Below are 56,402 nucleotides of genomic sequence, written 5' to 3' on the forward strand. Positions count from 1 at the left end.
GATGCCGTCCTCGATCTCGCACCATTGTTCCCAGCTCAGATTGCCTGCGCGTTTTTCGTCCCAATATTTCCACACATCGCTGCCGCTGCCCAGCGTCTCGCCGCGCCAGTTGCCCTTCATCATCGGGCCGCAGGGCATGTAAATGACCGGGATGTCCATACTGAACGCGCCCATGAGCAGCCCCGGCGTGGATTTGTCGCAACCACCGAGCAGCACCGCGCCGTCGATGGGATTCGCGCGCAGCATTTCCTCCGTCTCCATCGCCAAAAAATTGCGATGAAACATCGCCGTCGGCTTCGTGAGCATCTCGCCAGCCGACATGACGGGGATTTCCATCGGATGCCCGCCTGCCTGCAAAATGCCGCGCTTCACCGCATCCGCCGTGAGCCGCAAATGCATGTGGCAGGAGTTCAGATCGCTCCAGGTGTTCAGGATGCCGATCACCGGTTTGCCCACGATGTCCTCGCTGCCCCAGCCGTTCTGTTTCGCCCGTGAGCGATGACCAAAGGAGCGCAGTTCATCCCGGCCATACCAGCGCCAGGATCGGAGTTGTTCGGGAGTTTTTGGGGTTGGTGTGTTTGCGGAGGCCATTGTGACAGGAATAACAGGATTCAGCCGGGATTAACAGGAGAAGTGTCAAGGCTTCGCCTGTCAAGTTGGGTCAAGGTGTCGTCAAGCATCGTGCAGAGGATTTCTTGACCGCCTTGACCATCTTGACGAGTCTTGACCGTTTCACTCAGATCATGCGCCCTCTCGTTTTCCTCTCCTGCTGCCTCCTCACCGCCGATCTGCTTGCCGCTGGCAAAGAAATCGAGGGCGAGCGCAAAGCCGCCCAGACCGCCTGCCCCACGCCCGAGGAAGCCCGCGCCAAAATGAGCGTGCCGGAGGGCTATGAGGTCCGCTGCTTCGCGCATGAGCCGATGGTGCAGAATCCCGTCGCGATGACCTGGGATCATCGCGGTCGTTTATGGGTCGTGGAGGCTTACGAATATCCCGAGGGTTCGAAACACCCCGCCCCCTTTGGCGGCGAAGCCAAGGACGATCAATACCAACCGATGCCGAAAACCGGCGACAAGATCCCCCGCGACCGCGTCATCATCCTCGAAGACACAGACAACAACGGCGAGGCCGACAAGCGCACCGTCTTCGTCGAGGGTCTCAATCTCGCCAGCGCGATCATCTGCGGCGACAACGGCATCTACGTCGGCCAGCAGCCACACCTCATCCACTTCCGCGATGACGATGGCGACGACAAACCCGACGCGTGGCGCGTCGTGCTCACCGGTTTCGGCCGCGAGGACACGCACGAACTCGTGAACAGCTTCACCTGGGGCCCCGACGGCTGGCTTTACATGACCCACGGCGTCTTCACCAACAGCAAAGTCCGCCGCCCCGGCCAACCGGAGAGCGAAGGCTTCAAGTTTGATGCGGGGATTGGACGCGCGAGGCCGATTGTGAAACAGGCTGCCAGCCTGTCCGATCCCACAGGCAAGCTGCCTGTTACACCTTGGGAATTCGAAGTCTTCGCCGACGGCACCAGCAATCCTTGGGGCTGCGATTTCGACGCCGCGGGCAATTTCTTCGTCAGCGCTTGCGTCATCGACCACTTCTTCCACATGGCCCCCGGCGGCATCTACGTCCGCCAGGGCGGTGCGCCGGAGAATCCGTATGCCTACGAGCTGCTGCCCAGCATCGTGAAGCACAAGCACTTCCGCGCCGCGTATGCCGGCGTGCAGATTTATCAGGGCGGTCGCTATCCCGCCGACACCCACGGCCACGCCTTTATCGGCAACATTCACGACAACGCCATCCACGAGGAAGTGCCCACCCCCGTCGGTGCCACCTTCAAATGCGAGCCGCGTCGCGACTTTCTTCGCGCCAACGACGGCTGGTTCCGCCCCGTCAGCACCCAGACCGGCCCCGACGGCTTCCTCTGGATCATGGACTGGTGCGACAAATATCCCTGCTACCAAAACGCCAAGGCCAATCCCGAAGGCGTGGATCGTGAGCGCGGACGAATCTGGCGTGTCGTCGTTAAAGGCGATAAATCAACCAACACCCGCGACCGCAACGACCTCGACCTCAAGAAATTCTCCACTGACGAACTGGTGGACACGCTCGAGCATCCCAACAACTGGATGCGCCGCATGGCGCGCAGAGTCCTCGTCGAAAAAAGCGAGCATGACGACGACATCGCCGCCATCGCCACGCTGGCAAGTTCCGTCGCCAACACGCCCGCCATGCGCCTGGAGGCGCTGTGGGCGTTGCTGCAAATTGATCACGGCGCGCGCAGCTCGTCCGTGCTGGAGCGCACGGCGCAGGAGAGATTCGCCTCGCTGCGTGTGTGGGCCGCACGGCATGTCGGCGAAGCAGTCGCAGGCACCGCCTTCCGCGAGGGCATGAATGTCGGTATTCCGTCTTACCTGGCCAAACTGGCCGCTGATTCAGATCCCACGGTGCGTCTCGCCGTGGCCATCGCGCTGCGTCAATGCAGCGCACGCCGGTTGACGGTGGATGGCCGGAAAAGCGACAGCTTCAGGCTCGCATGGCCGGAAACATTCGAGGCACTCATGCGCAGCTCGGCGCAGAATGCCGATAGCACGCTCACGCTGGCCATCTGGCAAAGCTTTGAGCCCGTGCTGGCCTCCAACACTATGTTTTGGACCAATTGGTTCTCCGAAACCGCGCCCGAGACACAGCCGCTTTCGCAATCGCTGACTTACAAAGCCATTCGTCGTCTCTGCGATTCGCGGAAGGCCGGAAACCTTGATCTTGCGATCGACTTCTGCGAGAAGATCGAGCTCCACGACATCCTGCTTGCCCATGCTTTGGATGGACTCGTCAAAGGTCAGGAAGGCGGTGTCATCAAGCCGGTGAAGGATGTTTCGGCCAGCCTGGCGAAGTGGCGTGCGTCGGAGAATGCGGACGTGCGCAAGCACGCGCAGACGCTCGCGGTGCTGTGGGGCGATGAGGCAGCAGTGAAGGAAATGATCATGGTGCTACACGATGCGACGAAGCCGGAGAAAGATCGCATCACCGTGTTGCAGTCGCTGCGGAAGGTGCGGACGGATGCGGTGAAAGAAGGGCTGAAGCCGTTGCTGGCTCCCGACACATCTACCACGCTCGGCGTGGCGGCGATTCGCGCGGCGGCGGATCTCGGGGGCGATGACTTCATCGGGCCGCTGCTCACGCAGGCCGCTTCGAAGGATTTCAATCTGCGCATCGCCGCGCTGGAGGCGCTTTCAAGTCGTGCGACATGGACGCAGGCCATGCTCGAAGCCATTTCGGCAGAAAAAGTCAGCGCCAGCGGCTTTCCGGCTCCGGTGCGACGTGCGCTAGCGACGAGCAAGGACAAAGCCATCCGCGATCTCGCTTTCAAGGTGCTCGGCGCTTGGCAGGATTCGTCGGAGGACGTGAAATCCCTCATCGCGCAGAAGAAACAGGTTTGTTTGACCGGCGAGCCGGACCTCGCCAACGGCAAGCTCATCTTCACCGCCACCTGCATGGTCTGCCACGAATTCCACGGCGGCGGGCAGAAGGTGGGACCGGATTTGATCGGCAGCGGACGCAGCAATCTCGATGCGATCCTCGCCAACGTGATCGATCCGAACCAGATCATCGGCAACGGCTACGAGAACTTCACGGTGAGCACGAAGGATGGTCGCACGCTGGCCGGACGCGTCGTGGAGGACACGCCGGGGCATGTAAAACTGCTCGGTGCCGGTGGAGCGGCGCAGGTCGTGCCGCGCGATCAAATCGCCACGCTCACGAACACGAAACAGAGCCTCATGCCGATGGGATTCGGCAATCTGCCCGACACCGCCTTCCGCGACATGGTTTGGTACATTCTCGCCCCGCCGGAAGAAGGCCCGCTGACGCCGGAAAAGAAGAAACTGCTCATCCAGGGCGTCGAAGTGCCCGAAACAGCCGCAAAGCCGAAAACTCCAAGCTCGCGTGCCATCGACTGGGAAAGTGTGAGCCTGTGGAATCCCGAGTGGAAGGTTTCCGCGCCCGACTTTGAGCGCACGCCCGTGAAACTCGGCGAATACTACGGCAAAACGAACGTGCTGCTCATGCACCCGTTCCCGGACAAGAAAACGCCCGCGAGCTTTGAGCGCAAAATGAAGGTGGAGAAGACGAAGCTGAAGTTCAGCGTCGCGGCAGATGATCGTGGCGATTGGATCGTCAAAGCCGTGGTCAACGGTCAAGTCGTCAAGGAGGTGGCCGTGGACCATGAGAAGCCGCGCTGGAAGACCGTGGAGGTCGATCTGGCGAAGTATGAGGGCCAGGAAGTCACCGTGCGGCTTGAGGCGCATGCCAGTGGCTGGAACATGGAGTTCGCCTACTGGGGTGGGATCACGCTGGAGTGAGGGTAGATCGACTCAAAACACCGCGTTGATCGGATAGGCGTCCACATCCACCACCACCTGTCCTTCGGGTGAATCGATCAGGTAGAGGAGGCCCACGCTGCCTCTACCATAGTTGTTGTAGCGCCAGACCGCGTATGCCTGCCCCAACGCGATGCCCTGCGGAGCACGGGGACCAAACCAATGCTGCGGGATGATGCGCCCGTCATGCTGACGCATGTAGCGCTGGCCGAGGCCGTCATCTTTGATGAACCATTTATCACCTGCGTGCTGACTGTCCGGCGCTCCAACCTCCTGCGTCACCCGTGTGGCGGACCAGCCGATGAGATCCCGCAGGTTCTTCGGAAATCGAGCCGCGCCTGGGTGCTCAGGCGGCAAAGGTCGCTCTGGGGGTGGAATGGGCATGGGACCAGTATTGCCACACCACACGCATTTTCACGCTCAGGATTTTGCGTTGTCAGCGACGGTGCGGCGGCGTAGCCTCGCCACCAACTCAAACGTCGTTCCATGCCAAACGTGCCATGCATTCATTGCGGCCAGGCCATCGAGGCTGGTGACAGGTTCTGCGAGCATTGCGGAGCGGATCAGACAGCTACAGCGCCTGCCACAGTGATCACACCGCCTGTCGATCCACCGACGCCACCACCACCCGTCGCTGCACCTGTGCGTTCGTCCGCGTGGATCTTGGGTTCCATCGTACTGGTTCTTCTGGGACTCGCCGCACTGGGCGGCGGAGCGTGGCTGTTCAAGCAATGGAAGCAAAAGTCCGCGCCGGTGACCCTGCCATCAGTTGCGTCCGTCCCGCCCACGGCCATCCCCGTGCCTTACGGGCACAGCGGCACCACTACACCTCCAGCGTCAGCTCCCGCTGCCGCCATCGCCGACCTGACGGTATCGCCTTGGTTTCAGGCGCTCGATGGCACCTTGGGCATCTACATCACGGCCAGGCCCGTCGGCCTGCCCGATGACGCAGGCACGCGTTTCAACGGCTGGGTGAAAGACAGCAATGGACAGGCTGTTGCCACGCTTGACCGCAATCAGCGTTCGCCCGATGGCGGCCTTGGTTTTCAGACCACGGTCGCGGATGGTGTGCTGCACGGTTTCATCCCCATGCGCTCCATCGGCCTGCCGCCGGGCGAATACACGCTGCGCATGGAAGTCCAGGCCGTGAATGGCAGCACAGTGTCTCAGCCGAGCACCACTGACTTTGCGCTCCGCATGATGGCCTGCCATCCCGACCGTGTGCAGGTCACAGGCAGCACGGACAAGTCCGGCCGCCGCATGGTGGAGTTTGTGTTCGACATCACTGCCATACCACTCCGGAGCCAGATGGGTACTTTCCTGCTGCGTTTCAAACGGGCCGACAACAAGCAGTTCATTCCCTGCAACGACCCTCAGTATTCAGGGGACGGCCTGCTGTCCGTTGGTTATCGCTTTCAAATGCCCGCGCAAGACACGATTCTCGACGGCCTGCGCGTGGTGATCCCCCTCGATCTCTTTCCCGATACCGACTGCCTGATGGACATCGAGTTCTACGACTCGGCGAACCAGAAACTCAACTGGCTCAACGAGCTGCGCTTTCACCCGCGCGGATGAAACGATCCCCCTGCACCGCCTGATCCGGGTGTGAATTTCCCCTGTCGCAGGCGCATGAAATCATGCAGGGTGTACCCATGCGTTGCGCCCCCGCACTTCTTCTGATTTCGATTGTCAGCGTGAGTCTTCACGCGGCCCCGACAACTCCGGCTCCTGCTCCAGCAGCACCGGCTGCGATCCCCACGCCCAAACCCGCGGCGAAACCAGCCGAAGCCAAGCCCGCCACGAAACCAGTTCCAGCGCCCACAACTCCACCCGTGAAGCCGCCGCCGGAGGATGCGTATGTGCAAATGGAGATGCTGACTCGGGCGATGGAGATGGTGCGGCAGAACTATGTGGATGAATCCAAGATCACCTATGAGGAGCTGGTGGAAGGGGCGCTGGAAGGAATGTTGCGCCGTTTGGACCCGCACTGCGAGTACATGGGCAAGTCGCTGTTTGAAGACATGCAGCGCGAGCAGAGCGACACGTCGGAGGGCATAGGCATCACCATCGCACTGCGGCAAAACCAACTCACGATCATCACCGTGCGCGAAGACGGGCCGGCAAATGCGGCGGGAGTGCTGGCGGGCGATCAGCTTGTGCGCATCAACGACGTGCTGACGGACTCCGTGGGCGTGGCGGAAGCGATGCAACTGCTCAAGGGCAAGGCAGGTGAGGAAGTGCGGCTCACCGTGCGGCGGCCGGGCACCAAGCAGTTTTTGGAGTTCAAAGTGAAGCACGAGACGCTGGCGGAGACCTCCATCCATGACCCGATGCTGCTGGCGGAGAAAATGGCGGGCGAGTACAAGATCGGTTACGCACGCATCTCGCAGTTCAATGCTCCGACAGTACGCGAGCTGAGCAAAGCCCTCGATGAACTGGAAAAAGAAGGCATGCAGGCCTTCGTGCTCGATCTGCGCAACAATCCCGGCGGTCTGGTGGACAGTTCGGTGGCGATCTGCGGCGAGTTTTTGCCGGAAGGCACGGTGGTGGTGACCACGGAGGGCCGTGTGGCCTCCCAGAATCCGCCGCCATTCCGCACCCCATCACGCGGGGGCAAAGAACCGCGCAAGTATCCCATCGCGGTGCTGATCAATCACGGCAGCGCCAGTGCTTCGGAGCTGACGGCGGGTGCGTTGCAGGACTTGAAGCGCGCGATCATCGTCGGCACGACGAGTTTTGGCAAAGGCAGCGTGCAGACGATTCTGCCGATGAAGAACGGCGCGGCGATGCGGCTGACGACGGCGAAGTATTACACGCCCAGCCATCGCACGATCCACGAGAACGGTGTGGAGCCGAACATTGTCGCCGCGTTGACCACCGACGAAGAAAGCCGAATCGCCAAGTGGAGAGCCTCACACGGCACGGGTGAGGCGGCGGCACTGGAGCTGGCGAATCTCGGCGACAAGCAGCTCGAACGCGCGGTGGATGCCCTCAAAGGTGTGCTGGTGTTTGATGCGTTCGTGGCAAGGCCACTGGCGCCGGTTGCGAAGCCGTTGAAATAGGAGGGGGATCATCCTGATCCCTCAAGCCGGGGTCAGGATGGCCCCGCTCCTGTTACTCCAGCAAACCGCGTGCGATGATGGCATCGACGGGATTGTGGTCGTCGGTGAAGACGTAGGCGGAACGTGGCACGGTCCCGGCGGGGACATGGGTGCGAATGAGGCGCTCCTGCCAGGAACCCGGCGTGACATAGCGATCAGCGATGAGCGGCTTCAAATCCTCACGCGAGCACATGAGAATGACGTTTTGTGTTTCGTCACGACGGTAGCCGATGGAAAAGATCTCCACATGGGGAAACACCTGGCGCACGGTGGCAAGCATCCCGGAAGTCAGCTCCGACTTCGGCCCGGTGACTGAGGCGATGAGGTTCATGATGAAAACACCCTTCGGTTCGAGGTGATCGGCGATCTGCTGGTAAAACTCGCGTGTGGCAAGGTGAGGCGGGATCTGGCGGATGCCGTTGTAGGCGTCACCAAAGATGAGATCCCATTTTTTGCCGTTGTTTTGCAGCAGGTAGCGACGCGCATCACCGGCGTGGGCCTTCACGCGCGGATGTTCATCGAGCTTGAAGAATCTGCGGCCGACTTCGATGACATGGGGGTCGATTTCGACGACATCGACGACGGCTTCAGGAAAATCACGCGAGACGTTCTCCGGCATGCCAAAGGCTCCTGCACCAATGAAGAGCGCACTGCCCACCTTCGCCGGCTCACGCAGCAGGGCGAGCTTCCAGTATTCCTGATAGGGGAGGATGAGATCGCCGGTATTGGCGTCCATGCCGCCTTCCATGGTGGAATCGAGTTGGAGCACGCGGCGCGTGACTTTGCCTTCGGTCTGTTCGCTGACCTCGATGTGATGGTAAAACGACTCGTGCTCGTAAATAACACCAGGCTTCGGCTTCGGCACGGTCATCCAGCTCATCGCAAAGGCGAAGATGCCGCTCAGAATCACCGGGGCCTGCTGTTTGAGCGTGTTTTTGGCGAGGAAGAACGCCGCAACGGCCAGCACCAGCAGAAGTGACGCCGTTCCGAAGAAAATGCTGCGCACCCCAAAGGTGGAGAGCAGAAAGAAGCCGGAGAGGAAGGTGCCGACGAAACTGCCGAGCGAGCCAAGCATGCTGATGGTGCCTGCGGCAGCTCCAACGTGCGTGTCTTTGAGCGTGAGGCTGTAAAACCTGACCGCCGCCGGTGAAACCGCGCCGAGCAACACGCCAGGAATCGCGAAGAGCAGCAGCGAGATCGTGACCGGCCCGGCGATGAGGCCGCTGGCGCTCAGGCTGACCGCAAAGACAGTGTGCAAGGCTGGAATGAAGAACGTGAGCACGGCGGAGCCTGCCAGCAGCCAGCCGAGCAGATCGAGCGCCATCTTGCGGTCGGCAAGATGCCCACCGAGATAACCACCGGCGCTGAAGGCAATGAGGATGACGCCAATCAAGGCGGTCCAGGTATAGACGCTATTGCCGAAAAAAGGCGCCAGCAGACGATACGCGCAGATTTCGATGACCATCATGGCCGCTCCAGCGAGAAAGCATGAGAGGCCAAGAAAGATGCGGGTGCCGCGTGCGGAAGCGGCGGAGTCCGCAGCGGGAGATTTGGATGAGGTGCGTGACATGCGTGATTCTCGGTTGCCGGTCAGTCGTTGTAGAAGACGAGACTCATGATCTTCCAACCTGTGGAAGTCTTGATGAGCGTGAAACAATCGGTGCCCGTGGTGATTTCGGCGCCTTTGGTGAGTTTCCAGCGCACGCTAGCCTGGGCGGTGCGGTCGTCGCGGAGGATTTTCATGTCCGTGGGCACTTCGGTCATCGGCACGGACGTGGTGGCGTGACTGAGCTTCTGGCCGTGGAGGAAATCGGTGAGGCCCTGAGTCTGCGGCGCACCTTGATGCACGAAGGTGATGCGGGCCTGCTCATGGAAACAGGTGCCATAGCCGTCCATGTCCTTGGCCGACCAGGCGGAGAAGTAGCGGGTGAGGAAGGCGCGGACATCGGCGTCATCGGCTGATTTGACCTCAGAATGACATGCCATCAAAAGGCAGGACACGATGACGAGTAAAAAATCACGACGCGTGTTCATGATCGTCATCCAAGCGGGTTATTCTTCGGCGAATGCTTCTTCCTCGATTCCAAGCACCGTCAGAATGCGGTTCAAATCTTCGACACCGTAGTAGTCGATTTCAATGCGGCCTTTTTTCTCGGCGTGGTGGATGCCGACGTTCGTGGTGAGATGCTGGATGAGCTTCTGCTCCACGGCTTCGATAGCGCGGGCGAAATCGGTTTCCGTCGGCTTGGGTTTCGGCGGCGGCGGCGGATGCAGGATGACATCAATCACCTTCTCCGTGGCACGGACGGTGAGTCCCTTGGCGACCACCTGCTGCGCCACACGCTCCTGCTCGTCGTGCTTTTTGAGCATGAGCAGCACCTTGGCGTGACCGGTGGAAATTTTGCTCGATACGAGCATGTCGCGGATGCTGACGGGCAGTTCCAGCAGGCGCATGGTATTGGCCACGGTGGCGCGGTTCTTGCCGACACGCTGCGCAATGTCCTCCTGGCGCATGTGGAAATCCTTCGCGAGGCGTGAGTAGGCCTGCGCTTCCTCGATGGCGTTCAACCCCTCGCGCTGGAGGTTTTCGATGAGCGCCATCTCCAGCACGTCCTTGTCGCTGGCTTCGCGGACGATGACGGGCAACTCCTTGAGGCCGAGTTCACGTGACGCACGGTAGCGGCGCTCGCCGGCGATGAGCTCCAGCTTGCCGTTCACGCGGCGGACGATCAACGGCTGGATGATGCCATGCTCGCGGATGGACTCCATTAGCTCAGTGAGCTGCTCGGTCTGGAATTCTTTGCGCGGTTGAAGCGGGCTGGGAACAATTTGATCCGGCGAAACCCGCTGCACCACATCTCCAGGTGCCGGCTGGGCGAGGGCAGGCAGGCGCGAAACTCCCGTCACCGAAGTGGATGACGAAATGAGCGCGCCGAGACCTTTGCCAAGAGCCGTTTTTGCCATAGGGAGGGCGAGACTAGGGAGCAGGCGCGGCGTTGCAAACCAGAATCTCGGCGAATGTGCGACACCTCCATCCAAGACTTTACCGGAAGCAAATTTCGCTCCATCTGATGTCTATGAAAAGCATGACAGGATTTGGCCGGGGCGAAGCGCAGCGCGAAGGCGTGACGTGGAGCGTGGAATGCAGTTCCGTGAACCGCAAACAGCTCGAAGTGGCGGTGAATCTGCCGCGTGAGCTCGCGGAGCTCGAAAACGCGGTGCGCACCGATGTTTCCGCCACCGTTTCACGTGGACGAGTGAACATCGCCGTCCGCAAAGAAGCCGCCGCCATGGCAGCGGACACCATACGTGTCGATCATGTGCTGGCGGCGAATTATTTTCATGCGATGCACGCCCTGGCCTTGAAGTTGGATATTCCCTCAGAGGTGGCGCTGGTGGACATCACGCGGCTGCCGGGTGTGATGAATATGGCTCAAACCGAAATCGCGGCCGAGGAGGCCTGGCCGGTGATTAAGGAGGCGCTGGCTGCCGCTTTGAAGCAATTGAACATCATGCGCGCCGCGGAGGGTGCCAGCCTGCGTGCGGACATCGAATCCCGACTTGCCGCGATCGAATCGCTTCTGGTGTCGATTCGCGAAAAAGCCGCCACCGTCCCCGAGCATCAGCGCAAAGCATTGCGTCAGCGCCTGGAAGAGGCCGGACTGCCGCTGCCGCTTGATGATGAACGTCTGGTCAAAGAAATCGCCCTCTTTGCGGATCGCACCGACATCTCAGAGGAACTCACGCGCGCCGCGAGCCACATCAAACAATTCCGCACCTATCTCGATGGCGACACTCCTGCCGGGCGCAGCCTCGATTTCCTGCTGCAGGAATTCTTCCGCGAGTTCAACACCATGGGATCGAAGTGCAACAATGCCGAGATCGCCCATCACGTCGTCACCGCGAAGACCGAGCTCGAAAAGATCCGTGAGCAGGTGCAGAACGCGGAGTGATCACGAGCCGCCGGGCTGCGGCAGCCCCTTGGGCACCGATTTCGGCTGTGGCGGCCTGGCTTTGCCATCTTCGGGCAGCCAGGCTTCAGGAGCACCGGCCTTGACCATGACTTCGCGCAGCGTGATGCGCGCGCCGTCGCGGCGTTTGCTTTCTTCGGCGGCTTCCATGAAGGCGTAGATCTCCAGCGTCTGCTTGGGAGAGACGGGCGGCTGCTTGGTCTGGAAGAATTTGATGATCTCGCGCAGCATCGGGGTGTAATCCCCTTCGGATTTCTGCTCGGTGATCTGGGCGTCGCCGAAGCGGATGAGCTTGTAGCCTTTCGCCCCTTCGTGGATGGCGTGCAGCGTGCCGGTGCGATCACCTGACCACAGGCCGGTGACGATGGACTCGAAAGGTGTGGTCGTGCGGGTCACGGAAAGGCAGCCACCGCCCATGACGGTAAACAGCGCCTCGGTGGGGTGGATGCCATAAAAGAAAAGATCGGGATGATGCGGCAGCACGTGCGCCGGGCCGTAGGAGATGGCACCACGCGCGGGCGTTTGTTCAGCGTTGGCGACTTCGAGCACGCCGGGATACCAGCGCACGGCGGAGGCACTGAATACAGGCACCTGGGCGGCGGCGGCGAGCTTGTAAATCTCCACGGCATCCTTCAGCGTGGCGGCGACGGGCTTGTCCATGAACACCGGTTTGCCTGCGGCGATGACTTGTTTAATCAACTCCAGCCGCGGACGACCATCGAGGCTGAGCAACAGGATGGCGTCCACGTCCTTGCAGGCCTCCGGCACGCTGCCGACGATTCGCACACCAAACTTGTCACGCACCGTGGCGGTGAAGCCGTCGATGCGCGATTTGCTTTCCTCAATGTCAGGACTGCCGCCTGGGAAGGCGACGACAACGCGTGCGCCGGGGATGTGATTGGGATTGGCCGGATCGTTCAGGCGCAGCGTGAACTGCTCTGAATGCGAGGTGTCGAGGCCGATGATGCCGATGCGAAGATCTTCTGCCATGAGGTGTGTGCTCCACAGCGCCGACAGCCATCCCATGACGAGGATGATCCGGGTCGTGAGGCTTCGTGGCGGTCGCATGCTGGAAAATGCAGGCGTGCCACCCAATGCGCAACTGCGGAGTGCTTGACCGTCCCGACCGGCCTGCTACCCTCGCGCCATGGAAACCGTCAGAATTGGCATTGTTGGGCTGGGAAACATGGGCAAGGCGCACCTTGCGAACATTCGTGCAGGCAAGGTGCCCGGGCTGCGCGTCACCGCGCTCTGCGAAAGCGTCGGTACGCTGCCGAACCTGATCGAAGGCGAAAAAGCCTTCACTGACGTGAACTTGATGATCCGCAGCGGTCACTTGGACGCGATTCTCATCTGCACGCCGCATTTCAGCCACACCACCATCGGTATCGAGGCGCTCAAGGCGGGGCTGCATGTGCTGGTGGAGAAGCCGATTTCCGTGCATAAAGCCGACTGCGAGCGTCTGATCGCCGCGCACACGGACAAGAACAAGATTTTTGCCGCCATGTTCAACATGCGCACCAACGCCTGCTTCAAGAAGGTCAAAGAACTGATCGACTCCGGCGAGATCGGCGCGGTGCGCCGCGTGCATTGGGAGGTCACCAACTGGTTCCGCACCAACTACTACTACGCCACCGGCGGCTGGCGCGGCACTTGGAAGGGCGAAGGCGGCGGTGTGCTGATGAATCAATGCCCGCACAACCTCGACCTGTTCCAATGGCTGTTCGGCATGCCGCAAAAGGTGCGCGGCTTCTGCCAGTTCGGCCGCTTCCATGAGATCGAGGTCGAGGACGATGTCACTGCGATCATGCAATACGACAACGGCACCACGGCCACGTTTGTCACCAGCACCGGCGAAGCGCCGGGCATCAACAAGCTCGAAATTTCCGCCGAGCAGGGCCGCCTGACCGTGACCGACGGCACGCGCATTCACTTCCAGCGCAACCGCCAGCCGATGAGCAAGTTCTGCATGGAAGCCGAGGCCGCCTTCGCCATGCCGGAAAGCTGGCACATGGACATCCCCGTCGAGCAGACTGGCGGACAGCACGTCGAGATTTTGCAAAACTTCACCAACGCCATTTTGAAGGGTGAGCTGCTCCTCTCACCCGCCGCAGAAGGCATCCGCAGTGTCGAACTGGCCAATGCCATCCTGCTTTCCACCTGGCAGGACAAAACGATCGAGCTGCCGATGTCCTCCGCCGACTACGAGCGCATCCTGATCGAGAAAGGCGAGGCCTCGACCTTCCAGAAGACCAAGGTCGTCGCGAAAGCGACCGCCGATGACTTCGCGAAGAGTTTCCGCTGATCTTCAAAACCATGCCGCCACCCATCACTGGGTGGCGGCTTCTTGTTTGAATGCTGTGCTGAAGACCCGAGTTACTCGTCCACCTTCAGCTTGTTGAACACAAAGGCCGCCGCACCGGCACCGGCGATGCAGAACACCCAGTAGGCCCAAAGCTGGCCGCCTTTGAGGATGTTCATCGCGACGGCACCCGTGGCGACCGCCGGATTGAAGGCCGCGCCCGAAATGCCGCCCACGGCAAAGGCACCCATTGTCACCGTCAGGCCGATCGCCGCACCGTAGAAACTGTTGTTCGCGTTCGCCTTCGTGGTGGCGACATTCAGCACCACCCATGCCAGCGCAAAGGTGCCGATGATCTCGGCCACGATCAGTTTGCTCAGTTCAAAATCCGCCGGAGCCGCCGCCTTGCCGCGCAGCCAGCTTACCGCCACAGCGGCCAGCACCGCACCGACGACCTGGCAGAGGATGTAGGGCACCACGTCCTTTGTATCACACTTGCCGCGCAGCCAGACGGCCACGGTGACAGCAGGATTGAAATGGCCGCCGGAGATGTGTCCGCCGGCATAGATCATGACGGCCAGCGCCAGACCGATACCGATGGGAGCGAGCGGGTTTCCACCGATCACGTTGTGACCGACGGCATAGACGAGGAAGAAGGTTCCGATAAGTTCAGTGATATATTTCTTCATGGTGGCAGCATGAGACGAAATACGCGGGAGTTTGGCAAGAAAAACCCTTGAAAAGCTCCCATGCCGGTCACCCGCTATTTGGCGGCGTTTTGCTTCAATGCCTTCAAGGAAGGCGCTCCCTGAAGCCTCGCCAGCTCCGCAGTCACAATTTCCGCGCGCCGTGCCGCCTCCGCGCGGTCTTTCGTTTTCGCCTGCATCGCCGTGTTGAGTGCCGCGCGCAGCTTTTCAGCGGTGGCCGAGCTTTTGCCAGCCCCGCTGGCCGCCCAATCGTCCGCAAACGAGTTCAGGAGCCGGGTAAGTTCGGGATCGCTCTTTTCCAGCGTCACAATCACCTGCTGGATCTCTTCCGGCGTGGCCTCCGCCGCACCAGCGCTCGTGGCGGCGGTTTTCCGCGCTGTGGGCCAGAAAATCAACGCCAGCAGTGCCACCAGCACCAGTCCCACGAAGCCAAGCGTCAGTCCCATCTGCTGCTTTTGCGTCATTGCAGCGGCTTTCTTCTGCGGAGGGCCCTTCGGCCTGTGATCGGCAGTATCCGGTGGCGAAACGCCGGATTCCTGCTTCATCGCCGCATTGATATAAGCACGAAACTCACCCGCATCCTGGTAGCGCTTCTCGGGATCGGGATGGATGGCCTTGGCGATAATCTCGTCCCAGCGGGACGAAATCTTGGCATACAACGTGACCGGGCGGCGCGGAGTCTCCGGCACGCGGCCTGTCAGCATCTCGTAGAGCACCACCCCGGCGGCAAAAATGTCCACACGGTGATCCGTCACGCTGCCGCCGCGAATCTCCGGCGCGGCGTAATCCGGCGTGCCCATCGGGTTGTCCTCCTCTGTTTCATTCGTGGGACGTGCCAGGCCAAAGTCGGCCACCTTCACATGGTCGGCGTCGTTGACCATGATATTCCCCGGCTTGATGTCGCGGTGGATGATGCCGTGCTGGTGCGCGAAGCTCAGCGCCTCGCAGAGCTGCATGGCCAGGTTCGTGGCCTTGCGCAGCGGCAGGTTGGTCTTGTGAATCAGGTCGTGCAGCGAACGTCCCTCGATCCACTCCATCACGAGAAACAAATGACCTCCCGGCGTGATGCCAAAGTCGTACACGCCCACGATGTTGGTGTGATTGAGCTTCGCCATCGCCCGCGCCTCGGTTTTGAAGCGGTCGGCGAACCCCTGTTCTGCTCCAAATTTGGGCGGCAGGATTTTCACCGCCACCCACCTGGCAAGGCTGTCCTGCCAGGCTTTGTACACCGCGCCCATGCCGCCGCAGGCTGCCAGCTTTTCAAATTTGAACTGCGGCAGGTAGCCGGTCATCTCCTCGATGCTAGGCACATCGAACGATAGTGGGTCACTGGAGGAAGCTTCTTCAGCCATATTTGTTATTATGCCCAGCCTCGGCCACGACGGCGAGCACAAACACAAAGGTCGTCTGCCCTGCCTGCGTTCAACGGATGGAAGTTGGCGGCATCCGCTGAGTTCCCAAACTGCCGCCGTCAGCCACGTTTTGCTTCAATGCCTTCAAGGATGGCGCTGCGCGGAGTTTCGCCAGTTCCGCCGCCACGGCTTCCGCCCGCTTGGCAGCCTCCACTTTGCCGGCGGCGGCGCGTTCCTTCGCCCTGGCTTGCACGAGTTCGCACTGCGCGGCACGCATTTTCTGTGCGGCGGAGTCCGCAGTGGATTGAATCGTTTCGAGCTGCACCTCATAGGTTTTGCGCAAGGTGTTCAGCACAGAGGGCCATGACGGCTCCGGTTCATTCAACGGCTCACGGTTCGCCACATGCGAGATTTCACTGAGAAGATGATCACGCTGCTCCGGCATGAGTCCGTTCAGGCTGCGCTGAAGCGCCGGAATGTATTTGCCGGCCAGTTCCTGGATTTCCGGCTCCGCGTCGATCTCCTCACTGGCCGACCATTCCTCGCCAAATGCCGCCACCAACTGCGCCAGCTCCGGATCCCGTTCTTCCAGTTTCTGAATGGCCTCAAGCGGCGTTTCCGGGGCCGGAACGGGTGGCGGCGCGGGCGCTGGCATCGGAGCAGGCGCAGGCGTCGCAGCGGTCATGTTTTTGGCGAGCGGTTCCGGTGTTTTCTTTTCCGGTTCTGGTGCCGGCATCACCACGACAGGCTCCGGCTTGCTGACCTTCTCTTCAATCTTCGAAGCCTGCGGCTCCAGCTTTTCTGCGGCTTCTTCGGGTGTTTGTCGGACAGAAGCAACTGCCGCAGGTTTCGGATCTGGTTCTGATTTAAACATCGCACCAAGAACAATGCCGATCATGATCACCGCCGTCCCGATCAACACCAAATGCAGTGGCTGGAGCGCGGCCTTCACCTTCGGCGCATCCTCCACCACCTCCACCACGGTCACGGCGGCAGCCTGCGCGGACTGGTTGACCAGCATCGAAATGTGCGCCCGGAATTCACGCGCGTCCTGAAAACGCTTCTCCGGCTCGGGATGCGTGGCCTTGTCGATCAGTTCATCCCAGCGTGGGGAAAGCGGTGCAAATTCCTGCACCGAGCGCCGTGGATGCTGCGGCACGCGGCCTGCGAGCATTTCATAAAGCACCACGCCGGCGGCGAAGATGTCCGCGCGTTGGTCCACCGCGCCCTTGCCGAGAATCTCCGGCGCCGCGTAGTCCGGCGTGCCGTACGGGTTTTCCTCCGCCTCGCCTGTGATCGGCCGGGCGAGGCCGAAGTCGGCCACCTTCACCTGCTCGTCCTCATTGACCATGATGTTGCCCGGCTTGATGTCGCGGTGCAGAATTTTGTGATTGTGCGCGTAGGCCAGCGCGTCGCAGAGCTGCATGGCCAGGCTGGCGGCTTTCCGCACCGGCAGGCTGCCCTTGTGAATGAGTTCATGCAGCGTGTGCCCCTGCACCCACTCCATCACCAGGTACAAATGCCCGCCCGTCGTGATGCCGAAGTCATACACCCCCACGATGTGCGTGTGGTTCAGCTTCGCCATCGCACGCGCCTCGGATTTGAAGCGATCGGCGAAGTCCTTCTCCGCACCAAACTCCGGCGGCAGGATTTTGATCGCCACCGGCCGGTCCAGGCTCTCCTGCCGCGCCTTGAACACGGCCCCCATGCCACCGTAGGCCGCCAGCTTTTCAAACTTATACTGCGGCAGAAGCGCAGTCATCTCCTCGACGCTGGGAACGTCAAACGGCGGCGGGTGATGATGCGGAGCTTCCTGGGACATGAAAAAGGCGGCGGACAGTAGCGAAACGCACGCTGGTGGCGACTAAAATCACCTCGGCGCACATTCCTGCTCTTGAAGCCTCCCATGCGCCATCCACTGTCCTGCAATGATCCGTTCCTGCTGCCTCTTGCTTTTCTTCGTCTGTGCCGCTTCCGCCACCGATCTCACACTCAAGCCCGGCAACCTCGCTGCGGTGCTCGAACAGGCCCGCAAAGCTCCCAAACCCGTGCGCATCATCGTCGAAGACGGCGTGCATCCGATCACGGAGACGATCACGCTCGGCAAAGACGATTCGCAGGTGACGTGGAGCGGCAAGAACGCCATTTTCATGGCTGGGAAGCCGATCACTGGCTGGGTCAAAGAAGGAGTGAAGTGGAAAGCCTTGCTGCCGGACAAGGCGTGGAAGTTTGAGCAGCTCTGGATCAATGGCCGCCGCGCCACGCTCGCCCGCTCGCCGAACAAAGGCTACCACCACATCACCGAGGCCGTCGGCGCGGGTGTGTTCCCGGATTTGAAGGAGAACATGAACTTCCACGCCTTCAGCATCCCGGCGGAGCAATTTGAGGTGCTCAAAGCCATCCCGCAGGCCGAGAGAGACGACGTTTTGCTCACCGTGACTCATGCCTGGGCCGTGGGGCAGTGTCGCATCAAGGCGCTGAACGACGAAGCGCTCGCCGTGCAGATCAAAGGCCGCTCGCGCTATCCCTTCGTCGAGTTCGAGCCGGATCAGCGCTTCTGGATGGAGAACTACCGCGCCGCGCTCGATGCGCCGGGCGAGTGGTTCCTCGACAAGGCGAAGGGCGAAGTGCTCTACCTGCCGCTGCCCGGCGAGGACATGCCAAAGGCCGAAGTCATCGCGCCGTTGGTGACGAAGTTCATCGTCATGAAAGGCGCTCACGACGTGCGCTTTGAAGGCATCTCGTTTCAATACAGCCAGCATTTGTATCCCGCCGATGGCCTGCACGATGGCCAAGCTGCAACGACGAGCGATGGCTGCATCGAGATCGAGGACTCGCGCGGCATTCAGTTCGAGAACTGCGAGATCGCTCACACCGGTCTGCACGGCATTTGGTTCAAGAATGGCTGCGCCAACTCCTCGGTGAAGCATTGCCACCTCCACGACCTCGGAGGCGGTGGCGTGTATGTCGGCGAAACGAAACGCCCGGAAGACGAACGGGTGAATCATCACATCATCGTCGATGACTGCATCATGCAGCACGGCGGGCGGCTGCATCCGAGCGCTTGCGGCGTGGTCTTTACGCACACGCAGCACTGCGCGGTCACGCATTGCGACATCGGCGACTTTTACTACACCGGCATCAGCGCCGGATGGAACTGGGGCTATGGCGACACTGCCTCGCGCGAGACGTTGGTGGAGAACAATCACATCCATCATCTCGGCTGGGCTTACCTCAGCGACATGGGCGGCTTTTACGGCCTCGGCACCTCGCCCGGCACTATCATTCGCGGAAATCATGTGCATCACATCGCCAGCCATCGCTACGGCGGCTGGGGTCTGTATAATGACGAAGGCGCCAGTGACACGCTGATGGAAAACAACCTCGTGCATGACACCTGGAACGCCGGCTTTCACCAGCACTACGGCTACTTCAATACCGTGCGGAACAACATCTTCGCCTTTGGCAATTCCGCGCAGATCCAGGCCTCCCGAAACGAAGCACGCCTGCGTTTTCGCTACATGAACAACATCGTCGTATGGGACCCCGCATCGCCGCTGCTCGATGGCGGCGAGTGGAACTGGAAGTTCTTCGACAAAACTGAGCGCGGCGATCCCAAAGACAGCCTCGTCTTCCGCAAAAACCTCTACTGGCCCACCGACGGCAAAATCCCCGCGCTTCTGACCAAGACGAAGTTCACCTGGGATGAATGGCGCAAAATGGGCCGCGACAACGGCAGCCGCTTTGCCGATCCCATGTTCGAAAACATCGCCAAACGCGACTTCCGCCTCAAACCCGGCTCACCTGCCGAAAAGCTCGGCTTCAAGCCCTGGGACCTCACCTTGGCCGGAGTCCACAAAACAGACGCGAAGTGGCACGAACTCGCCGCGAAGGGCCATGACTACCCCACCTGGGAAACAGAGGCGAAACCCTGGCCCGCACCACCCTACAAGGTCGATCAGAACTTCGAGCGCATCGCGCTGGGTATGATCGGCGTTCGTGGAGCGAAGTATGGCAGCGAAAACAAAGGAGAGAGCATCGGCGTGACCGACGAAGTCTCTTCCCCCATCCCCTCTGGTTCCGGGAAAACCACTGTCAACAACGGTCAACCACTGCAAACCACCGCCAACTTCCTTTCTAAGCGCAGCCTCAAAGTGCAGGACGCGCCCGGCTTGAAACACAGCTACGACCCCGTGCTCGACATCTACCCGAAATGGGAATCCGGCACCTTCCACGTCAGCTTCGACATCATGGCCCAGCCCGGTGCCGATTGGTTCTTCGAGATGCGCGCTGGCAATGGCGGCGAGTTCGCCGCTGGACCCTACATCCGCTGGCAAAAAGGCATCCTCGTCGCTAACGTCACCGCCAGCCACAAACTCGCCGAGCTGAAACCCGGCGAATGGCTCCGCATCGAGATCACCGCCACGACCGGCGGCGCGAAGTATGACGTGACGCTCACGCGACAAGACGGCACCAAGACCGACTTCAAATCCATCCCCTGCAAACCCACCTGGACCAACGCCAGCTACATGCTCTTCAGCTCCCTCGGCACGACGAAGACGGCGCTCTTCATTGATAATGTGAAGCTGGAGCAGCGGTGAGTCAGCCATGAAGAGCGGCATCCAGATCAGCGCCGACGACAGGTCATCCTCGCCGTCCCCAACCGCGCCCGCGGCACCGGCGTCTCCCTCGACGGCAAGGACACGCTCTACGCCTTCTGCATGAACAAGATATGGAAACGCAAGATCCAGCAGCACGCACTGGGTGCATGGAGCCCGTGGACGAAGGTGGTGCCGAACAAGCTGTAGCGTCAATTGCATGCCAAATACCTGATGGCGATCCCAGAGCGTGCTTGTATGGAAGCAGTGTTTCCTTCAGAATTTTTCAACCATGTTAGGTTCTCCTATACCAGAACAGCACGAAATCGGCAGGACGGCGCAGAGAGCCGTAGAGGATTATCTTTCCCCCTGCATTCCAACTCGCTTGGCACAAGGAGATGATTACGGCTACGACGCTTTTGTCCAACATGTGATCCCGGGTTGCCCACCACTAAGGACACCGATGGTCTTTGGACTACAGGTGAAGGGAACGTCGAAACTGATTGAGCAGAATCAATCGGAGCAACTCAAGGTCCGACATCTTGTGGAATGGACATCTACCCAGTTTCCAGTGCTGATCGCCCTCCACAGCATCCCTTCCAATACAACCAGATGGCGCTTTGCCGATGAAGTGGTGAATAACTTGGAGAATGAGTCACCCAAGTGGCGCACACAAACAACTGTGGCTGTGAATTTCAAAGACAGTGACGAGTATTTGCCTGAACAGTTTCACCCTTGGTTGGGCCGTTGCTTGGCCATGGCTTATGATAAAGAGGGCGGCCACTCTCGATTTCACAAAGTGTGTAGGAGCGTTTTCCTGACTGAGATCTACCATGATCACGTTTTCACCGGCCAACATTTCAATATAGCTGCGGAACGACGCGGAGCGAGCATCGCAAATTGCGTAACCGGAATGCAGTGGTCCAAAGGGGAACTCGACGAAAAAGCAGTTACTGCGCGAAGGGTGTTGGCAGGAGCATTGCTTCTTTTTGACCAAGTTTACTTTCCGGCACAATTGATTCGATCCGCCGTGGCTGCTTTAGGTTTCCAGAGATTCATTAATCTCACCAGGGAACAAAGACTGATTCCCGTTTGCGAACCGCTGAATTCAGAGGTGACATTTGTTGTGGAGCAGTCTGGGGTCGGCAATCTGCAAATACTCTCAGCCCCCGAAGCTGACATGCTAGGTGGAAACTTGGACGCTGTTGCGAAGGAGTTTCGCTTGCCTCGACTGTTTCATAAGGTTGTCGCAAATGCTGTCAAAGCAGTCTCTTATGACAACAAGATGCACCGCGAAATGATCGAAACAGCCAAATCCAAATTGATCCGGGATCTCTTTGGGCTGGGTGAGCAAAATCCACAAGGACACGAAGCTCCGTGGTCAGCAGAGAGGCTTCTGCGAATTGTCAACATTGTAAAGTATTACTCTGTGGCTGACCAACTGGGAGTGGACGTTGTCGAGTTTGAACCTGGCTTGGCGCAGCTTGCCCTAGCTCGCTGGGGAACAAGGGTGCGTTTTCATAGAGTTTATCAAGCGATGGACGAGCTTAACGCAGCGCTCAACGCGGCTTCATTGCCCGATATTGGACTTCTCGTAGAGAAGTTCGGGCTGGGCAGATGCGTCGATATCTCTCAGTCACCTGATGGGGCTAAATTTAGAGAATGGTTTTGGGGAGCCGCCGCAGATGCAGTTTCTACAACTGGTGATTTTTCAGGGCAGATTGCAGACAAGCTAAAGGAATTAACAGGCAAAGACTGCCCATTACCGAGAGAGCTTTTCATTCAGGGAGCAATCATCGAAGGCAAACTGGAGAAGTTAACAAGCAGACCCGGTGGCGAATTGGCTATGAAGAGGCAAAGACTGTTTAGCTCACATCGTCTGAGGGAGGCGATGAGCAGAAAACTCGGTAAGCTACCTGGCGCGCATGATTCGTGTCCTTGCGGCAACCATACTCATTTTGCAGCATGTTGCGGAAAGCTGCTTTTTAGCGGCACACACATTTCCGCGTGAAATTCTCTTCAAAATTTACTGGCTGGTGGAGAGATTGGGATGAGGTGGCGAATGAATCGGAAACGGCGAGTTTGATTCGATGATCAACCAACTCTAAACAATCGCATGACCCGCCTCTCATTCATCCTCCTCTGCGTTCTCCCCATCTCTGCGGTGCAAATCATCGCCGCTGATGCCTCCCAGGCCGCCGAATCGGCGCACCGTGAGCTGTGGCGTCGCTTCATCGACAAGTATGGGATCATGATCGACTTCGCCGACATGGACGGCAACGTCTCGCTGCCGACCCCGGAGGAGTGCAAGGCGGGCAAACCGAACGCGCTGGGCTGGTGGGCGCCGATTGAGAACGGGGCGATGTTCAACGGCCTCTACATGGATGCGGCGGTGAATCGCTGGAAGCGTACGAAGTCGGCGGAGGATGCCGCAAAGGCCCGCAAGCTGATGGAAGGACTGCTGCTGCTGAACTCGATCAGCGAGGTGAAGGGCTTCGTGGGTCGCGGTGTGAGCACGGATGGCAAGTCGCATTACCCGATGGGCTCGAATGACCAGACGATGCCGTGGTTCCTCGGCCTGTGGCGTTACTGGGAGTCGGACATCGCCACGGCGGCGGAGAAGACGCGCATCGCGAAGCATCTCGTTGAGACAGCGGAGGAGGTCGTTCGGCTGGGCTGGCAAATGCCCGCCGAAGAGCCTTTCAAAGTGCGCGGCAGCTTCAACGGCTTCCACTTTGAAGAAGCAGCTCGAATGCTCTTCACCATGAAGATGCTGCATCGCGTCACCGGCGATGAAAAGTGGCGCACGATGTATCTGGCGGAGCTGGAGAAGCGCGGCGGCGAGAAGCAGCTCTCCAAGCGCGAGATCTGCGTCGGCGGCATGGTGTTTTGGTATTCCAGGAACCACAACTGGACCTCCTGCGCGGCGGTGGGCGGCTTGCGCGGCCTGTGGGAGCTGGAGACGGACGCGGCGCTCAAGGCTGACTTTGCCCAAGGACTCGTCGCGAGCGCGAAACTGGCTACTGAGTGGCTTTCACTCGCGCAGCAGTTCGACAACGCGGACACAAGCCGCTTCGAGATGGACTGGCGCGTGATGAACGCCGAATGGAAGCCGCAGCAGACCGAGCACGAGGCGGTGGCTCTGGCGCAGGCGCAATTGAAAAACTTCATGAAGCTGGCTCCACGTCGCGGCAAAGAGACAGCCTTCATCCGCGAACCCACTGCGGCGGCATGGATCGTCACGCTGCTGCCTGACGCGGCGCTTTTGCAGCAACACGCCGCCGAAGTGGAGCAGGTGATCGCGCATTACGACTACACGAAGCTGTACTACTCGCAGTTCTTCTGGGTGGAGATGGCGTGGGAGCGGTTGCGGCAGCAAGACATCAGGTGAGAAAGGCCATGGAGACGATGCACATCCGCCCATTCCAACCCTCGGATGAAGATACGGTCATCGCGCTGTGGAATGCCTGCGGACTCGTCGTGCCACAGAACAATCCCGTGCGCGACATCGCTCGCAAACTCCGCGTGAACCCGGAGTGGTTTCTCGTCGGTGAACTTGGTGGTGAGATCGTCGGCACCTGCATGGCAGGTTATGAGGGCCATCGCGGCTGGATTAACTACCTCGCCGTGCGTCCCGATCATCAGCGGCAGGGCTTGGCGCGTGAGTTGATGAGCCACGCGGAGGCATTGCTGCGCGCTGTCGGCTGTCCGAAGATCAATTTGCAGGTGCGCAGCACGAACACCGCCGTGATCGCCTTCTATGAGTCCATCGGCTTCGCCGTCGATGACGTGGTGAGCCTCGGCAAACGGCTGGAGCACGACACGCCTCCGCATCATCCATGAGCCAACACGCTTCCATCACGCTGCATCAGGCCGCTGATTCATCGGCTCCAGGCTGCGATCTCGTGCGCCAGTGGTTGCGCGGGCACAACTGGGCCGTGAACCCTGGTTTCATGCAGAAGCTTCAGCAACCGGAGCATGAAGCGAAGCCGCTCGTGTTGCTGGCCATGGCTGATGATCGCGTCGTGGGCGGTCTGTTTGCGGAGACACAGTTGTCGTGGCTGCGCATCTCGATCATGGCGGTCAGTCCCGAATCGCGCTCACAAGGCATCGGTGCCGCACTGCTGGCCGAGACCGAGCGCCTGGCGATCAAGCGTGGCTGCAAGCATGCCTATGTGGATACGATGGAGTATCAAGCACCCCGCTTCTATCAAGCGCATGGCTTTAAGATCGTCGGCCAGATTCCAGACTGGGACTCTCACGGGCACCAGAAGCTCTATTTGTCCAAGCGTCTCCACATGGAGACAGGCAACGCATGACGCCTGCTTTCACCCCGATGCGATACCAAGTTGTCACGCATAACCCAGAGTGGAAGCAGCGGTATGCCAGCGAGGCAGATCAGATCATTCGTACCCTGCACGGCATGGCTATGACGCTTCATCACATCGGGAGCACCGCCATCCCTGGCATCTCGGCCAAACCGATCATCGACATTTTGATGGAAGTCGATGAACTCGACGCGCTGGATGCACGCCGTGCTGCGATGGAGCGGCTCGAATACGAGGCCAAGGGCGAGTTTGGCATCCTTGGACGCCGATACTTCCACAAGAACGATGCTTCAGGCATCCGAACTCATCAGGTGCATGCCTTTCAGGCTGGAAGCACAGGTGCCACGCGGCATCTGGCATTTCGCGATTACATGATTGCTCATCCAGTCGCGGCGCGAGCCTACAGCTCCCTGAAGGAGAGTCTGGCGCTCCAGCATCCCGACGACTTCGAAGCCTACATGGATGGAAAGGACGCCTTCATCAAAGAGCATGAAGCCAGGGCCGTGGCATGGAATCGGGAACGACATCGCCATGACTGCATCGAGACCGAGCGCACTCGCCTGCGGCTTTTCGAGGATGCCGATGCTGAGCACGCCTTCACCTGGCTTTCCGACCCGGAGGTGATGCGCTTCATCCCAAGCGGCCCGGATGCGACGCTGGACGACACGCGACGCCGAATCGCGGCCTATCGTGCGCATCAGGACCGCCACGGCTTCAGCAAGCAGCTCATCATCCATCGCGAAAGCAGCCAGGCCATCGGCGATGCGGGCCTCTACCATCTGCCGGATGGAAAACGCATTGAACTCGGTTTCCGCATCGCCAAATCGCGCTGGGCACAGGGTTATGCCGTCGAGGTCGGTCGAGCGTGGCTCGCATGGTTCGACACGCATCTCGCTGACGAGCCGCTGTTCGCGGATGTGCATCCCGATCATCGCCGTTCTCAGCGTGTGCTGGAAAAACTTGGATTCTGCCGTTCATACGAGGAAACCGTGTTCGGCATGTCGATGCTGATTTATACACGCCGCTAAGTTGTCTGCTTCGTAACGTTCTTCACCTGTCATGAAACTCTTCCTTCCACTCCTCCTTCTCGCCGCATCGCCGGTCCTGGCCCAGGAATTGTCCGCGCCAAAACAAATCGTCCTCAGCACCGCTGAGAAAAGCCAGGTCGAGGTCAAACTCGATCAACCGTATGCCGGAAACACCAACCCGAAGCAGATGGTGGACGTCTATCTGCCGAAGAAGCGCAACAGCGACAAACCGCTGCCTGTCATCGCGATGATCCACGGCGGCGGCTGGGTGAACGGCGACCGCATCGGTTACGCGGCGCTTGGAATCCAATTCGCACGCACGGGTGATTATGCCGCCGTCGGCGTCGGCTACCGTCTCACCAAGGAAGCGCACTGGCCGGCGCAGGTGCATGACTGCAAGGCGGCGATCCGCTGGATTCGCGCACACGCGAAAGAATTGAACCTCGACGCGGACAAAATCGCTGTGTGGGGCAGCTCGGCGGGCGGCCATTTGTCGTCGCTGCTCGGCACCAGTGGCGATGTGAAGGAGCTGGAAGGCGATCTCGGTCCGAACACGAGCTTCAGCAGCCGCGTGCAATGCGTGGTGAATCTGTGCGGCCCGGAAGACTTCACGCAGGGGCTGATGTTCGACAAAGACGGCAAACCCAACTGGAATGACGACGCGGTAAGCGGACTGCTGAGCGGAAACGCGCAGGAAAAGACAGCCGAGGCAAAAGCCGCCTCGCCGGTGACGCATGTCAGCAAGGATGACCCACCGTTCATCACCTTCCACGGCACGAAGGACCAACGCGTGGCCTTCCTGCACGCGGAGGCGATTCATGCCGCGCTGCAAAAGGCCGGTGTCACCTCGTTGCTCGTGCCGATCACGGACGGTGGGCATGGCTCCGTCAGTCATCCCGAGGTGAAGGTGCGCGGACAGCAGTTCACAGACAAAATCCTGCGCGGCATCGAGTCCACCATCGACACCTCGCCGCTCCAAGCACCACCGGAGGTGAAGAAGTAGCGGCACCATGCCGCAGGCTCATGAGCACGCCCGACTTCATCATTCGCGAAGGAATCGAGGCCATGGACTTCGAGCGCGTCCATGCCTGGCTGGCCGCCACGTATTGGACGCCCGGCATCGCACGCGAAACGGTGGAGCGTGCCGCGCGACATTCGGCGCTGGTGATCGGTGCGTTTGATGCGGCTGGCATTCAAATCGGCTACGCACGCCTCGTTTCCGACAACACACGCTTCGCCTACCTGTGCGATGTCATTGTCGATGGGGCGCATCACGGCGGCGGCATCGGGCGGGCGATGGTTCGGCATTTTCTGGAACATCCCGAGTTTGCAACCGTCCGAACCTGGACACTCGCCACCCGTGATGCGCACACGGTTTATGCGCCGCTGGGCTTTCTGCCCGTCGTTGACCCAGTGAGCAGGCCGGATGACTGGATGGTGCTGCGAAGAAAGGAATGATGTATGAGCTGGACACCACGCCTCGCCACCTTGGATGACGTTCCCGCGCTGGAGGAACTCATTCCTCTCTCCGTGCGCGTGCTCCAGGCTCCGTATTACTCCGCCGCGCAGATGGCGGCGGCCATGGGGCCGGTCTTCGGCGTGGATCGTCAGTTGATCAGCGATGGCACCTACTTCGTCGTGGAGGATGCAGGCGTGATCATCGGCTGCGGCGGCTGGAGCCGGCGCAAGTCGCTCTTTGGTGCTGACACCGCCCGCGCTGCGGAAGATGCCATGCTTGATCCCGCGACCGATCCAGCGCGCATTCGCGCTTTCTTCATTCATCCCGACTGGGCACGACGCGGCATTGGCAAAGCCATTCTCACCGCCTGTGAGTCCGCCATCATCGCCGCAGGCTTCCCACAGGCCGAACTCGTCGCCACACTCGCCGGCGAGCCGCTTTATCTCGTGTGTGGCTACAGTGAGGCCGAGCGTTACGAAATCCCGATGAGCGGTGGCTTGACGCTGCCCGCAGTGCGCATGACAAAACGGCTCGCACCATGAAGACAGCCGTCCGCAAAGCCACTGCCGCCGACGCAGCAGCACTGCTGCAACTCGTGCGCGACTGCGTGGCCGGAATGCGCGCCGCAGGCATCGAGCAATGGGACGAAGTGTATCCCAATGCAGAAACCATCGCCCGCGACATCGAGGCAGGCACGCTGCATGTCCTGTGCGATGGCGACACAATCATTGCCAGCATCACCATCGACCACAACATGGACCCGCTGTGGCAGAGCATGACGTGGAGCGCTGGGAGCGAACCTGCCGCAGCCGTGCATCGCCTCATGGTCCATCCATCCCAGCAAGGGCGCGGCTTTTCCAAGCTGCTGATGCAGCACGCCGAAACCGTGGCCCTTGAGCAAGGCTGCCTCAGCATCCGCCTCGACACCTTCCTGCAAAACCCCGCCGCCATGGCCCTGTATCCTCGCCTCGGCTATCAGCCCACTGGCACCGCCATGATGCGCAAAGGCGCGTTCGCGGGCTTTGAGAAGTTGCTTTGACGCAGACCGGCCCTGAAACGATTTCATCACCATGAACACCCCCAACACACTCCACTTCCTCGGCGTTCTCCTCCTGCTCGGGCTTTTTCATTCGAACGTGATAGCTGCCGATCCAGGCCCGGTTCGTGTGCTGGTCTGGGATGAGCAGCAGCCGGAGCAGAAGCAAGCGTATGGCGATCTGTTTCTCGGCGAGACCATCGCCGCTCATCTGGCGAAGCAGCCTGGGTTCACCGTGAAGAACGTGAACCTCGAAACACCCGATCAGGGACTCGATGCCGCGACACTGGACGCCACGGATGTCATCATCTGGTGGGGACACAAGCAGCATGGCCGTGTGTCGCTTGCCGCCACGGAACGCGTTGTCCAACGAGTGATGGACGGCAAGCTTGCCCTGATCGCGCTGCATTCCGCACATTTTGCGCAGCCGTTCATGCGGCTCATGCATGAGCGCGCGAAGCTGGATGCACCCGCTCTCGTCCCCGAAGCCGAGCGTGCGACGGCCAAACTTGACCTCACGGCTCCGCTAAAACGTTACATGGCGAAGGCCGATTCGCCGCTCACGCCCGCGCTGGAGAAGATCGAAGGTGGCTACCGCCTCATTCCACCTGTGTGCGTGTTTCCATCATGGCGAGCCGATGCCGCGCCGAGTCATGTCACCACGCTGCTGCCCTCGCATCCCATCGCGCAAGGATTGCCAGCCAAATGGGACATTCCGCAGACCGAGATGTATTCCGAGCCTTTCCATGTGCCCAAGCCGGATGAAGTCGTGCTCGAAGAGCGCTGGGACAAAGGAGAACACTTCCGCAGCGGCAGCATGTGGCGTGTCGGCAAAGGCCGGGTGTTCTATTTTCGTCCTGGTCACGAAACGTATCCCGTCTTCAAACAAGCTGAGCCCCTGCGCGTGATGGAAAACGCCACCCGCTGGCTCGCTCAACCTTGAGCACCCCATGTCGAAACACACCGCAGCCATCCATTGGCAAAACCACGGGCCCGACTTTCTGAAGCGCCAGTATTCGCGTGAGCATGCCTGGCACTTCGACGGCGGTGCTGTCGTCTCCGCCTCCCCTTCCCCGCACATCGTGCCTGCACCATGGTCGAATGCTGCCAGTGTCGATCCCGAGGAAGCTTTCGTCGCCTCAGTCGCAAGCTGTCACATGCTCTGGTTCCTGCATGTGGCCATCAACGCCGGTTTTCTCGCTGAAAGCTACGACGACAACGCCGAGGGCGTGATGACGAAGAATGAGCGAGGGCTTCTGTGGATCAGCCAGATCACCCTGCGACCACATATCATCTGGGGAGGTGCGAAGATTCCGACGGCGGATGAAATCGCCCATCTGCATCATCTCGCCCACGAGCAGTGCTTCATCGCGAATTCGATCAAGACGGACGTTCAAGTGCAACCGCGAGACTGACATGGGCAACGATTCCACAGAACCTCTCACCGGCTGTGCGCAGCCAGCACCTGAGATATTTGCTGGCCGGTTCATCACACTCACTCCACTCGATGTCGTGCAGGACGTGGAGGAACTCTTCGCCATCTCGCACGCCGATAACGCCACCCGCCAGCTATGGTGCCACATGCCACGCGGCCCGTTTGCGGATGTTCACGAGCACGCCGCCTTCCTCCGTGAATGGCAGGCCACGCCAAACGTGATCGCCTTCACTGTGTGCGACACCTCCACGCAACGCATCCTCGGCAGCATCTCGTTGATGAGCATCCGCGCCGAGCACGGAGTGGCCGAACTCGGCAACATCTGGTATGCGCCGGCCGCGCAACGCACCAAGGCCAACACCGAGGCCTGCTTTCTGCTGCTGCGTCACTGTTTCGAAAAACTGCGCTACCGCCGCATGGAATGGAAGTGCGATGCCCGCAACGAACGCAGCCGCCGCGCCGCGCTTCGCCTCGGTTTCATGTTCGAGGGCATCTTCCGCCAGCACATGATCATCAAGGGTGAAAACCGCGACACCGCCTGGTTTGCCATGCTTGATCACGAATGGCCGCGCATCGGTGCGGCGATGCACCGCTGGCTTTACGAGGATGATTCGTTCTCGCTGGCTCGAATTATTGGCGATGGCGGCAGCGTACTCACCCGCGCATGAAACTCGCCCTGTTCATTCTCCTTGCCGCGTCCTTTGTTTCCGCCGCTGAGACACCGAAGCCCAAACCCAAGCCGGAGTTTCAATACCAGACCGAGGGCATCCAGATCAGCATCCCCACGGCGGACGAGCCGCGCGTGACACAATTTGGCCCGGAGTCGGTCAAGGCTGCTGTGAAGTATCTGGAGGAGGGCGCGATCTCGTGGGTGCGGGAGAAATCCTGCGTGAACTGCCACACCACCGGCCCCTACCTCACGGAGCGGCCAGCGTTGATCCCGCTGCTCGGCAAGGCGAACGAGGAGATCTTGGCCGACTTCGTCGAGTTCGTGCCGAAGGAGATCAAGGAGGTGAAGGAGACGGCGACCAAAAGCGGCCACAGGCACTATCCAGCCGCCTTCACCAGCGTGTGGCGCTCGTTGGGCCTCGCGGAGTGGGACAAGCACGTCACGCGCAAAACTTCGGAGCACACGGAAAAGTCGCTGCGGGACATGTTTGAGCGCCAGTCTGCCAGCGGAGCCTTCGTGAGCCACGGCGAGGTGGAGATCCCGCACATCACAACCGACTTCGAGCTTTCCCTGCAAGCCGCCCGCGCCATCACGGCGGCTCCAGGCTGGCTCTCCGGTCTCAAGGACGAAAAAATCATCGCCAAGGTCGGCAAGCTCAAGGCGTGGCTGAAACAGCCCGAACTCAAAAACGACTTCGACCGCGTTTTGCAGCTCCAACTGGCCGTTTATTTCCCGGAGCTCGTTTCATCCGAAGAACGCGAATCCGCGCTCGCGTTGCTTTCCTCCAGGCAGCACGCCGACGGCGGCTGGAGCACGCGGGACTTCTCCGCGCTGAACGACTGGCACTTCGAGATCAGTGACACAGTCTCCAAGCTCATCACCAGCCTGCCAGATGCCGCGAAACCGGAGAGCGATGCCTACATGACAGCCATCGCCATCGTGCTGATGCGCCAAAACGATGTGCCGGTGAAGGATGAACGCATCCAGCGTGGCATCGCTTGGCTCAAAAAAGAGCAGCGCGTGAGCGGCCGCTGGTGGATGCACTCGCTCTATCGCGGAAACTACCACTACATCACCTACATCGCGACGTGCCAGGCACTGAAGGCGCTCGCGCTGTGTGATGAGCTCCAATAGCACTCACCTCCGCATCCGCCGATACGCCGCAGGCGATTCGCCCATGCGCTTGCGGAAATGCTGAGTGAAACTGCTCGCATCCACAAAGCCGCACTGCTGCGCGATCTCGCTTGCGGTCAGGCTTGTCTCCTCCAGCAGCCGCACCGCCGCCAGCACCCGTGTCTTGAGCAAAAACTCCTGCGGGGTGATGCCAAACGCGCTCTGAAACCGGCGCTGAAGCTGTCGCAACGATTGTCCGCAGGATTTGGCCACGTCTTCGATCAACAGCGGCTTCGAGAAGTCACGACGGATGATTTCGACGGCTTGCGCCACGGTTTGAAACACCGGCAGCAGTCGTTCCGCCTCGTCTGGCCTGCGCAGCGTGCCCATCACGCCTTGCACGCGGCGCCGTTTGTCAAAGAGCGGCAGCTTCGTCACCAAAAACCAGTCCGGGATGCCCTGCGAGTCCCACCACAGCTCAATGCGCTCAATCACCTCCGCCTTGCCCGCCAGGAGGCGCTTGTCGTCATCCACATAGGCCTGCGCCATCGTGTCGGGATTGATGTCGAAGTCCGTGCGGCCGATGAACTCCGAGTCGTCGCGCATTTGATAGCGTTGCAGCAGCCCCTGGCTGGCAAACATGAGATGCCCCGTCTTGTTCTTGGCGAAGAAATACACACCCGGGATGTGATCAAACAGCCGCTGAAACAGCAGCGTCGGTTCCAGCGCGGCCATCCACGCGTTGCGGTCCCTGCGCCAGCGGGCGATTTCCGCCGCCGGGCGCTTGGGACGCTCACGGGGTTTGAGAGGTGTCGCATTTCGCATCATCTTTGTCGTGACGATGGTGCATGGTTCTGCGTTAATCTGCAACCTCGCAGCCAACCATGAAACCCATCGTCCAAATCTCCCTCGACCTCACCAACATCGACGAAGCGCTCGAAACCGCCGCTCTCGCCATGCGCGCCGGAGTGGACTGGCTGGAAGCAGGCACCCCGCTCATCCTCGCCGAAGGTCTGCATGGTGTGCGCGCTTTGAGAAAAGCCTTCCCCAACACCCCGATCGTCGCCGACCTCAAAACGATGGATGGCGGCTATCTCGAAGCCGAGATGATGGCCAAGGCTGGTGCCACCCATGTCGTCGTGATGGCCCGTGCGCACGCCGAGACGATCAAATGTGTCGTCAAAGCCGGCAAAGATTTCGGCTGCAAGGTCATGGGCGACAACATGATCTGCGAAAGCATGATCGACGGCGCAAAGTTTCTCGAAGACCTCGGCTGCGACTACGTCATCCACCACATCGGCTATGACGAGCGTCGTGGCATCGCCGCTGCTGGCAAACGCATGCCCAGCCCGCTCGACCAGCTCCGCGAAGTCGTCAATGCCGTGAAAATTCCGGTGCAAGCCGTCGGCGGCCTCAGCTTGGAGCAGGCGATTCAGTGTCCGAAGTATGGCGCACCTCTCGTCGTGCTCGGCGCGCCGCTCACCATCGACGCCGACGCCTTCAAAACGGCGGATGGCAATCTAGAAGCCTCCCTGCGCATGATTTGCGAGGCCGTGCATGCCCAGGACATTCCCGCTTTCTAATTTTACCTTCTCCCAACCATGAAATCCGCCGCCGTCGTCAACTTCGCGCCTGAAAAGGGCTCCGTCGAAATCCGTGAGATCGAAAAGCCCACCATCGGAGCCGAGGATGTGCTCCTTGAAGTCGCCAATGTCGGCGTCTGCGGCTCGGATCTGCATCAGTGGACGGCCGATCACTCCTGGCCGGTGAATTACCCCGTCGTGCTCGGGCATGAGTTCGGTGGGCACATCATTGAGGTCGGCAAGGACGTGGAAGGATGGAAGGAAGGCGACCGCGTTGTCTCCGAAACAGCGGCGATCATTTCCAAAGACAATCCGATGACCCGTCGCGGTCTCTACAACCTCGACAACACCCGCAAAGGCTTCGGCTACGGCGTGAACGGCGCGATGACGAAGTATGTGCGCGTCCCCAGTCGCATCCTGCATCATGTGCCGGATCAGCTTCCCTTCGAGCAGGCATGCCTCACCGAGCCCTGCTGTGTCGCCTACAATGCCGTCGTCAAAAACGCCCGCATCGAACCCGGCGATCGTGTCGTTGTGCTCGGCCCAGGCACCATCGGCATCCTCTGCGCCGCGATGGCGAAGCAATGCGGTGCGCAGGTCGCCATCGTCGGACTTCAACAGGACGCGCATCGTCTTGAACTCGCCCGCAAACACTACGGCTGCGAGGTCATCATAGGCGACGCGAAGCCCTGGTCGATGGAACGCGACGGCCTCGGCTGCGATGGCGTCATCGACGCCGCCGGAGCCAGCGTCACGCTCAAGATCGCCCTCGACATCGTCCGCCCTGCCGGCTGGATCAGCAAAGTCGGCTGGGGTCCGCAGCCACTCGGTTTCAACATGGATCCACTCGTACAGAAGAACATCACCCTGCAAGGCAGTTTCAGCCACAACTGGCCCATCTGGGAGCGCGTCATCGCGTTGCTCAGCAGCGGCCAGTTTGATGTGAAGCCCATCATCGGCGGCGTCTGGCCCGTGACCGAGTGGCACGAGGCCTTTGAAAAAATGCACAAGGGCGAGGTGGTGAAGAGCGTGCTGCGACCGGTGTGAGCCGAGTCTTCACGCAGCCATCTTCGCGGCGAGCTTCACCGCTTCCACGAGACTGCTGCCATTGGCTTTGCCCTGCCAGGCGATGTCGCAGGCAGTGCCGTGATCGACGCTGGTGCGGGGCACTGGAAGGCCAAGCGTGGTGTTGACGGCGGTGTCGAAAGCGAGGGCTTTGAGCGGGATGAGCGCCTGGTCGTGATACATGCAGATATAAGCATCCACACTGCGGCGCTTGGCTGCGATGAAGGCCGTGTCGGGCGGCAGCGGGCCTTCGATGGTGATGCCTTTGGCGCGCGCGGCTTCGATGGCAGGAGCGATGATGTTTTCCTCCTCGCCACGGCCGAAGAGACCGTGCTCACCTGCGTGAGGATTGAGGCCGAGAACGGCGATCCTCGGCTTTTTGCCAAGCGCACGCTGAACAGAATCCACGGTGAGTTCGATGACGTCCAAAATGCGCGCGGTCGTCAGCGCGGGCACCACGTCCTGATAGCCGATGTGGACGGTGACGAGGCTGCAAATCATCTCCGCTGAGAAAAACGTCATGCAGGAGCGTTCGGCGGCCATTTTCTCGGCAAACATCTCGGTATGGCCAGGATGCTTGATGCCTGCGGCGTGGAGCGCCTCTTTGTTGAGTGGCGCGGTGGCCACAGCGGCGACTTGCTTCGCCAAGGCGGCCTGGATGCTCTTCTCGACGTAGCGATACCCTGCCGCGCCGGTTTTGGCGCTCACGATTCCGGGCATGAAGTCCTCGGCATCAAAACCAAAGAGGTCGAGCACCGCAGGGCCGTCGATGGAGTCGCATTTCTCCGCCCATTCGATCTCGGAAATGATGCGTTTGGGAGCGGGAAGATTCGTCTGACGTGCGCAACGGGCGAGGAGCCTGGCATCGCCAAAGATGACGGGCGTGGCGATGGCGCAGACCTCTTCGTTGGCGAGGAGCTGCAGGCAGACTTCAGGTCCGACCCCGGCGGGGTCGCCCATGGTGACGGCGATGAGTGGTTTGGGCATGAATCAGTAAGTTGAACTGGCGGCGGCACCGCAGCGGGCCGACCACCATGCCGTGATGAACGGCATGAGCAAGGTGGCGATGGAAGAGCGCTTAATCATGCCGCCCTCGTGATGAACCACTCCACCGTGGCAGAGAGCACATGCTGGCCGGATTCGTCATACAATTCGACCACGACCTCGATCAGGGCGCGTCCTTTGGCACCCAGGTCATGTTTCAGCGCTTCGATTTGCCCAAGCTTCATCGTCACGGAAGAAGTCACGCGGCCCCTGGCTGGCTTGCGAAACTTCGACTCCAGACGCCGCACGACGGGAATGATGCCCTCCACCCCAGTGAGGTGGCGGAGCAGGAATTCGCCGCTACTGGCTTCCGCGAGTGCGAGCAGGGCGCTCGCATGAACGGTGCCGAGGTGGTTTAAATACTGGCCGCCAGGCGGGAGCGCGAGCAGATGAGGGTCCGCGGCGGTCTGGAGACCGATGAACTGATTAAAGGGAAGATCGAGGACCGTTTGCATGGGGCTTTAATCAGGAGCAAATCCACGGATAATAACAAGCTCTTGCCGCAATTTGATACCCACTTGACCGTTCTCTGGGCTCCATGAAAATCACTGTCTCTCTCCTCCTTCTCTCCACAGCCGCCTTCGCCGCCGACTACCCACGCGTCCTTTTCTCGGACGACTTCAACGCCGAAGGCTTCGGCAAGGCCTGGGGCCATTACAAAAGCTCCAGCATCGTCAAGGGGGGCGTGCTTGTCGGCATCACCGCGCCGACCTCCGATCATTCCGCCGTCGATAACATCCGCATCGAGGGCGAGCGCGATCTCCAGGTCTCCGTGAAGTTCCGTTTCGTCAGCGACAAGGCCAAGAGCTTCAACGTGTGGTTCGACGACAAGAACTACAAAGGCTCCCACGCCGGCCACATTTGCCAGGCCACGATTTCTCCGACGAGTGTGAACCTCGCCGATGCCAAGACCGGCGGCTTCGACCTCACCGGCGGCCTCTACGAGCGCAAAAAGGCCAACCAGCTCACCGAGGACGAAAAGAAGATGCTCGCCAGCAAAGCGAAGCGCGTCCCGACAAAGGTCAGCCTCGGCGAATGGCACACTCTTGTCGTGCAGACCGAGGGTGACGCGATCCGTGTGAGCATCGACGGCAAAGACGCGGGCAGCTTCCAATCCGCCGGCATCGCGCATGACACGAAGTCGCTCATCAGCCTCACCACGAACGCTGTGGATGTGGAATACGACGATTTCAGCATCAAGGGCATGGCGAAGTAAGCCTTCGCATGTTCACCAGTTCTTGATCCATTTGGCACCGAGTTTGGCGTCGTTCTCGGTGTCTTTGGATGTGGACATGATGTTTTTGTCATCCTCGGCGAACGACCAGACGTCGTAGGTGGCGTTGATGTTGGTCTTCTTCTCGGCGTCGGCCTTGACGTATTGAAACGGCCTGCCGAAAGCGTCCACGAGGAAGTAATTGTTCCCCACCTTTCGCCACATGCCTTCTGGCATGTCCCGCAAGATGGCATTCTTGATTTCCTCCGCACTGACCCTGCCATCAGATTGAGGTTCTCCCTTCTCGGCGCTTCCAGCTCCTTTGACAGCGTCGTAACCATCGCCCCGGAGCGCTTGATAAAGGCATTTGGCTGCGCCAATACGATACACTTTGCCCGGCATGATCTCGGCGGTCTCATCAGGATTCACTGGTTCCGGATACTCACCATATTCCTCGCGATAGCGCTCCAAGGCGGACTCGATGCTCTGCTTGGTGCCTTGAGTCACGTGACGTTTGGAAGATCCTGGACTCCCACTGCTGACAACAAGCGCCGCGAGAAGAACGATGATGCCAATGACAACGAGCAGTTCCATCAGCGTAAAGCCGCTGGCACCACGAGCACGTTCTATGTCGGGATTCATGCAGCACAGTAACTCTTTTCAAAACCCTGCCAAGCCTGCATCATGACGATGCATCGCGCGTGGAACTGCGGCATCTCTGTCTTAGCCAACCCCTGTTCCACCAATGCCTATTCGTTACTGCTCCGCCACGGTTCGCACGGCGCGCTCGATCCAGTTTTCGAGGCCTTTGCCTTGCTCCGGATGCGGGCTGCAGGCACAAATTGCTGAGGAGGACGTATTTCGCACAGACTTTGTCGTGGTGAAAAACCGGCAGGCCTCGTTATGCTCGGATCATGCGCCTCGAAAACAAAGTCATCATCGTCACAGGAAGCTGCACCGGCATTGGCAAAGCCATCGCGAAGCGTTGCGTCGCGGAAGGAGCCAAAGTCGTGATTCATGGATTGGAACAAGACCTCGGCGATCAAACCCTGGCCGAACTCGGTGCAGAGAACGCCACGCTTGTCATCAAAGACCTCGCCGACGAGGACGCGCCTCAGTTGCTCGTCGAAAAGGCCGTGGCGGCCTTCGGCAAACTCGACGCCGTCGTTAACAACGCCGCGCAAGTCGGTCTCGGCAACATTCACGACACCGATGGCAAGTGGTTCCGCCGCATGCTCGAAATCAACTGCGTGGTGCCTTATCTCCTCATCCGAGCCGCCTTGCCGCATCTCCGCGAGTCGCACGGCAGCGTCATCAACATCGGCAGCGTCAACGCCTGGAGCGGCGAGCCGAATCTGATGCCCTACAGCGTCTCCAAAGGGGCGCTCATGACCCTGACGCGCAATCTGGGTGACACGCTCATGCGTGAGGACAGCGTGCGCGTGAATCAAATCAACCCCGGCTGGGTGCTCACCGAGAATGAGGCCAAGCGCAAACGCGAGCATGGCCTCAAGGACGACTGGTATGCCGATCTGCCCAAGGTCTATGCCCCCGCCGGCCGCATCCTCTGGCCGGAGGAGATCGCCGCCTGCGCCGCGTGGCTCCTCGCCGACGAATGCGGTCCCATCAGCGGCCAGGTCTTTGATCTGGAGCAGCATCCCTTCATCGGCCGCAATCCGCCGAAGGATGCGACGACGATTCCGGCGAAGCCTTGAGATTGCCCCGTGAATTGACAGGCGGTTGTGACACGGCCACCCTGTTTGCGTGGACGAGACTCTCCCGCCTGCCAAAGCCGATGCCGGCTCCTCGGAACTGCTGCCGCAGGTCTATGATGATCTGCGCAAGCTGGCCCGCGGGATGGTGGCGGCCAATGCCCAGCAGACGCTGACGGCGACGGCGCTGGTGCATGAGGCGTGGATGCGCGTGTCCAAAGACGCCGCACCGCGCTGGGAAAACCGCCGTCACTTCTTCGGCGCGGCGGCGCAGGCCATGCGGCGCATCCTGATCAATCGCGCGCGTGACAAACACCGCCTCAAGCGCGGCGGGAATCATGAGCATGTGGTCCTGGAGGATGTGGAGATCGCCGCGCCTGCGCCCGAGGAGGAGCTGCTGGCGCTGGATGAGGCGCTGGAGCGGCTGGCGAAAGAGGACCCGTTCCTCGCCGAGGTCGTGGGGTTGCGCCATTTCGTGGGGCTGAAGTGGCATGAGATCGCGGAGATGACCGGAGTCGAAGAGCGGGAGCTGCACCGGCAGTGGACCTTCGTGCGCGCCTGGCTACGAACCGAGCTGACCTGAATTTTTTGCCGTTTTGGACCCGTGACGGGGCATGTCTTGCTGACGATGCCATTTTTTCGACTTTCGACCTGCCAGCCATGTCCTCTCCCTCTTCCCCCATTTCACGACAGAAGGACATCTTCCTCGCGGCACGCGAGATCGCGGACTCCGGGGAGCGTTCCCGCTTCATCAAGGAGGCATGCGGTGACGACGCGGAGCTACTGCGGCGCATTGAGGCGATGCTGGAGACGGAGGCTGCGCCGGACGATTTTCTGGAGCCGGACCCGACTCTGGCAGAATCCGTCGCGATACCCGGCACGGGGGACAAGGTCGGTTACTTCGGCGACTATGTGCTGCTGGACGAGATCGCCCACGGTTCTTCCGGCGTGGTGTTTCGGGCCCGGCAGGTGTCTCTGGACCGTGTGGTGGCGCTGAAGATGCTGCGGGACCGCCCGCTGCTGACCACGGAGGCGGACACCCGGCGGCTGCGTGCGGAGGCCACGGCCGCCGCCTCGTTGGATCACCCGAACATCGTGCCCATCTATGAGGTCGGTGAGCATGAGGGGCAGCCGTATTTCAGCATGAAGCTCGTCGAGGGTGGCACGCTGCAGTTTCGCGCGGCAGAGTACCAGACAGATCCCCTCAAAGCCGTGGCACTCATGGTCAAAGTTGCGCGCGCGGTGCATCACGCGCACGCCAAGGGCATCCTGCATCGCGATTTGAAGCCGGGGAACATCCTGCTCGATGCCGCCGGTGAGCCGCACATCACCGACTTCGGCCTGGCGCGAAAAATCGGCCTGGAGTCGGGTTTGACGATGACCGGGATGGCGATGGGCACGCCGCACTACATGAGCCCGGAGCAGGCGCGCGGTGGCGGCCGCGAACTCACACCCGCCACGGACATCTACAGTCTCGGCGCGATCCTTTATGAGCTGGTGGAAGGCCGGCACATGTTTCAGTCGGAAGACTTGATCGAGCTGCTAAAGCAGGTGGCTGAGAAATCGCCGCCCGCGCCGCGCACGCCGCACCATGATCTCGCGGCGATCATGATGAAGTGCCTGGAGAAGTCTCCGTCCGCCCGCTACGCCACCGCGGAGGAGCTGGCCGCTGCCCTGGAGCGCTGGTTGCAAACACGGCCCGCCTCCTCACAGCCTGAGGCCGTGGCGAAACGAACGCGCCTCCGCCGGGCGGCGTGGATCACGGCGGCGGTCGCCGCCTGCGTGGCGCTCGTGGCCGGCCTCACGCTCTGGATGTCGGGGCGTGTCGTGGTGACCACACTGGAGGATGAACTGGATCCCCCTGGCATCACGGGCACGGGCCTGTCCTTGCGCGAAGCCGTGCGTGATGCGCCGGAAGGCGGGCGCATCGTCTTTTCCCGCGCAGGCAAAATCACGCTGTCCAGCGCGCTCGGCGGCATCCACCTCTCCCGGCGCATTGAGATCAGCGGTCCTGATGTGGAGATTCACAACGGTCCTGACATCAATCGCGCGATGTTCATCGACTCAGGCGCGAAAGTCAGCTTGCGCGGTCTCACGCTCAGCGGCGAGGCAGAATCCGCCCATCTGCACGGCAGCGTGGGTGCGATCGAGAACAACGGCGAACTGACGGCCACGGACTGCCGCTTCTTGAAGCATGGCGGCGGCGGTCTTGGAGGGGCCATCCTCAGCGAAGGCGGGCTCACGCTGCGGCGCTGCGTGTTTCAGGGCAACTTCAGCAACATGATGGGCGGCGCGCTCAACATCAAATGCACCGGTGCGCAGCAGGTGGACATCGAGGACTGCCTCTTCACCGGCAATGTCTGTCACGGCAACGGTGGCAGTGCCATCAACATCGCCTTGCAATCATCGCAGGCTCAGGCGCGTCTGACGCGTTGCACCGTGACCGGCAACATCTGGGATCCCGCCTCCAAGCGCGATCCCGCCACCGCACAGGAACGTTTGGCCACACCTTCCGTGCTTGTGGGCGGAGCGCTCCGCTGCCGGGGCAACCCGGTCACCCTGGACCACTGCATCGTGGCTGGCAATGAGGCGCGAAGCGCTGGCGAGAGGGACATTTACGGCGAATTCACCCAGGCCGGTCCCAACTTCATCGGCGGCGACCCGAAGGACGCGCCTGCCGGTCTTGGTGTCAGCGTGAAGTGAGGCGTTGAGATTATTTTCAGCTTTTTTGCCGGAATCATCCCTGGGCGGGGCATGAGCAGGTGAACGGAGCTTTGCGCTCCGTCCGTCACCATCCGCCGCCATGAAACACACCTTCCGCTTCCTCGTCCGCGTCGCCTGCGCGATTCTCCTCCTCAGCACCGCCACCATGGCCCTCGCTGATCTACCTCAACAACGCAAAGCTCTCGACGAACTCCAGGCCGCGAAGAAAGCCGACGATCCGATGCCCTTGCTGGAGTCCGCCAAGAACCGCATCACCAAAGCCAACAAGGGCAACAAGGGCGGGGACAAGGAGGACGTGATCGACAAGATCGACGAGGCCATCAAGGAGTTGCAAGCCGGCAACAAGAGCAAAATGGAGCAGAAAATCAACGCGGCCATCGCCAACCTCCATCAGGGCAAAGACAAGTCGAAACGTCCGAAATGAGGCGTGGTGGCGGCACGGCCGCATGTTGAACCGCGCTTTTGGGAGCACCTGCACGGCAGGTGCTCTTTTGTTTTCAGCGTGAGGTGCGCGTTCTGGTGAACGTGCCATGGCGACCCCGCCTCCAGGCCCCTCACGCGGCACTCTTTGAAAATAACCTGGCTTTTTTGCCGGAACGAAACTCGGACGGGGCATGTGGTGAGTGAACCCTGGGAACTCACTCCCAGACCACCCAAACGACACCCACCCAAACACATCCAAGAATATGAACCACTACCTCACCCGCATCCTCGCCGTCGTCTGCATCACGCTCGGACTATGCAGCACGCTGAATGCCGTCGAACCCCGCATGGAGAAGGCCATCCAGCTTCTTCAGCAGGCGCAAGCCTCCCCGAACCCCGTGCCGCTGCTCGAAAAAGCCCAGGAGCACCTCCAGAACGCCACGGGCAACAAGGCCGGCTTCAAAGTTGATGCCGTCAAGACCATCAAGCAGGCCATCAAAGCTGCCCAGCGCGGCGGCAACGTCCAGGCGCAGATCGGCCAGGCCATCGCGCAGGTCCAGGCCGGCATCAGCGCCCGCTGACATCCCGGCCGCCTGCTGCCGGTCAAACCACGCTGGCAGTGTCTCTGCCCGCCATCCCCGGCAAACGGAGGCTTCTCCGATGGCCAGGGGTGGCGATTTCGTCGGATCGTGAGGAGCTCGTGGTTGCTACGGCAAGACCGTGCGCACGGGAACTGGGATAGTTTGGCTGGCAATCGGAGCCGCGAGTCGCAAATCACACACACTTTGTCGTGGCGGTGGTGATAGCCGCTGGCTCATTGGTTCGTCATCTGACGTTCTTCACTCCCACCACCATGCCCAAACTCGCCGCCTTCCCCAAAGCCTTCATGCAGGCCCTCTGCAAAGAAGGGACGATGACCGTCTCCGAATGGATCACGCTCGCCTCCAAACTCGATGTGCAGGGCCTCGAATGGTATGCGGGCTTCCTGGAGATGGCGGATGAGAAGAACTGGCCACGCTTCCGCCAGGAGGTCGAAGACACTGGCAAGGTGATCCCCATGATGTGCTGCTCGCCGGATTTCACGCATCCCAACGCCTCCTTCCGCGAAAAGGAGATCGCGAAGCAGAAACGCTGGATCGACATGACGCACACGCTCGGTGGATCGTATTGCCGTGTGCTCAGCGGTCAGCGTCGGCCGGAGCTGACGCTGGATGAAGGTGTGAAACTGGCTGCTGAGTCGATCTACGCCTGCCTGCCGTATGCGCAGGAGCGCGACATCACGCTGATCATCGAGAACCACTACAAAGACGACTTCTGGGAGTATCCCGAGTTCGCGCAGAAGATGGATGTCTTCTGCAAGCTCGTCGATGCCGTGAATCACCCGAACTTCGGCGTGAACTACGACCCCTCGAACACCTACCTCGCGGGTGAGGACCCCATCGAGTTACTGAAACGTGTTTCACATCGCGTCGTCACCATGCACGCCAGCGACCGCTACCTCGCCGAGGGCACCATCGAAGACCTTCGCAAAGAAGAAGACGGTGCCCAAGGCTACGCCAAACGCCTCCGCCACGGCGAGATCGGCAAAGGCCTCAACGACTACGACGCCATCTTCAGCGAACTTAAAAGCAAGGGCTTCAACGGCTGGATCAGCATCGAAGACGGTGTCGATGGTATGGAGCAGCTCGCGAGAAGCGTCGAGTTCTTGAAGAAGAAGATCGCGCAGCACTGGCAACCGTAGATCTCGCCTCTGCGAGATGAGCCGAGGATGCCGTTCAGCATCTCGTGATGGCAAACTGTTGGGCAGCGCTTGGCGTCCGCGAAAACCCTTTTTGGTCGTCGCGAAGTCAATCACCCCGGCTGCTTTTTCCAAAATCGCGTTTGCAGGACACTGGTGCGTTTAAAAGCCATGCAAGCGCAAGCCCGGAGGAATTGGCCGCAACCGAGACGCCCTCATAATGGATTCCACTATGCCAAAATTGCGGTGGTTCATGACGCAACGAACCGTAGCGGGCCACAATATCGGAACAACCAGCAGCGGGCATGATGGCGGCGTCAATCAAACCAAACAACGCGCCATGAACACCACCACATCCTCCATCACCGCCCGTCAGCGTTTTATTCTGAATCTTGCCGAAAGCGAACTCTTTCAGCATTACCAGAAGGCGTTTCACACCCTCACCAGCCTGCCGCTGAACCTGGAGTCTGTGGGCGAAGACGTTCACATCGACAGCATCGCCACCCGCACGGGCATCGCGGGTGTCGTCGAAACCCAGGTTCCCGTTCGTGTGGGTAAAAACACCATCGCGGTCATGCTTACCGGCGGTGTCCGCCTCCAGCCCGCAAACGCTGACACCTTCGCTCCTGTGGCCAAGGCCCTGCTGGATGACAACCGCTCCGCCGCTGAAATTCGCAGCGCCAAGGTACAGTTCGAACATGTCCCGGTGATGCAGCCGGAGCGTTACGATGCAGCCATCGCCATTCTGCAATCCTTCGCCCTTCAGCTCGGCGACAGCGCCCACCGCCTCCTGTTTGCCAATGCCACGCACGAACCCGAGGCCGTGCGCAATGCAAAGGTGTTCATCCATCAGCACCTTGCCGAGCCCATGTCCCTCGAAGCTGTCGCCCGTGCGGTGAACGTCAGCCCCTTCCACTTCTGCAAGCTGTTCAAGCGCGCCACCGGCCTCACCTTCACGGATTTCGTGAACCGCGCCCGCGTGGAAAAAGCCAAGCGCATGCTGATGAAGCCTGCCGCCCGTATCACCGAAGTGGCCTACGATGTCGGCTTCCAGAGCCTGTCCCATTTCAACCGCAGCTTCCGCCGCATCGCCGATGAATCCCCCACGGAATTTCGCGGCCGCATGAAGAACGGCTCGCCCCTGCATCTCGCAGCCGCTGCATAAGCCGCCACACACAAGCTTGTCGCCATGCGCATCGCTTTGCGATGTTTCGACGACACGGCCCCGGAGAGGAAGCCCGAGCGCGTTGGGTGCCCCTCTCCGGGGTTTTTTGTGCCCGGATGGGACGTGGATGCGGACTTGACCCGCCTGCGCTCACTGCCCAAACTCGCGCTCCTCACCCAACCAAGAACCAGGAACCCAGAACATTTTGATTATGAGCCGGAAAATTCGTTATGGCATGATCGGCGGCGGACGTGGCGCCTTCATCGGCGGCGTTCATCGCATCGCAGCGGCAATCGACCAGCAGATTGAACTCGTCTGCGGCGCATTCTCCTCCAATCCGGAAAAATCAAAGGCCAGCGGCGCTGATTTCTACCTGCCCGCCGAGCGCTGCTACGGCACCTTTGAGGAAATGCTCCGCACCGAAGCCGCGCTGCCTGCGGACAAACGCATGGACTTCGTCTCCATCGTCACGCCGAACCACATGCACTTTCCAGCGGCGAAGCTCGCGCTGGAGAGCGGCTTCCACGTGCTCTCCGACAAACCGGCGACCTTCAATCTCGCGCAGGCGAAGGAACTAGCGGGCATCGTGAAGAGGTCCGGCAAGCTCTACGGTGTCACTTACAATTACACCGGCTATCCGATGATGCGTCAGGCGCGCCAGATGATCGAGCAGGGCAAACTGGGCAACATCCGCAAGGTCGTCGTCGAATACCCGCAGGGCTGGCTCGCCACGATGTTGGAAAACACCGGACAAAAACAAGCATCCTGGCGCGTCGATCCGGCGATCTGCGGAGCCGCCGGTTGCATGGGCGACATCGGCACGCACGCGATCAACCTCACCGAATACGTCACCGGTTTGCACATCAAGGAACTCGCTGCCGACCTCACCATCTTCCTCGGCAAAGAAGGTCGTCGTCTCGAAGATGATGGCAACGTGCTGCTGCGCTTCACCAACGGTGCCAAGGGCGTGCTGCACTCCAGCCAGATCAGCGTCGGCTGCGAAAACAACCTCAGCCTCCGCGTCTATGGCGAACTGGGCGGCATCGAATGGAATCAGCTCGATCCCAACACGATGATTGTCACCTCGCTCGACCAGCCGAAGCAGATCTATCGCACCAGCATGGGTTACCTCGGCAGCGCCGCCGCCGCCGCCACGCGCACGCCTGCGGGTCATCCCGAGGGCTACCTGGAAGGCTTCGCGAACATCTACAAAAACTTCACCAACCACATCCGCGCCGTCGAGGCCGGCACCACGCCGAACCCGCTCGACATGGATTACCCGACAATCGAGGAAGGCGTCGCCGGTATGGCCTTCATCGAAGCTGTCGTGGCATCCTCCGCCAACAACGCCGCCTGGACGCCGCTCGACTTCACGCCTTCAGCTCGCGCGAAGTATGGCGATGCGTCGCTGAACTCGGATCGCGGTGGCCTCAGCTAGCAGCGAATCGGCGTGCGTCGCAGAGAACACGAGAGGAGCATCGAAGTGCGCCTCTTCGTGCTAGAGAATCTGATCGGGTGCTGGTGGCGGGGCGGAAAGTCATCGCTCGCGAGGCTGGTTGGTGAGTTGGTAGGCGACGAAGTAAAACGATTTGCCAGTATTGAGATCATGACGCTCGTCTTCAAGCCGTGAAAAGCCCTGTGCAGAGAGCAAATCGTCCAGATGTGTCGGGCTGACGAATGCGAATGCCGGTTGAAGCTGCGTGAGGCTGGGAAAGGGTGAGACACTGACTTCTGGCAGGCCATCGGCCGGCAGTTGGAGGACTGTGGCGAAGATGCCGGCGGCGGTCAGAAGCGACGGCAGGTAGGAGCAAAAAACATCCAGGCGAAGATACTCCAACACGAGGCCAGCAAAGATGCACTCGACCGGTTCGATGGCTGGCGCCCCCTGCGATAAGTCATGGAGGACCGGCTGAAACTCGGCAAAGGACGCACCGTGCCGACTGGCGCAGACCCGCAGATAGTCGGGGTTAAAGTCCAGAGCGACCACGCGCCGCACGATGGCGGAATCAACCAGTTCCAAACCATTGCCTCCCGCCGCGCCAAATATCGCCAGCGAGCGTGGCTGAAAGCGGGTGACGATGCTCTGCAATGTGGAGGCGAGCAGCTGTGACTGCGCGACGGACGGCAATGCCATGTGAGCCTCGTAGTCGCTGAGCGGGATGCGCAGCCACGGATTGGGATCGGGTAATCGCTTCGACATCACCACGCTGCGGTAGTTCGTCTCATCCCACGAGACATGTTGGATGAAACGAAAGCCCAGCCGCTCATACCATCGCACGAGATGCGTCGCTCCCTCGGCGGTATCGAGCGCGAGTTCCGTAGCGCCATGCTGGAACGCGCGTCGTTCAATGACGCGCATCAACCGTGCCCCAAGGCCGTTTCGTTGCAGATCGGGCCGCACGGCAAACTGACCGAACGACCAAACGCCCGGCTGCGAATACCAGGCACAGCGAGACTCGGCCTCTGGAGCACGCAACGTCGCCGTTCCAACGATGGCGCCATCAAGCTCCGCGACGATGGAGATGCCGCCCTGCAATCGCTGCTGTGTTGTCGCCTCATCCTGGTGCGTCGCGAGATACTTGAAGCCCATTGCTGCCAACGGCGTATAGGAGGTGTGCAGCAATTCGGTGATGGCCGCGACGGAGTCATCTGGCCGCAGTTCCCGTATGCGAATGTGCTCGATGTTCATGACTCATTCAGTAAGCCCACGGGTCGAGGCCCGTGCGAGTGTCCGTCTCGACGGAGGAATGATTCGAGTTTGTATTCATGGGCAACATCATGCGGTCATTCGCTCGCCGTCACGAATTTCTGACGCGTCAGTTCCACGGTCTTCGTCTTTTTCCGCTCCGGATCGAGCAACTCCATCGACACCTTCGTCCCGACCGGTCCGCCCATCATCTCCAGGCACTCCTTGAGCGGTTTGCCTTCGATGGATGTGCCGTTGATTTTCTGGATCAGGAGTCCGGGAGCCAGCCCCGCCTTTCCCGCCGGTGACTTCGGAAAGACGCGGGTGATTCGCACGATCCCCGTCGCGTCATCGGAGCCGAGCGCCGCGCCGAGGCCGATGACTTCGCGCACGGGCATCTCGATATTCGCCTTCGTCAGCGGCAGGTCCTGCAGGATGAGCCAGCCCACAGCAGCGGAACTGGTCACGCGTTGATTGGTCAGCACCACCACGCCGCGGCGCTGCTTCCGGTCGAAGCCGATGAACGCGCTGAAACCAAATGTGCCACCGGCATGCCCCAGCAACTCCGAGCCGGGCGGAGTGTAGGAATCGCCATCCACCCAGGGCATGGCCGTCCGGCCAAAGTTTGCCGCGCCCGTGTGACGAATCACCTGCGACTCCGCGATGAGCGGCCCCAGTTCCGACGCTGTGAAACCAAGCTGGGCGGAGACATACTTGAGCAGATCGTTGACGGAGGATTTCAACGCGCCCGCCCCGGCCATGACTTGCAGGTTGAGGTTCGCCGCGCGTTCGCCATTCGGCGCGTGTCCCGTCGCCATGCGGCTTTTCATTTCTGGCGTGAGCGTGGTGCGCGTGCTGTCCATGTGCAGCGGACGGCAGATTCGCCTGAGGACCAGTGACTCGAACGATTCGCCCGACGCCCGTTCCATCGCGTGACCCAGCAAACTCATCCCGGCATTGGAATACTCAAACCTGGCGCCGGGCGCATTCGTCAGTTGGTGGGACTTCAGGAAGGCATACAAATCTTCCACCGTGTAGGCGTTATACCCCACCCTTGGTTCCTTGCTCGAAAGGTTATCCACGTTGAACGGCAGTCCCGAATCCTGCGCGGCCAGGTGCCGCAGCGTGATGGGCTTCCCTTCGAACGACGGCACCCTGACGTCCTTCGGCAAATACTTCGCCACCGGATCGTCGAGCTTCCACATGCCGCCCCGGTCCATGTCCATCGCCACCAGCGAGGTGAACGTCTTGGTCACCGAACCAATCTCGAAGACCGTGTCGCCATCCACCTCTCCATCGGTTCCATCGTCCAGCTTCCCGGCAGCGAACACGCGTGTGCCCGTGCTGTCCAGCAACCCGACCACCATGCCCGCGTTTCCCTTCGCGTAGCTCTCGCGCAAGCAGGCTTGCACCGCCTCCCCGTCCGCGGTGGTGAAGGTCTTTTGCGCCGCAGCCTGAAATGGGACGGCCAACAGGAGATTAGCGAAGAGAAGAGATGTGGTTGTGTTCATGGTGTCATTGCCGTTGCGGTCAGCATTTTCTGCCTAGCGCTTTATTCATGGTATGCAGCGCATGGTTGAGGCTCTTATGGCTTTCTTTCTTCGTCGACCTCATAGAAATCAAAGTAGGTGCGGATATCGGAGCGATGGCCCAGCCCATACTTCTCCTTGTATTCCTGCAAGTCGATCGAGGGCGAATCAGTATCGCGCCAACCTCGCTTGATCATATATTCGTTCCACACGTGAATCTCAACCTCTGACGGCCTCTTCCCTGTGGCGAAGCACCATTCGAGGATCTCTTCGTCCGTCCCGCCAGTGGCGACCCTCTCGACCAGCGCCTCGTAAGTCACGCCGAGAAACCGCACGCACCGACGATCGAAACCCAGCCCCATGTAAGGAAGGTAGTCATCTGGCAACTGGCCGCTCGCGCGCAACCGAATCTTTCTCAGCATGCGAGGAACCCAGACCAAGCCACCGACTTTCTCATATGGACTAATGAACATAAGATTTCTTTGCCAACGACCCAAGCTCAGCGACGGCGGCCACGAGACGCGCCGATTGCAACCGCGACGGCCAGCCGCCGTTTGCTGCAGCGCATGGTTGAACGAGTTGCCGCGTGTATTGGCATCAGATTCTGGGTTGAAGTAGATCCCATAGGTTTCCGTAAAGATCCTCGAACACGGCTACCGTGCCGTAGCTTCCCTCCTTTGGCTCACGCACAAAGACGATGCCCTTGGCTTTGTAATCGCGAAAGTCACGCCAGAAGTCATCAGTGACGAGAAACAGAAACACCCGGCCGCCGGTTTGATTTCCGATCCGTGACGCCTGTTCTTCGCTGGTCGCTCGCGCGAGAAGCAACCGAGTTTCCGCTGATCCCGGTGGAGCGACGATGACCCAACGTTTGTCCTGCTCTGGAATGCAGGTGTCTTCCACCAAAGTGAAGCCGAGCTTTCCGACGTAGAAATCGATGGCTTCATCGTATTCGCGCACGACGAGCGCGATTTGTCCGAGCGACTGCTGCATGGTAGGCGGCATCTTTTGGTCGTGGTCATGGCCCGCATAAATCCACATCGGCTCGGTCTTGCCCGCGCGCTCGAAACCGCACTTGCGGTAAAACTCAATCGCCCGGCCATCGGCGACGAGCATGTGCTGGTGAAACCCGGCGTAGCGCGCCATGAGCATCTGCATCAGTCGCGTGCCGATGCCACGCCCATGATATTCGGGAAGCACGAGCAAGTGCGGGTAGTAAACGACCAGATGTCCGTCCGAGATTGCGTTGCCGAGTCCGACAAGCTTGCTGCCATCCCAAGCCGTGACCAGCGAGTGCGACGCCAGCAGCGCCTTGTGCAACAGCTCGGGCTTGTTTGCTGAGGACCATTCATTGGCGCGGTAAAGCTCCAAGACGCCTTCAAGCGGCAACTCGCGTGTGTCGCTGTATCGAACGTCGGCGGATGGCATAGGCGTGTGATGCTGGGGTTTGATTCAGGCACCTGCGGTGCGGGTGCTTTGGAAGATTTCGTCACTCAATTTACCTTCAGCCACTTTCCCGACCGGCCCGGTCATGCGGACAAGGAAATTGTCGTCCACTTCAATCGCCAGCGAGCCGCCCGGCATGTGGACGGTGATCGTCGAATCACACAGGCCGATCTTTTTCGCGACTGCCGCAGCCGCGCAACTGCTGCTGCCGGAGGCCAGCGTGTAGCCGGCTCCGCGCTCCCAGATTTCGATCCGGATGTTTGCCCGATCCAGCACCTGCATGAACTGCACGTTGGTCCGATTCGGGAATCGGCTGTCGGTTTCAATGAGCGGGCCGAGCAAAGTTGCTTCGGCCTTGGAGACCTGCGGGCGAAGGATCACGCAATGCGGATTGCCAATAGTCGCGGCGGTGAATTCCAACGCCTGTCCTGCGATCTCCATGGTTTCGCGAATCACCTCGCGCGGCGGGCCGGGCACCGGAATTTCGCCGCTGTGAAAGCAGACCCGGCCCATCTCGACGGTCACCGAGCGGCCTTGCTCATGGACCCGGCAAAGGACCTCACCGCCCGGCGTCACGACCGTGAACGGCGCGTCGCTCACGAGCCGCCGATCCCACAGGTATCGCGCGAAAATCCGCAGGCCGTTTCCGCTTTTCTCGGCCTCGCTCCCATCCGGGTTCAGGATTCGCACACGGAACTCGGTCGGATCAGAACTCGGCTCACGAACCAGGATGCCGTCCGAACCGATCCCGAAATGGCGGTCGCATATTCGGCGAACAACCGTGGGCGATAGCAACTCCACGAAATCGTCTCGTTCGACGACCAGGCAGTCATTTCCCAACGCTTGATACTTGGCGAATTGCATCATCTGGAATTATCACGGCTTGCAAAAAAGATAGTAGCCAAAGCCGAGCGTATCACGACCCCAGCGCCGGTAGGCATCACGCCAGGCACGAATGCGTTCCCTGAATGGCACCGCATCCGGGTCTTGGGGATGGTCGCGGACGAAACGTTCCATCGAGAGGCAATACAGTCCCTCATAGTGGTCCCATTCATCGTCATTGCTCACGCACGAGTAAAGCGGCATCAACCCGGCGGCGATGCCTGCGGACTCGTTGCCCCGATGGTTGCAGTAGTCCGTCAGACCGGCGCCGAGGAACGCGAGATACTCCGCTGCCGGTTCCCGCTTCCAATAACCATCGGCAATGAGCACCTGACCACCTGGACGCACCAGATGGGACAGAGCAGTGAGAGCCTGGTCAAACTTGCCGTAAGCGTGAGTGGAGCCGATGCACAGTGCCACATCGAAGGATTCAGGTTCCAATGCCACGTCGGCCACCCGAGCCTCGTGCAACTCCACGAACCCGCTGATACCACGGGATTCAACGCTGGCACGCGCTGCGCTCACAAGTTCGCCGTTCGGATCCACGCCGACCCCGGCCACCCCGTATCGTGCAATGACACGGAGCAACAGGTCAGCCTTGCCACAACCGACATCCAGCACCCGCCCCGACTTGGGCAAATCGAGCAGTTCGACCAGCTGGTCGGCCTTGGCTGAACTCAATGGACTGCAAAAGACATGATCGCGATGGGCGAGGGTGGAGAAGCGGAGACGGTTCATGTGTGTTTGGTGAGCAGTGTTTGAATGACTGAGAGGAAGGATGCTAGTTTTCCAGCGATGTTCGCGGTTCCCTGCCCACGATCTCGCACCACGCCTGGGCAAAGATGGCATCGGGATGCCGGCTCCAATTACGGAGAGCTGCGGCCTCGGCGCGGGCGTCGGCTGCGGCCAGTTGGAGCGCAAGATACTCACCGATGACAGGCGGCGGCTGGTAGCACTCGTAGGTTGCCGAGAAAGCAAGCGACGTGAAACCTGCGGAGCGCAGCAAGCCGGGAAACTTGCGACCCACATGAACATCACCGCCGTTGGCGATCTGAAGCTCGGTGTAACGCCCGATGGCCGACTGCAAGCCCGGCGTGTCCGGCGCGACGATGAATCCGCCCCAGTCCGGACTGCGAAGGGCGACTTGGCCGCCGGGAGCAAGTACCCGGCGCACCTCCGCCAGCGCCGCGTCAGGAACGGAAAGGTGCTCGAAGACCGCATGCGCGAAGACGACATCGAAGGACGCATCCGGGAATGGCAGCTCATAAATGGAACCGACCTCGAAGGTCGCGTTCGTGAGGCCGAGGCTGGCCGCGTGGCTCCGGGCACGCTCAATCTGTGATGCCTCGCGATCAATGCCGGTCACATGGCCGGAACGAACAATGCGCGCGAAGTCGCAGGTCACAGATCCCGGTCCACAACCGCAGTCGAGCAACCGCGACGAGTCGCGCAGATGCGGCAGCAGAAACGCAGCGTGGGTCTGCGCGGAGCGCTTGGCCATGAAGTCGCTCGCGTTCTGCGTGTAGCCGGGAGTGTAGTTTTCGCTGGTTTGCATAATTCGATTCAAGTGGGCGGTTAGGCACCTGTCTCTCCTCCTTCCGGTCCATAAAAGGCAACCCAGACGACGAAGTCGGATGAGAAATCCTCGAAGCGGTGAATCTGGCCGGACGGAACGAACAAGAATGAACCAGCCGCAACCGAGTGACGCTGCTCTCCGTCGAAGAATGAACCCGTCCCACGAGTGACAAAGTAAATCTCGTCTCGTGTGTGCGGCTTCTGCGGGTCGTGACCGACCGGCGTGTAAAGCTCAACCACAAGCGAGCCATGCGAAAAGATGGGAACTGCAAGATTGCCGAGCGGTGGCGGGCCTTTGGCGAGGGCCTCAGCCAAACTGACATGGGCAATGCGTGTGGACGGTTTCATCTGGAAGGAGGAAGCGGTTAATACTTGGCGAAGAGCATTCGGGTCATGGCGACGCATGAATGGTCAATCGTTTCATTCATATAGGAACTCTGTTCGGAGCGGTGAAAACCTCGTCAGCGACATTGCTTGTGCAACCCATCTCCACCAGACGACCCGTCCAGCCATTTGGCGTGGCTGTGGCTAGAACGAGACTCTCGCTGGTCGCGCCAGCTTGCGCGATGAGCGCGCCGGACTCATCCCAAATCGCGCTTCTTCCCGCCATCGGATAGCCGCCCGTTGGCGATGCGTAATTCGCTATCACTGCCAAGAATCGATACTGGCGCGCATAACCGGACATCGCTGCTTCGGCTTCGGCGATCCCCTTTGGCGTGAAGGCCAAGCCAGCGGCATAGATGGTCGCGTTCTGTTGGCTGGCATCCGCCGCGTGCCTTGGATTGCTGATGTCCGCACAGATGGCGATGCCAACAGCTCTGCCGTGACAGTGACAGACGACCACATCGTCCGATGGAATGAAGTGCTGCTCTTCGCCTGGATGGAGAAAGCGCTTTCGATAAACCTCGACCGGCAGTTGTGGCCTGATGATGAACGCCCCGATGTAGGGTTTGACCTCATCCGAACGAACGGGGCACCCGGCGATGATCGTCACGCTCAGTTTGTCCGACAGTTCCTGCAACGGGGCGAGATGGGCGTCGCGTGCATCGAGCGCCAGTTCGGCGGCCACCGTCGGTTCGTAGCCTGTCAGCGAGAGTTCCGGGAACACAACCACCTTCGCATGATGTCCGGCCGCGCGAACGACGAATTCAGCATGCCGTCGAACGTTTTGGGCGATGTCGCCCTTCACGGAACTCGATTGTGCGGCGGCTATCGTGAACTCGTGGATGTTCGTGCTCATTCTCGATGCGGGGGATCATCCGTGGTGTCCCCGATGGCTTTGGCCAGCATCTTGTTGGAAGCCAGCATGGGGCCGAGCAGCAACAGCGGAAGAATGACCGGCCACGGAAACTTGGTGGATGCGAGGGCGAAGTGCAGAACTGCTGGCAACACGATCGCCGCGAGCCAGCAAATCGTGTTGGTCTTCAGGAGCTTGGTCTTTTCGGCGTTTGTCATGGTGTGTTGGTTGGGTTGTGTCGTTGGAAGATGCACGTGATACCACCAACGAGCAGGGCGCTTGTTCTCCCCCGTTCTAACATGCAGAACGCCTGTTCTCACTTTTTTTAATCAGATCGACACCCGGCTTGCCGGTCTTCACGGAAGCGTAGATCGCATCAATGGCCTGCAGCAGACGCAGGGCCTGCTCCGGCCTGTTCAGACATCAGCGTTGAGCGTGGCGGCGAGGTAGCCGTCGAAGTCTGGTGTTGCGCTCTGTTGCAAAACATGAGCAACCCACGCATCGCGCTCGAATGCCTGAAGGCGCAAGTCCCAGACACACGCCGACAGGCCGGTGGGCGTGACGTAAGTGAAGTCGTCGGGATGCGCCGTGGGAGAGACGAAGACATGGTGATGAAGCTCGTTCTCATCGGCCCAGAAATCGAGAAACACGAAGTTGGAGGTGCGGCCGTCGTGAACGCCGAGGAAGCCGAGATGGTAGTGGCGAAGATCGGCACGCAATGAGCGAAGATGCTGCGATGCGATGCGCTGAGCCGCTGTCACCAACTCGGGACGCGGCTGCGGACGGGCATAGGCGATGCCGTAGAGCTTGATGCGCCAGTCGTCCACGCACCAGAGGTCGAGGAATCGGATGGGGCGTGGCTCATAAGGTGTCATTCCGCCGTCCCTCCACCTTGGCTCCGTCCTTTGCGCCCAGTTGTTTTCTTTGGTGAACTCACCAAGCGCCAGGCCATGCTCAACAAATCAGAGAAGGCGGTCCGATCGATCCGCGACAGTCGCACGAGCACGATGGGATGGTTCGCGTAATGCTCCGTCAGGTAGTAAATGAGCGGCGCTGCCGCAATCAATCGGTCGCGCTGATCGCAATCGAGCCGAACGGCAATCGAGTTCGGCTCGGCTGAGCTGTGAAAAGCCGGGCATGCGAGGAGCTTCCCGCGCACCTTCCATGAGGGAGCGCCGTGAATAGTGCTCTCTACAACGTCCGGCAGCGTCAGGGCAATCTCCCGGACCACGTCAATGTCCAAGGTCTTCTTTGCCATAACGTGTCAGGCCTCGCTATTTGAGATGAGTCACCACATTGATGACCACGCCATTGGGGTCTGCCACGAAGAAGCGGCGAACACCCCACGGTTCGTTCGTCAACGGGTAAACAATGGGCAGGCCAAGCGCGACGGCTTTGACATGCACGGCGTCAACGTCTTCAACCTCAATGGAGATATTCGGATTGGGGACAGCCGATGCAGACGGCTGCATCAGTGTGATCTGAGCCGTCGGATTGCCGGGGGATACAAACGTCAAGATCCAACCCATGTCCATGGCCAGATCCAAGCCAAGAAAGTCCGCATAGAACTTCCGGCTGTCATCCATTCGCTCCGACGTAATGTCGGGCACGATTCTCTTTATGCTCATAAGCTTTTGGGGTTATGACTGCGCCGAATGAAGTCTTGTTACCTCCGATGCCCTTCGGCATCGGAGGCAGAAATGCCCTTGATCAAATCGACACCGGCTTGCCGGTCTTCGCGGAGGCGTAAACCGCGTCGATGACCTGCATCAGGCGCAGGGCTTGCTCCGGCGTGTTCAGAGGAGCGGCTTTGCCATCAAGGAATTCGATGAAATTCGCGGCGGAGCCGATGCGGCCCATGTCTTCGCATGCTGGCGTGGTGATGCTGCGGTTCACACTGTGGCCGTTTTCCTGGACATAGAGTTCGCAGGTGTCGATGGCGGTGTTGTCGAATCCGTCGATGCCAAAGAGGCGTTCCACTCTGCCACCAGCCTTCGTGCCCTGGAAGACCACGGAGACCTCCTCGCGCTTCACCATTTCAGCCCAGGAGACCTGGAGACTCAGCACCTGGCCGGTCTTGAAGGTCACGAAACCATGCGCCGAATTTTCCACATCAGTCGTGCCGCCCACGCGGTCGGGAATGCCCCACGGGCCTTTGAATTGCTTGTCGGTGATGAAATCCGAGAAGGTCTGGCCCAGCGCGTGCGCAGGTTCGGGATAGCCCATGAAATACATCGCGAGGTCCACCATGTGCAGCAGATCAATGAGTGAACCGCCGCCAGCGAGTTCCTTGGTGGTGAACCAGCCGCCGAAGCCCGGGATGCCCGTGCGGCGAATCCATTTGGCCTGCGCCGAATTGATGGTACCGGCCACGCCTTGGTTGATGTAGGTCATCATGGCCTGCGATTCAGGCCGGGCGCGGTTGTTGAAGTTGAAGAGCACCTGCTTTTTGGCTTTTTTGGCGGCAACGATGATCTCCTTCACCTCGTCCGCGCTCAGCGCTGGTGGTTTTTCACAGAAGACGTGCTTACCGGCTTCGAGACACTGGATCGTCAGGGACTTGTGAAATTTGTTGGGAACGATCACGCTCACGGCGTCGATCTCCGGATTTCCCAGCAAGGCATCCACGGTGTCATAGGGGGTGGTGATGCCCCACTTCGCCGCAGCCTTGGCAGCAGCCCCGAGAGCCGGATCGGCCACGGCCAGGATCTCCGCTCCCGCCTGGCGGAACCCCGCCGTGTGATACTGCAACATGCCGCCAGCTCCGATGACTCCTACTTTGATGGACATAAAGGTGTGTGTTTAAGGTGGTTGATAAATTTTGAACGACGGGCGCGAGAATGTCGATTGAGCACAGCCGAGTCAAGGCTTGAAAACAGGGGTGGTGAATCT

At 60.3% G+C, this 56,402-nt stretch carries 57 protein-coding genes and 1 pseudogene (1 of these 58 running past the window's edge); 30 read left to right on the forward strand and 28 right to left on the reverse strand.

Annotation, left to right across the window (positions count from 1 at the left end):
• Positions 1-591, reverse strand: partial view of an L-arabinonate dehydratase gene (gene araD, locus U1A53_RS16490; protein WP_322282627.1) — the 5' end (the start) only. It extends 1,152 nt beyond the left edge of the window; 591 of the gene's 1,743 nt are visible here — the first part of the coding sequence; the start codon lies at positions 589-591; its stop codon lies off the left edge, out of view.
• Between the two features lie 152 nt (positions 592-743).
• Here araD and U1A53_RS16495 point away from each other — a divergent pair, with 152 nt between their 5' ends.
• The gene (locus U1A53_RS16495) at positions 744-4,370 is read left to right on the forward strand and encodes a PVC-type heme-binding CxxCH protein (RefSeq protein WP_322282629.1); all 3,627 of its coding nucleotides are present in this window, start codon (positions 744-746) and stop codon (positions 4,368-4,370) included.
• Between the two features lie 12 nt (positions 4,371-4,382).
• Here the strand turns inward: U1A53_RS16495 and U1A53_RS16500 are convergent, their stop codons facing one another.
• Entirely contained in the window at positions 4,383-4,772 is a 390-nt protein-coding gene (locus U1A53_RS16500) for a hypothetical protein (protein ID WP_322282630.1), read from the reverse strand.
• A gap of 204 nt (positions 4,773-4,976) precedes the next feature.
• Between U1A53_RS16500 and U1A53_RS16505 the strand changes: the two genes are divergently transcribed.
• Both U1A53_RS16505 and U1A53_RS16510 read left to right on the forward strand, forming a co-directional pair.
• Positions 4,977-5,963 carry a hypothetical protein gene (locus tag U1A53_RS16505; RefSeq protein ID WP_322282632.1) on the forward strand — a complete coding sequence of 329 codons (987 nt, stop codon included), beginning with the start codon at positions 4,977-4,979 and terminating at the stop codon, positions 5,961-5,963.
• Positions 5,964-6,220: 257 nt separating this feature from the next.
• On the forward strand, positions 6,221-7,450 hold the full coding sequence (locus tag U1A53_RS16510; RefSeq protein ID WP_322282633.1) for a S41 family peptidase: 1,230 nt from the start codon (positions 6,221-6,223) through the stop codon (positions 7,448-7,450).
• 52 nt (positions 7,451-7,502) lie between these two features.
• Here the strand turns inward: U1A53_RS16510 and U1A53_RS16515 are convergent, their stop codons facing one another.
• The 3 genes from U1A53_RS16515 to U1A53_RS16525 are packed head-to-tail and all read right to left on the reverse strand — an operon-like array spanning position 7,503 to position 10,453.
• The gene (locus U1A53_RS16515) at positions 7,503-9,059 is read right to left on the reverse strand and encodes a fused MFS/spermidine synthase (RefSeq protein WP_322282635.1); all 1,557 of its coding nucleotides are present in this window, start codon (positions 9,057-9,059) and stop codon (positions 7,503-7,505) included.
• A 20-nt stretch (positions 9,060-9,079) separates the two neighbouring features.
• On the reverse strand, positions 9,080-9,523 hold the full coding sequence (locus U1A53_RS16520; protein ID WP_322282636.1) for a nuclear transport factor 2 family protein: 444 nt from the start codon (positions 9,521-9,523) through the stop codon (positions 9,080-9,082).
• Positions 9,524-9,541: 18 nt separating this feature from the next.
• The gene (locus tag U1A53_RS16525; protein WP_322282638.1) at positions 9,542-10,453 is read right to left on the reverse strand and encodes a ParB/RepB/Spo0J family partition protein; all 912 of its coding nucleotides are present in this window, start codon (positions 10,451-10,453) and stop codon (positions 9,542-9,544) included.
• 113 nt (positions 10,454-10,566) lie between these two features.
• Between U1A53_RS16525 and U1A53_RS16530 the strand changes: the two genes are divergently transcribed.
• The gene (locus U1A53_RS16530) at positions 10,567-11,442 is read left to right on the forward strand and encodes a YicC/YloC family endoribonuclease (RefSeq protein WP_322282640.1); all 876 of its coding nucleotides are present in this window, start codon (positions 10,567-10,569) and stop codon (positions 11,440-11,442) included.
• On the opposite strand, the gene U1A53_RS16535 is transcribed toward U1A53_RS16530, so the two are convergent.
• Positions 11,443-12,450 (reverse strand): Gfo/Idh/MocA family oxidoreductase, encoded by a 1,008-nt coding sequence (locus tag U1A53_RS16535; RefSeq protein ID WP_322282641.1) that lies wholly within the window; start codon positions 12,448-12,450, stop codon positions 11,443-11,445. It lies immediately after the preceding gene.
• Positions 12,451-12,607: 157 nt separating this feature from the next.
• On the opposite strand from U1A53_RS16535, the gene U1A53_RS16540 reads away from it, so the two are divergent.
• Positions 12,608-13,765: a Gfo/Idh/MocA family oxidoreductase gene (locus tag U1A53_RS16540; RefSeq protein WP_322282643.1), complete on the forward strand. Its 1,158-nt coding sequence runs from the start codon at positions 12,608-12,610 to the stop codon at positions 13,763-13,765.
• Positions 13,766-13,836: 71 nt separating this feature from the next.
• On the opposite strand, the gene U1A53_RS16545 is transcribed toward U1A53_RS16540, so the two are convergent.
• From U1A53_RS16545 to U1A53_RS16555, 3 genes are all read right to left on the reverse strand, one after another.
• On the reverse strand, positions 13,837-14,451 hold the full coding sequence (locus U1A53_RS16545) for an aquaporin (RefSeq protein WP_322282645.1): 615 nt from the start codon (positions 14,449-14,451) through the stop codon (positions 13,837-13,839).
• Positions 14,452-14,525: 74 nt separating this feature from the next.
• Positions 14,526-15,821, reverse strand: a complete 1,296-nt coding sequence (locus tag U1A53_RS16550; protein WP_322282646.1) for a serine/threonine-protein kinase — start codon at positions 15,819-15,821, stop codon at positions 14,526-14,528.
• Positions 15,822-15,891: 70 nt separating this feature from the next.
• On the reverse strand, positions 15,892-17,643 hold the full coding sequence (locus U1A53_RS16555; protein WP_322282648.1) for a serine/threonine-protein kinase: 1,752 nt from the start codon (positions 17,641-17,643) through the stop codon (positions 15,892-15,894).
• Between the two features lie 106 nt (positions 17,644-17,749).
• Between U1A53_RS16555 and U1A53_RS16560 the strand changes: the two genes are divergently transcribed.
• The 14 genes from U1A53_RS16560 (at position 17,750) to U1A53_RS16625 (ending at position 31,509) form a co-directional block, all read left to right on the forward strand.
• Positions 17,750-20,422 (forward strand): right-handed parallel beta-helix repeat-containing protein, encoded by a 2,673-nt coding sequence (locus U1A53_RS16560; protein ID WP_322282649.1) that lies wholly within the window; start codon positions 17,750-17,752, stop codon positions 20,420-20,422.
• A gap of 289 nt (positions 20,423-20,711) precedes the next feature.
• On the forward strand, positions 20,712-22,430 hold the full coding sequence (locus U1A53_RS16565; RefSeq protein WP_322282651.1) for a DUF4365 domain-containing protein: 1,719 nt from the start codon (positions 20,712-20,714) through the stop codon (positions 22,428-22,430).
• Positions 22,431-22,535: 105 nt separating this feature from the next.
• Positions 22,536-23,810 (forward strand): hypothetical protein, encoded by a 1,275-nt coding sequence (locus U1A53_RS16570; RefSeq protein WP_322282653.1) that lies wholly within the window; start codon positions 22,536-22,538, stop codon positions 23,808-23,810.
• A gap of 17 nt (positions 23,811-23,827) precedes the next feature.
• Positions 23,828-24,262 (forward strand): GNAT family acetyltransferase, encoded by a 435-nt coding sequence (locus U1A53_RS16575; RefSeq protein WP_322282655.1) that lies wholly within the window; start codon positions 23,828-23,830, stop codon positions 24,260-24,262.
• Complete coding sequence (locus tag U1A53_RS16580; RefSeq protein WP_322282657.1) at positions 24,259-24,738, forward strand: GNAT family N-acetyltransferase; 480 nt, start codon at positions 24,259-24,261, stop codon at positions 24,736-24,738. Before U1A53_RS16575 ends, U1A53_RS16580 begins: the two co-directional genes overlap by 4 nt.
• Positions 24,739-24,755: 17 nt before the next feature.
• A complete protein-coding gene (locus U1A53_RS16585; RefSeq protein ID WP_322282658.1) occupies positions 24,756-25,775 on the forward strand; it encodes a bifunctional GrpB family protein/GNAT family N-acetyltransferase in 1,020 nt (339 codons plus the stop codon).
• Positions 25,776-25,806: 31 nt separating this feature from the next.
• Positions 25,807-26,778, forward strand: coding sequence for an alpha/beta hydrolase (locus U1A53_RS16590; protein WP_322282659.1), 972 nt, complete (start codon positions 25,807-25,809; stop codon positions 26,776-26,778).
• Positions 26,779-26,798: 20 nt separating this feature from the next.
• Positions 26,799-27,233, forward strand: coding sequence for a GNAT family N-acetyltransferase (locus U1A53_RS16595; protein WP_322282660.1), 435 nt, complete (start codon positions 26,799-26,801; stop codon positions 27,231-27,233).
• A 3-nt stretch (positions 27,234-27,236) separates the two neighbouring features.
• On the forward strand, positions 27,237-27,776 hold the full coding sequence (locus U1A53_RS16600; protein WP_322282662.1) for a GNAT family N-acetyltransferase: 540 nt from the start codon (positions 27,237-27,239) through the stop codon (positions 27,774-27,776).
• Entirely contained in the window at positions 27,773-28,273 is a 501-nt protein-coding gene (locus tag U1A53_RS16605; RefSeq protein WP_322282663.1) for a GNAT family N-acetyltransferase, read from the forward strand. The genes U1A53_RS16600 and U1A53_RS16605 overlap by 4 nt, the downstream gene beginning before the upstream one ends.
• A 31-nt stretch (positions 28,274-28,304) precedes the next feature.
• Positions 28,305-29,213 carry a ThuA domain-containing protein gene (locus U1A53_RS16610; protein WP_322282665.1) on the forward strand — a complete coding sequence of 303 codons (909 nt, stop codon included), beginning with the start codon at positions 28,305-28,307 and terminating at the stop codon, positions 29,211-29,213.
• A 7-nt stretch (positions 29,214-29,220) separates the two neighbouring features.
• A complete protein-coding gene (locus tag U1A53_RS16615; protein ID WP_322282667.1) occupies positions 29,221-29,685 on the forward strand; it encodes an OsmC family protein in 465 nt (154 codons plus the stop codon).
• Between the two features lies 1 nt (position 29,686).
• Entirely contained in the window at positions 29,687-30,373 is a 687-nt protein-coding gene (locus tag U1A53_RS16620; RefSeq protein ID WP_322282668.1) for a GNAT family protein, read from the forward strand.
• Positions 30,370-31,509, forward strand: coding sequence for a hypothetical protein (locus U1A53_RS16625; protein WP_322282669.1), 1,140 nt, complete (start codon positions 30,370-30,372; stop codon positions 31,507-31,509). Before U1A53_RS16620 ends, U1A53_RS16625 begins: the two co-directional genes overlap by 4 nt.
• Before the next feature lie 3 nt (positions 31,510-31,512).
• Here U1A53_RS16625 and U1A53_RS16630 read toward each other — a convergent pair whose 3' ends face one another.
• Positions 31,513-32,316 carry a helix-turn-helix domain-containing protein gene (locus U1A53_RS16630; RefSeq protein ID WP_322282671.1) on the reverse strand — a complete coding sequence of 268 codons (804 nt, stop codon included), beginning with the start codon at positions 32,314-32,316 and terminating at the stop codon, positions 31,513-31,515.
• Positions 32,317-32,372: 56 nt separating this feature from the next.
• Between U1A53_RS16630 and U1A53_RS16635 the strand changes: the two genes are divergently transcribed.
• Positions 32,373-33,071, forward strand: coding sequence for an orotidine 5'-phosphate decarboxylase / HUMPS family protein (locus U1A53_RS16635; RefSeq protein WP_322282672.1), 699 nt, complete (start codon positions 32,373-32,375; stop codon positions 33,069-33,071).
• 18 nt (positions 33,072-33,089) lie between these two features.
• A complete protein-coding gene (locus tag U1A53_RS16640; RefSeq protein WP_322282674.1) occupies positions 33,090-34,118 on the forward strand; it encodes a zinc-binding dehydrogenase in 1,029 nt (342 codons plus the stop codon).
• Between the two features lie 9 nt (positions 34,119-34,127).
• On the opposite strand, the gene pdxA is transcribed toward U1A53_RS16640, so the two are convergent.
• Positions 34,128-35,123, reverse strand: coding sequence for a 4-hydroxythreonine-4-phosphate dehydrogenase PdxA (pdxA, locus tag U1A53_RS16645; RefSeq protein WP_322282676.1), 996 nt, complete (start codon positions 35,121-35,123; stop codon positions 34,128-34,130).
• Positions 35,124-35,218: 95 nt separating this feature from the next.
• Positions 35,219-35,635, reverse strand: coding sequence for a DUF4442 domain-containing protein (locus U1A53_RS16650; RefSeq protein ID WP_322282678.1), 417 nt, complete (start codon positions 35,633-35,635; stop codon positions 35,219-35,221).
• A gap of 83 nt (positions 35,636-35,718) precedes the next feature.
• Here U1A53_RS16650 and U1A53_RS16655 point away from each other — a divergent pair, with 83 nt between their 5' ends.
• Positions 35,719-36,396: a family 16 glycoside hydrolase gene (locus tag U1A53_RS16655; RefSeq protein WP_322282679.1), complete on the forward strand. Its 678-nt coding sequence runs from the start codon at positions 35,719-35,721 to the stop codon at positions 36,394-36,396.
• 12 nt (positions 36,397-36,408) lie between these two features.
• Here U1A53_RS16655 and U1A53_RS16660 read toward each other — a convergent pair whose 3' ends face one another.
• The gene (locus U1A53_RS16660; protein WP_322282680.1) at positions 36,409-37,035 is read right to left on the reverse strand and encodes a prepilin-type N-terminal cleavage/methylation domain-containing protein; all 627 of its coding nucleotides are present in this window, start codon (positions 37,033-37,035) and stop codon (positions 36,409-36,411) included.
• A 272-nt stretch (positions 37,036-37,307) separates the two neighbouring features.
• Here U1A53_RS16660 and U1A53_RS16665 point away from each other — a divergent pair, with 272 nt between their 5' ends.
• The 8 genes from U1A53_RS16665 to U1A53_RS16700 all read left to right on the forward strand — a co-directional run bounded on the left by U1A53_RS16665 (position 37,308) and on the right by U1A53_RS16700 (position 45,593).
• Positions 37,308-38,108: an SDR family oxidoreductase gene (locus U1A53_RS16665; protein ID WP_322282682.1), complete on the forward strand. Its 801-nt coding sequence runs from the start codon at positions 37,308-37,310 to the stop codon at positions 38,106-38,108.
• Positions 38,109-38,157: 49 nt separating this feature from the next.
• Positions 38,158-38,688, forward strand: coding sequence for an ECF-type sigma factor (locus U1A53_RS16670; RefSeq protein ID WP_322282684.1), 531 nt, complete (start codon positions 38,158-38,160; stop codon positions 38,686-38,688).
• A 77-nt stretch (positions 38,689-38,765) separates the two neighbouring features.
• Complete coding sequence (locus U1A53_RS16675; RefSeq protein ID WP_322282686.1) at positions 38,766-40,808, forward strand: protein kinase; 2,043 nt, start codon at positions 38,766-38,768, stop codon at positions 40,806-40,808.
• Between the two features lie 100 nt (positions 40,809-40,908).
• The gene (locus U1A53_RS16680) at positions 40,909-41,253 is read left to right on the forward strand and encodes a hypothetical protein (protein ID WP_322282688.1); all 345 of its coding nucleotides are present in this window, start codon (positions 40,909-40,911) and stop codon (positions 41,251-41,253) included.
• A 262-nt stretch (positions 41,254-41,515) separates the two neighbouring features.
• Positions 41,516-41,833 (forward strand): hypothetical protein, encoded by a 318-nt coding sequence (locus tag U1A53_RS16685; RefSeq protein ID WP_322282690.1) that lies wholly within the window; start codon positions 41,516-41,518, stop codon positions 41,831-41,833.
• 272 nt (positions 41,834-42,105) lie between these two features.
• The gene (locus tag U1A53_RS16690; protein ID WP_322282691.1) at positions 42,106-42,993 is read left to right on the forward strand and encodes a sugar phosphate isomerase/epimerase family protein; all 888 of its coding nucleotides are present in this window, start codon (positions 42,106-42,108) and stop codon (positions 42,991-42,993) included.
• Between the two features lie 337 nt (positions 42,994-43,330).
• Entirely contained in the window at positions 43,331-44,155 is an 825-nt protein-coding gene (locus tag U1A53_RS16695; RefSeq protein WP_322282693.1) for an AraC family transcriptional regulator, read from the forward strand.
• A 211-nt stretch (positions 44,156-44,366) separates the two neighbouring features.
• Positions 44,367-45,593 (forward strand): Gfo/Idh/MocA family oxidoreductase, encoded by a 1,227-nt coding sequence (locus tag U1A53_RS16700; protein WP_322282695.1) that lies wholly within the window; start codon positions 44,367-44,369, stop codon positions 45,591-45,593.
• Between the two features lie 99 nt (positions 45,594-45,692).
• On the opposite strand, the gene U1A53_RS16705 is transcribed toward U1A53_RS16700, so the two are convergent.
• The 15 genes and pseudogenes from U1A53_RS16705 to U1A53_RS16770 all read right to left on the reverse strand — a co-directional run bounded on the left by U1A53_RS16705 (position 45,693) and on the right by U1A53_RS16770 (position 56,300).
• Positions 45,693-46,844: a bifunctional GNAT family N-acetyltransferase/class I SAM-dependent methyltransferase gene (locus tag U1A53_RS16705; protein WP_322282697.1), complete on the reverse strand. Its 1,152-nt coding sequence runs from the start codon at positions 46,842-46,844 to the stop codon at positions 45,693-45,695.
• A gap of 95 nt (positions 46,845-46,939) precedes the next feature.
• The gene (locus U1A53_RS16710; RefSeq protein ID WP_322282699.1) at positions 46,940-48,352 is read right to left on the reverse strand and encodes a serine hydrolase; all 1,413 of its coding nucleotides are present in this window, start codon (positions 48,350-48,352) and stop codon (positions 46,940-46,942) included.
• A 74-nt stretch (positions 48,353-48,426) separates the two neighbouring features.
• Complete coding sequence (locus U1A53_RS16715) at positions 48,427-48,843, reverse strand: DUF5069 domain-containing protein (protein ID WP_322282700.1); 417 nt, start codon at positions 48,841-48,843, stop codon at positions 48,427-48,429.
• A 124-nt stretch (positions 48,844-48,967) separates the two neighbouring features.
• Entirely contained in the window at positions 48,968-49,363 is a 396-nt protein-coding gene (locus U1A53_RS27095) for a VOC family protein (protein ID WP_345786493.1), read from the reverse strand.
• 21 nt (positions 49,364-49,384) lie between these two features.
• Positions 49,385-49,798 (reverse strand): annotated as a pseudogene (locus U1A53_RS27100) (GNAT family N-acetyltransferase); the annotation flags it as partial.
• Between the two features lie 24 nt (positions 49,799-49,822).
• Positions 49,823-50,680, reverse strand: coding sequence for a diaminopimelate epimerase (dapF, locus tag U1A53_RS16725; RefSeq protein WP_345786494.1), 858 nt, complete (start codon positions 50,678-50,680; stop codon positions 49,823-49,825).
• Positions 50,681-50,692: 12 nt separating this feature from the next.
• Positions 50,693-51,436: a class I SAM-dependent methyltransferase gene (locus U1A53_RS16730; RefSeq protein ID WP_322282704.1), complete on the reverse strand. Its 744-nt coding sequence runs from the start codon at positions 51,434-51,436 to the stop codon at positions 50,693-50,695.
• Between the two features lie 43 nt (positions 51,437-51,479).
• Positions 51,480-52,253: a methyltransferase domain-containing protein gene (locus U1A53_RS16735; protein ID WP_322282705.1), complete on the reverse strand. Its 774-nt coding sequence runs from the start codon at positions 52,251-52,253 to the stop codon at positions 51,480-51,482.
• A gap of 20 nt (positions 52,254-52,273) precedes the next feature.
• Complete coding sequence (locus U1A53_RS16740; RefSeq protein ID WP_322282706.1) at positions 52,274-52,678, reverse strand: cupin domain-containing protein; 405 nt, start codon at positions 52,676-52,678, stop codon at positions 52,274-52,276.
• A 19-nt stretch (positions 52,679-52,697) separates the two neighbouring features.
• Positions 52,698-53,513: a carbon-nitrogen hydrolase family protein gene (locus U1A53_RS16745; RefSeq protein ID WP_322282707.1), complete on the reverse strand. Its 816-nt coding sequence runs from the start codon at positions 53,511-53,513 to the stop codon at positions 52,698-52,700.
• Positions 53,510-53,728, reverse strand: a complete 219-nt coding sequence (locus tag U1A53_RS16750; protein WP_322282708.1) for a hypothetical protein — start codon at positions 53,726-53,728, stop codon at positions 53,510-53,512. Before U1A53_RS16750 ends, U1A53_RS16745 begins: the two co-directional genes overlap by 4 nt.
• A 198-nt stretch (positions 53,729-53,926) precedes the next feature.
• Entirely contained in the window at positions 53,927-54,385 is a 459-nt protein-coding gene (locus U1A53_RS16755; RefSeq protein WP_322282710.1) for a hypothetical protein, read from the reverse strand.
• Positions 54,382-54,768: an MmcQ/YjbR family DNA-binding protein gene (locus tag U1A53_RS16760; protein WP_322282711.1), complete on the reverse strand. Its 387-nt coding sequence runs from the start codon at positions 54,766-54,768 to the stop codon at positions 54,382-54,384. Before U1A53_RS16760 ends, U1A53_RS16755 begins: the two co-directional genes overlap by 4 nt.
• Before the next feature lie 16 nt (positions 54,769-54,784).
• Positions 54,785-55,138 (reverse strand): VOC family protein, encoded by a 354-nt coding sequence (locus tag U1A53_RS16765; protein ID WP_322282712.1) that lies wholly within the window; start codon positions 55,136-55,138, stop codon positions 54,785-54,787.
• A gap of 82 nt (positions 55,139-55,220) precedes the next feature.
• On the reverse strand, positions 55,221-56,300 hold the full coding sequence (locus tag U1A53_RS16770; RefSeq protein WP_322282713.1) for a Gfo/Idh/MocA family oxidoreductase: 1,080 nt from the start codon (positions 56,298-56,300) through the stop codon (positions 55,221-55,223).
• Positions 56,301-56,402 lie beyond the last annotated feature (102 nt).

It is taken from the genome of Prosthecobacter sp. (assembly GCF_034366625.1).
Lineage (GTDB): Bacteria > Verrucomicrobiota > Verrucomicrobiia > Verrucomicrobiales > Verrucomicrobiaceae > Prosthecobacter.

Coding starts and splice junctions, on each gene's coding strand:
- U1A53_RS16575 (WP_322282655.1), top strand. CDS start 23,828: ATGCACATCCGCCCATTCCAACCCTCGGATGAAGATACGGTCATCGCG.
- U1A53_RS16650 (WP_322282678.1), bottom strand. CDS start 35,635: ATGCAAACGGTCCTCGATCTTCCCTTTAATCAGTTCATCGGTCTCCAG.
- U1A53_RS16770 (WP_322282713.1), bottom strand. CDS start 56,300: ATGTCCATCAAAGTAGGAGTCATCGGAGCTGGCGGCATGTTGCAGTAT.
- U1A53_RS16535 (WP_322282641.1), bottom strand. CDS start 12,450: ATGGCAGAAGATCTTCGCATCGGCATCATCGGCCTCGACACCTCGCAT.
- U1A53_RS16680 (WP_322282688.1), top strand. CDS start 40,909: ATGAAACACACCTTCCGCTTCCTCGTCCGCGTCGCCTGCGCGATTCTC.
- U1A53_RS16715 (WP_322282700.1), bottom strand. CDS start 48,843: ATGTTCATTAGTCCATATGAGAAAGTCGGTGGCTTGGTCTGGGTTCCT.
- U1A53_RS16600 (WP_322282662.1), top strand. CDS start 27,237: ATGAGCTGGACACCACGCCTCGCCACCTTGGATGACGTTCCCGCGCTG.
- U1A53_RS16630 (WP_322282671.1), bottom strand. CDS start 32,316: ATGATGCGAAATGCGACACCTCTCAAACCCCGTGAGCGTCCCAAGCGC.
- U1A53_RS16655 (WP_322282679.1), top strand. CDS start 35,719: ATGAAAATCACTGTCTCTCTCCTCCTTCTCTCCACAGCCGCCTTCGCC.
- U1A53_RS16640 (WP_322282674.1), top strand. CDS start 33,090: ATGAAATCCGCCGCCGTCGTCAACTTCGCGCCTGAAAAGGGCTCCGTC.
- U1A53_RS16615 (WP_322282667.1), top strand. CDS start 29,221: ATGTCGAAACACACCGCAGCCATCCATTGGCAAAACCACGGGCCCGAC.
- U1A53_RS27095 (WP_345786493.1), bottom strand. CDS start 49,363: ATGCAGCAGTCGCTCGGACAAATCGCGCTCGTCGTGCGCGAATACGAT.
- U1A53_RS16745 (WP_322282707.1), bottom strand. CDS start 53,513: ATGAGCACGAACATCCACGAGTTCACGATAGCCGCCGCACAATCGAGT.
- U1A53_RS16610 (WP_322282665.1), top strand. CDS start 28,305: ATGAACACCCCCAACACACTCCACTTCCTCGGCGTTCTCCTCCTGCTC.
- U1A53_RS16695 (WP_322282693.1), top strand. CDS start 43,331: ATGAACACCACCACATCCTCCATCACCGCCCGTCAGCGTTTTATTCTG.
- U1A53_RS16495 (WP_322282629.1), top strand. CDS start 744: ATGCGCCCTCTCGTTTTCCTCTCCTGCTGCCTCCTCACCGCCGATCTG.
- U1A53_RS16560 (WP_322282649.1), top strand. CDS start 17,750: ATGATCCGTTCCTGCTGCCTCTTGCTTTTCTTCGTCTGTGCCGCTTCC.
- U1A53_RS16635 (WP_322282672.1), top strand. CDS start 32,373: ATGAAACCCATCGTCCAAATCTCCCTCGACCTCACCAACATCGACGAA.
- U1A53_RS16580 (WP_322282657.1), top strand. CDS start 24,259: ATGAGCCAACACGCTTCCATCACGCTGCATCAGGCCGCTGATTCATCG.
- U1A53_RS16540 (WP_322282643.1), top strand. CDS start 12,608: ATGGAAACCGTCAGAATTGGCATTGTTGGGCTGGGAAACATGGGCAAG.
- U1A53_RS16755 (WP_322282710.1), bottom strand. CDS start 54,385: ATGACACCTTATGAGCCACGCCCCATCCGATTCCTCGACCTCTGGTGC.
- U1A53_RS16675 (WP_322282686.1), top strand. CDS start 38,766: ATGTCCTCTCCCTCTTCCCCCATTTCACGACAGAAGGACATCTTCCTC.
- U1A53_RS16620 (WP_322282668.1), top strand. CDS start 29,687: ATGGGCAACGATTCCACAGAACCTCTCACCGGCTGTGCGCAGCCAGCA.
- U1A53_RS16665 (WP_322282682.1), top strand. CDS start 37,308: ATGCGCCTCGAAAACAAAGTCATCATCGTCACAGGAAGCTGCACCGGC.
- U1A53_RS16710 (WP_322282699.1), bottom strand. CDS start 48,352: ATGAACACAACCACATCTCTTCTCTTCGCTAATCTCCTGTTGGCCGTC.
- U1A53_RS16550 (WP_322282646.1), bottom strand. CDS start 15,821: ATGGCTGAAGAAGCTTCCTCCAGTGACCCACTATCGTTCGATGTGCCT.
- pdxA (WP_322282676.1), bottom strand. CDS start 35,123: ATGCCCAAACCACTCATCGCCGTCACCATGGGCGACCCCGCCGGGGTC.
- U1A53_RS16740 (WP_322282706.1), bottom strand. CDS start 52,678: ATGCGTCGCCATGACCCGAATGCTCTTCGCCAAGTATTAACCGCTTCC.
- U1A53_RS16500 (WP_322282630.1), bottom strand. CDS start 4,772: ATGCCCATTCCACCCCCAGAGCGACCTTTGCCGCCTGAGCACCCAGGC.
- U1A53_RS16570 (WP_322282653.1), top strand. CDS start 22,536: ATGACCCGCCTCTCATTCATCCTCCTCTGCGTTCTCCCCATCTCTGCG.
- U1A53_RS16705 (WP_322282697.1), bottom strand. CDS start 46,844: ATGAACATCGAGCACATTCGCATACGGGAACTGCGGCCAGATGACTCC.
- U1A53_RS16525 (WP_322282638.1), bottom strand. CDS start 10,453: ATGGCAAAAACGGCTCTTGGCAAAGGTCTCGGCGCGCTCATTTCGTCA.
- U1A53_RS16585 (WP_322282658.1), top strand. CDS start 24,756: ATGCGATACCAAGTTGTCACGCATAACCCAGAGTGGAAGCAGCGGTAT.
- U1A53_RS16520 (WP_322282636.1), bottom strand. CDS start 9,523: ATGAACACGCGTCGTGATTTTTTACTCGTCATCGTGTCCTGCCTTTTG.
- U1A53_RS16685 (WP_322282690.1), top strand. CDS start 41,516: ATGAACCACTACCTCACCCGCATCCTCGCCGTCGTCTGCATCACGCTC.
- U1A53_RS16765 (WP_322282712.1), bottom strand. CDS start 55,138: ATGAGCATAAAGAGAATCGTGCCCGACATTACGTCGGAGCGAATGGAT.
- U1A53_RS16730 (WP_322282704.1), bottom strand. CDS start 51,436: ATGAACCGTCTCCGCTTCTCCACCCTCGCCCATCGCGATCATGTCTTT.
- U1A53_RS16660 (WP_322282680.1), bottom strand. CDS start 37,035: ATGAATCCCGACATAGAACGTGCTCGTGGTGCCAGCGGCTTTACGCTG.
- U1A53_RS16595 (WP_322282660.1), top strand. CDS start 26,799: ATGAGCACGCCCGACTTCATCATTCGCGAAGGAATCGAGGCCATGGAC.
- U1A53_RS16735 (WP_322282705.1), bottom strand. CDS start 52,253: ATGCAAACCAGCGAAAACTACACTCCCGGCTACACGCAGAACGCGAGC.
- U1A53_RS16590 (WP_322282659.1), top strand. CDS start 25,807: ATGAAACTCTTCCTTCCACTCCTCCTTCTCGCCGCATCGCCGGTCCTG.
- U1A53_RS16555 (WP_322282648.1), bottom strand. CDS start 17,643: ATGTCCCAGGAAGCTCCGCATCATCACCCGCCGCCGTTTGACGTTCCC.
- U1A53_RS16760 (WP_322282711.1), bottom strand. CDS start 54,768: ATGGCAAAGAAGACCTTGGACATTGACGTGGTCCGGGAGATTGCCCTG.
- U1A53_RS16690 (WP_322282691.1), top strand. CDS start 42,106: ATGCCCAAACTCGCCGCCTTCCCCAAAGCCTTCATGCAGGCCCTCTGC.
- U1A53_RS16700 (WP_322282695.1), top strand. CDS start 44,367: ATGAGCCGGAAAATTCGTTATGGCATGATCGGCGGCGGACGTGGCGCC.
- U1A53_RS16750 (WP_322282708.1), bottom strand. CDS start 53,728: ATGACAAACGCCGAAAAGACCAAGCTCCTGAAGACCAACACGATTTGC.
- U1A53_RS16515 (WP_322282635.1), bottom strand. CDS start 9,059: ATGTCACGCACCTCATCCAAATCTCCCGCTGCGGACTCCGCCGCTTCC.
- U1A53_RS16565 (WP_322282651.1), top strand. CDS start 20,712: ATGTTAGGTTCTCCTATACCAGAACAGCACGAAATCGGCAGGACGGCG.
- U1A53_RS16625 (WP_322282669.1), top strand. CDS start 30,370: ATGAAACTCGCCCTGTTCATTCTCCTTGCCGCGTCCTTTGTTTCCGCC.
- dapF (WP_345786494.1), bottom strand. CDS start 50,680: ATGCAATTCGCCAAGTATCAAGCGTTGGGAAATGACTGCCTGGTCGTC.
- U1A53_RS16545 (WP_322282645.1), bottom strand. CDS start 14,451: ATGAAGAAATATATCACTGAACTTATCGGAACCTTCTTCCTCGTCTAT.
- U1A53_RS16530 (WP_322282640.1), top strand. CDS start 10,567: ATGAAAAGCATGACAGGATTTGGCCGGGGCGAAGCGCAGCGCGAAGGC.
- U1A53_RS16605 (WP_322282663.1), top strand. CDS start 27,773: ATGAAGACAGCCGTCCGCAAAGCCACTGCCGCCGACGCAGCAGCACTG.